The 56,590-nt window shown below is 72.4% G+C and carries 53 protein-coding genes and 1 tRNA gene (2 of these 54 cut by a window edge); 38 read left to right on the plus strand and 16 right to left on the minus strand.

Going from position 1 to position 56,590, the window contains the following annotated elements; genetic code table 11:
• The 13 genes from D3272_RS11375 to tgt all read left to right on the plus strand — a co-directional run.
• Nucleotides 1-78, plus strand: the 3' end of a protein-coding gene (locus tag D3272_RS11375) for an ABC transporter permease (RefSeq protein WP_129219284.1). Its footprint begins 789 nt before the window's first position; only the last 78 of its 867 coding nucleotides appear in the window; the start codon falls outside the window, past its left edge; the stop codon is at nt 76-78.
• Nucleotides 79-91: 13 nt separating this feature from the next.
• Nucleotides 92-1,093, plus strand: coding sequence for an ABC transporter substrate-binding protein (locus tag D3272_RS11380; protein ID WP_129219285.1), 1,002 nt, complete (start codon nt 92-94; stop codon nt 1,091-1,093).
• Between the two features lie 53 nt (nt 1,094-1,146).
• Nucleotides 1,147-2,205, plus strand: coding sequence for a hypothetical protein (locus D3272_RS11385; RefSeq protein ID WP_129219286.1), 1,059 nt, complete (start codon nt 1,147-1,149; stop codon nt 2,203-2,205).
• Between the two features lie 213 nt (nt 2,206-2,418).
• Nucleotides 2,419-3,003: a hypothetical protein gene (locus tag D3272_RS11390; protein ID WP_129219287.1), complete on the plus strand. Its 585-nt coding sequence runs from the start codon at nt 2,419-2,421 to the stop codon at nt 3,001-3,003.
• The gene (locus D3272_RS11395) at nt 2,973-4,730 is read left to right on the plus strand and encodes a DUF4132 domain-containing protein (protein ID WP_129219288.1); all 1,758 of its coding nucleotides are present in this window, start codon (nt 2,973-2,975) and stop codon (nt 4,728-4,730) included. Before D3272_RS11390 ends, D3272_RS11395 begins: the two co-directional genes overlap by 31 nt.
• 260 nt (nt 4,731-4,990) lie before the next feature.
• Entirely contained in the window at nt 4,991-5,350 is a 360-nt protein-coding gene (locus D3272_RS11400; protein WP_129219289.1) for a hypothetical protein, read from the plus strand.
• A 163-nt stretch (nt 5,351-5,513) separates the two neighbouring features.
• Nucleotides 5,514-6,893, plus strand: coding sequence for a cysteine--tRNA ligase (cysS, locus tag D3272_RS11405; protein ID WP_129219290.1), 1,380 nt, complete (start codon nt 5,514-5,516; stop codon nt 6,891-6,893).
• Nucleotides 6,893-7,411, plus strand: coding sequence for a GNAT family N-acetyltransferase (locus D3272_RS11410; RefSeq protein WP_129219291.1), 519 nt, complete (start codon nt 6,893-6,895; stop codon nt 7,409-7,411). The genes cysS and D3272_RS11410 overlap by 1 nt, the downstream gene beginning before the upstream one ends.
• Nucleotides 7,412-7,562: 151 nt before the next feature.
• Nucleotides 7,563-8,120 (plus strand): peptidylprolyl isomerase, encoded by a 558-nt coding sequence (locus tag D3272_RS11415; protein ID WP_129219292.1) that lies wholly within the window; start codon nt 7,563-7,565, stop codon nt 8,118-8,120.
• A 7-nt stretch (nt 8,121-8,127) separates the two neighbouring features.
• A complete protein-coding gene (locus D3272_RS11420) occupies nt 8,128-8,808 on the plus strand; it encodes a hypothetical protein (protein WP_129219293.1) in 681 nt (226 codons plus the stop codon).
• On the plus strand, nt 8,805-9,257 hold the full coding sequence (locus D3272_RS11425; RefSeq protein ID WP_129219294.1) for a peptidylprolyl isomerase: 453 nt from the start codon (nt 8,805-8,807) through the stop codon (nt 9,255-9,257). Before D3272_RS11420 ends, D3272_RS11425 begins: the two co-directional genes overlap by 4 nt.
• A gap of 61 nt (nt 9,258-9,318) precedes the next feature.
• The gene (queA, locus tag D3272_RS11430) at nt 9,319-10,416 is read left to right on the plus strand and encodes a tRNA preQ1(34) S-adenosylmethionine ribosyltransferase-isomerase QueA (RefSeq protein WP_129219295.1); all 1,098 of its coding nucleotides are present in this window, start codon (nt 9,319-9,321) and stop codon (nt 10,414-10,416) included.
• Entirely contained in the window at nt 10,413-11,537 is a 1,125-nt protein-coding gene (tgt, locus tag D3272_RS11435) for a tRNA guanosine(34) transglycosylase Tgt (protein ID WP_129219296.1), read from the plus strand. The genes queA and tgt overlap by 4 nt, the downstream gene beginning before the upstream one ends.
• Before the next feature lie 13 nt (nt 11,538-11,550).
• Here tgt and trpE read toward each other — a convergent pair whose 3' ends face one another.
• On the minus strand, nt 11,551-13,068 hold the full coding sequence (trpE, locus tag D3272_RS11440) for an anthranilate synthase component I (protein ID WP_245496503.1): 1,518 nt from the start codon (nt 13,066-13,068) through the stop codon (nt 11,551-11,553).
• A gap of 2 nt (nt 13,069-13,070) precedes the next feature.
• Nucleotides 13,071-14,975, minus strand: a complete 1,905-nt coding sequence (locus tag D3272_RS11445) for a peptidylprolyl isomerase (RefSeq protein ID WP_165361314.1) — start codon at nt 14,973-14,975, stop codon at nt 13,071-13,073.
• Between the two features lie 247 nt (nt 14,976-15,222).
• On the opposite strand from D3272_RS11445, the gene D3272_RS11450 reads away from it, so the two are divergent.
• Nucleotides 15,223-16,203 carry an aldo/keto reductase gene (locus D3272_RS11450; RefSeq protein WP_129219298.1) on the plus strand — a complete coding sequence of 327 codons (981 nt, stop codon included), beginning with the start codon at nt 15,223-15,225 and terminating at the stop codon, nt 16,201-16,203.
• 55 nt (nt 16,204-16,258) lie between these two features.
• Here the strand turns inward: D3272_RS11450 and D3272_RS11455 are convergent, their stop codons facing one another.
• Nucleotides 16,259-17,890 (minus strand): adenylate/guanylate cyclase domain-containing protein, encoded by a 1,632-nt coding sequence (locus tag D3272_RS11455; protein ID WP_129219299.1) that lies wholly within the window; start codon nt 17,888-17,890, stop codon nt 16,259-16,261.
• A 111-nt stretch (nt 17,891-18,001) separates the two neighbouring features.
• Here D3272_RS11455 and tpiA point away from each other — a divergent pair, with 111 nt between their 5' ends.
• From tpiA to D3272_RS11485, 6 genes are all read left to right on the plus strand, one after another.
• Nucleotides 18,002-18,757, plus strand: coding sequence for a triose-phosphate isomerase (tpiA, locus tag D3272_RS11460; RefSeq protein ID WP_129219355.1), 756 nt, complete (start codon nt 18,002-18,004; stop codon nt 18,755-18,757).
• Between the two features lie 109 nt (nt 18,758-18,866).
• On the plus strand, nt 18,867-19,277 hold the full coding sequence (gene secG / locus D3272_RS11465; protein WP_129219356.1) for a preprotein translocase subunit SecG: 411 nt from the start codon (nt 18,867-18,869) through the stop codon (nt 19,275-19,277).
• A gap of 217 nt (nt 19,278-19,494) precedes the next feature.
• Nucleotides 19,495-21,123 carry a CTP synthase gene (gene pyrG, locus D3272_RS11470; protein ID WP_129219300.1) on the plus strand — a complete coding sequence of 543 codons (1,629 nt, stop codon included), beginning with the start codon at nt 19,495-19,497 and terminating at the stop codon, nt 21,121-21,123.
• A gap of 19 nt (nt 21,124-21,142) precedes the next feature.
• On the plus strand, nt 21,143-22,009 hold the full coding sequence (locus tag D3272_RS11475) for a VOC family protein (RefSeq protein ID WP_165361315.1): 867 nt from the start codon (nt 21,143-21,145) through the stop codon (nt 22,007-22,009).
• 15 nt (nt 22,010-22,024) lie between these two features.
• A complete protein-coding gene (kdsA, locus tag D3272_RS11480) occupies nt 22,025-22,876 on the plus strand; it encodes a 3-deoxy-8-phosphooctulonate synthase (RefSeq protein WP_129219302.1) in 852 nt (283 codons plus the stop codon).
• Nucleotides 22,877-22,922: 46 nt separating this feature from the next.
• Nucleotides 22,923-23,918 (plus strand): lysophospholipid acyltransferase family protein, encoded by a 996-nt coding sequence (locus D3272_RS11485; protein ID WP_165361316.1) that lies wholly within the window; start codon nt 22,923-22,925, stop codon nt 23,916-23,918.
• A gap of 6 nt (nt 23,919-23,924) precedes the next feature.
• On the opposite strand, the gene queF is transcribed toward D3272_RS11485, so the two are convergent.
• The 4 genes from queF to D3272_RS11505 all read right to left on the minus strand — a co-directional run bounded on the left by queF (nt 23,925) and on the right by D3272_RS11505 (nt 27,009).
• A complete protein-coding gene (gene queF, locus D3272_RS11490) occupies nt 23,925-24,392 on the minus strand; it encodes a preQ(1) synthase (RefSeq protein WP_428977985.1) in 468 nt (155 codons plus the stop codon).
• A gap of 39 nt (nt 24,393-24,431) precedes the next feature.
• Complete coding sequence (locus D3272_RS11495; RefSeq protein ID WP_165361317.1) at nt 24,432-25,346, minus strand: glucosamine kinase nucleotide-binding domain-containing protein; 915 nt, start codon at nt 25,344-25,346, stop codon at nt 24,432-24,434.
• A gap of 342 nt (nt 25,347-25,688) precedes the next feature.
• On the minus strand, nt 25,689-26,663 hold the full coding sequence (locus D3272_RS11500) for an aldo/keto reductase (RefSeq protein WP_129219306.1): 975 nt from the start codon (nt 26,661-26,663) through the stop codon (nt 25,689-25,691).
• A 103-nt stretch (nt 26,664-26,766) separates the two neighbouring features.
• The gene (locus tag D3272_RS11505; protein WP_129219307.1) at nt 26,767-27,009 is read right to left on the minus strand and encodes a hypothetical protein; all 243 of its coding nucleotides are present in this window, start codon (nt 27,007-27,009) and stop codon (nt 26,767-26,769) included.
• A 221-nt stretch (nt 27,010-27,230) separates the two neighbouring features.
• On the opposite strand from D3272_RS11505, the gene D3272_RS11510 reads away from it, so the two are divergent.
• On the plus strand, nt 27,231-27,434 hold the full coding sequence (locus D3272_RS11510; RefSeq protein WP_129219308.1) for a hypothetical protein: 204 nt from the start codon (nt 27,231-27,233) through the stop codon (nt 27,432-27,434).
• A gap of 39 nt (nt 27,435-27,473) precedes the next feature.
• Nucleotides 27,474-27,659, plus strand: a complete 186-nt coding sequence (locus tag D3272_RS11515) for a hypothetical protein (RefSeq protein ID WP_129219309.1) — start codon at nt 27,474-27,476, stop codon at nt 27,657-27,659.
• 216 nt (nt 27,660-27,875) lie between these two features.
• Here D3272_RS11515 and D3272_RS11520 read toward each other — a convergent pair.
• A tRNA-Ser gene (locus D3272_RS11520) sits at nt 27,876-27,965 on the minus strand.
• A 187-nt stretch (nt 27,966-28,152) separates the two neighbouring features.
• Here D3272_RS11520 and D3272_RS11525 point away from each other — a divergent pair.
• From D3272_RS11525 to D3272_RS11565, 9 genes are all read left to right on the plus strand, one after another.
• Nucleotides 28,153-29,739, plus strand: coding sequence for a gamma-glutamyltransferase (locus D3272_RS11525; RefSeq protein WP_129219310.1), 1,587 nt, complete (start codon nt 28,153-28,155; stop codon nt 29,737-29,739).
• 419 nt (nt 29,740-30,158) lie between these two features.
• On the plus strand, nt 30,159-31,250 hold the full coding sequence (locus tag D3272_RS11530; RefSeq protein ID WP_129219311.1) for a septal ring lytic transglycosylase RlpA family protein: 1,092 nt from the start codon (nt 30,159-30,161) through the stop codon (nt 31,248-31,250).
• A gap of 148 nt (nt 31,251-31,398) precedes the next feature.
• Nucleotides 31,399-32,625 carry a D-alanyl-D-alanine carboxypeptidase family protein gene (locus D3272_RS11535; RefSeq protein WP_245496505.1) on the plus strand — a complete coding sequence of 409 codons (1,227 nt, stop codon included), beginning with the start codon at nt 31,399-31,401 and terminating at the stop codon, nt 32,623-32,625.
• Nucleotides 32,622-33,293 (plus strand): dTMP kinase, encoded by a 672-nt coding sequence (gene tmk / locus D3272_RS11540; protein WP_129219313.1) that lies wholly within the window; start codon nt 32,622-32,624, stop codon nt 33,291-33,293. The genes D3272_RS11535 and tmk overlap by 4 nt, the downstream gene beginning before the upstream one ends.
• The gene (locus D3272_RS11545; RefSeq protein WP_129219314.1) at nt 33,290-34,348 is read left to right on the plus strand and encodes a DNA polymerase III subunit delta'; all 1,059 of its coding nucleotides are present in this window, start codon (nt 33,290-33,292) and stop codon (nt 34,346-34,348) included. The genes tmk and D3272_RS11545 overlap by 4 nt, the downstream gene beginning before the upstream one ends.
• A gap of 20 nt (nt 34,349-34,368) precedes the next feature.
• Nucleotides 34,369-35,934: a methionine--tRNA ligase gene (gene metG / locus D3272_RS11550; RefSeq protein WP_129219315.1), complete on the plus strand. Its 1,566-nt coding sequence runs from the start codon at nt 34,369-34,371 to the stop codon at nt 35,932-35,934.
• Nucleotides 35,934-36,728: a TatD family hydrolase gene (locus D3272_RS11555; RefSeq protein WP_129219316.1), complete on the plus strand. Its 795-nt coding sequence runs from the start codon at nt 35,934-35,936 to the stop codon at nt 36,726-36,728. The genes metG and D3272_RS11555 overlap by 1 nt, the downstream gene beginning before the upstream one ends.
• Nucleotides 36,725-37,525, plus strand: a complete 801-nt coding sequence (locus D3272_RS11560) for an MBL fold metallo-hydrolase (RefSeq protein ID WP_129219317.1) — start codon at nt 36,725-36,727, stop codon at nt 37,523-37,525. Before D3272_RS11555 ends, D3272_RS11560 begins: the two co-directional genes overlap by 4 nt.
• Nucleotides 37,522-38,112, plus strand: a complete 591-nt coding sequence (locus D3272_RS11565) for a GNAT family N-acetyltransferase (protein ID WP_129219318.1) — start codon at nt 37,522-37,524, stop codon at nt 38,110-38,112. The genes D3272_RS11560 and D3272_RS11565 overlap by 4 nt, the downstream gene beginning before the upstream one ends.
• A 557-nt stretch (nt 38,113-38,669) precedes the next feature.
• Here the strand turns inward: D3272_RS11565 and preA are convergent.
• A complete protein-coding gene (gene preA / locus D3272_RS11570) occupies nt 38,670-39,986 on the minus strand; it encodes an NAD-dependent dihydropyrimidine dehydrogenase subunit PreA (RefSeq protein ID WP_129219319.1) in 1,317 nt (438 codons plus the stop codon).
• Nucleotides 39,986-41,362 carry an NAD(P)-dependent oxidoreductase gene (locus D3272_RS11575; protein WP_428977986.1) on the minus strand — a complete coding sequence of 459 codons (1,377 nt, stop codon included), beginning with the start codon at nt 41,360-41,362 and terminating at the stop codon, nt 39,986-39,988. Before D3272_RS11575 ends, preA begins: the two co-directional genes overlap by 1 nt.
• A gap of 133 nt (nt 41,363-41,495) precedes the next feature.
• Between D3272_RS11575 and D3272_RS11580 the strand changes: the two genes are divergently transcribed.
• The gene (locus D3272_RS11580; protein ID WP_129219321.1) at nt 41,496-42,413 is read left to right on the plus strand and encodes a sugar kinase; all 918 of its coding nucleotides are present in this window, start codon (nt 41,496-41,498) and stop codon (nt 42,411-42,413) included.
• An 81-nt stretch (nt 42,414-42,494) separates the two neighbouring features.
• Nucleotides 42,495-43,199, plus strand: coding sequence for a peptide-methionine (S)-S-oxide reductase MsrA (gene msrA / locus D3272_RS11585; RefSeq protein WP_129219322.1), 705 nt, complete (start codon nt 42,495-42,497; stop codon nt 43,197-43,199).
• Between the two features lie 245 nt (nt 43,200-43,444).
• Here the strand turns inward: msrA and D3272_RS11590 are convergent, their stop codons facing one another.
• A complete protein-coding gene (locus tag D3272_RS11590; RefSeq protein ID WP_129219323.1) occupies nt 43,445-44,044 on the minus strand; it encodes a DUF5666 domain-containing protein in 600 nt (199 codons plus the stop codon).
• Between the two features lie 92 nt (nt 44,045-44,136).
• Here D3272_RS11590 and mtnA point away from each other — a divergent pair, with 92 nt between their 5' ends.
• Entirely contained in the window at nt 44,137-45,246 is a 1,110-nt protein-coding gene (gene mtnA, locus D3272_RS11595; protein WP_129219324.1) for an S-methyl-5-thioribose-1-phosphate isomerase, read from the plus strand.
• Nucleotides 45,247-45,256: 10 nt separating this feature from the next.
• Here mtnA and D3272_RS11600 read toward each other — a convergent pair whose 3' ends face one another.
• A complete protein-coding gene (locus D3272_RS11600) occupies nt 45,257-46,750 on the minus strand; it encodes a CoA-acylating methylmalonate-semialdehyde dehydrogenase (RefSeq protein ID WP_129219325.1) in 1,494 nt (497 codons plus the stop codon).
• A gap of 112 nt (nt 46,751-46,862) precedes the next feature.
• Here D3272_RS11600 and D3272_RS11605 point away from each other — a divergent pair, with 112 nt between their 5' ends.
• Nucleotides 46,863-47,753, plus strand: coding sequence for a LysR family transcriptional regulator (locus D3272_RS11605; protein WP_129219326.1), 891 nt, complete (start codon nt 46,863-46,865; stop codon nt 47,751-47,753).
• A 5-nt stretch (nt 47,754-47,758) separates the two neighbouring features.
• Here the strand turns inward: D3272_RS11605 and D3272_RS11610 are convergent, their stop codons facing one another.
• The 4 genes from D3272_RS11610 to D3272_RS11625 all read right to left on the minus strand — a co-directional run bounded on the left by D3272_RS11610 (nt 47,759) and on the right by D3272_RS11625 (nt 53,356).
• Nucleotides 47,759-48,574 (minus strand): DUF2076 domain-containing protein, encoded by an 816-nt coding sequence (locus D3272_RS11610; RefSeq protein WP_129219327.1) that lies wholly within the window; start codon nt 48,572-48,574, stop codon nt 47,759-47,761.
• A gap of 110 nt (nt 48,575-48,684) precedes the next feature.
• Nucleotides 48,685-50,001, minus strand: coding sequence for an ABC transporter ATP-binding protein (locus D3272_RS11615; RefSeq protein WP_129219328.1), 1,317 nt, complete (start codon nt 49,999-50,001; stop codon nt 48,685-48,687).
• Between the two features lie 98 nt (nt 50,002-50,099).
• Nucleotides 50,100-51,833 (minus strand): ABC transporter permease, encoded by a 1,734-nt coding sequence (locus D3272_RS11620; RefSeq protein ID WP_129219329.1) that lies wholly within the window; start codon nt 51,831-51,833, stop codon nt 50,100-50,102.
• A 299-nt stretch (nt 51,834-52,132) separates the two neighbouring features.
• Nucleotides 52,133-53,356, minus strand: a complete 1,224-nt coding sequence (locus tag D3272_RS11625; RefSeq protein ID WP_129219330.1) for an MFS transporter — start codon at nt 53,354-53,356, stop codon at nt 52,133-52,135.
• A gap of 528 nt (nt 53,357-53,884) precedes the next feature.
• On the opposite strand from D3272_RS11625, the gene D3272_RS11630 reads away from it, so the two are divergent.
• The 3 genes in view from D3272_RS11630 to D3272_RS11640 are tightly spaced (each overlapping or abutting the next) and all read left to right on the plus strand, a layout consistent with a single transcriptional unit that may run on beyond the window.
• Entirely contained in the window at nt 53,885-54,790 is a 906-nt protein-coding gene (locus D3272_RS11630) for an ImuA family protein (RefSeq protein ID WP_129219331.1), read from the plus strand.
• Nucleotides 54,684-56,318 (plus strand): Y-family DNA polymerase, encoded by a 1,635-nt coding sequence (locus D3272_RS11635; RefSeq protein ID WP_129219332.1) that lies wholly within the window; start codon nt 54,684-54,686, stop codon nt 56,316-56,318. The genes D3272_RS11630 and D3272_RS11635 overlap by 107 nt, the downstream gene beginning before the upstream one ends.
• Nucleotides 56,315-56,590, plus strand: the beginning of a protein-coding gene (locus tag D3272_RS11640) for an error-prone DNA polymerase (protein WP_129219333.1). It continues 3,153 nt past the right edge of the window; the window shows 276 of its 3,429 coding nt (coding positions 1-276); the start codon lies at nt 56,315-56,317; its stop codon lies beyond the right edge, outside the window. The genes D3272_RS11635 and D3272_RS11640 overlap by 4 nt, the downstream gene beginning before the upstream one ends.

Raw genomic sequence — 56,590 nt, forward strand, 5'->3', positions numbered from 1 at the left:
CTCCTCTACGGGCTCGTGGCCCTGGCGGAGCGGCGCATGACGTTCTGGCACCCGTCCTTCCGCGGGCGCCGGTCTTGAAGGGGAACCAGCCATGAAACGCGTGATCTGCGGTCTGGCGGCGCTCGGCGCCGCGACTCTCGGGCTTTCCGGCGCGGCACGGGCCGCCGACGCCGTGACGCTGCAGCTGAAGTGGGTCGCCGATGCCCAGTTCGCCGGATATTACGTCGCCAAGGACCGGGGCTTCTACAAGGACGCCGGCCTCGACGTCACCATCAAGCCCGGCGGGCCGGACGTGAACCCCGAGCAGGTGCTGGCCGGGGGCGGCGCCGATGTGGTGGTGGACTGGATGCCGTCGGCCCTGGCGACGCGCGAGAAGGGTTCGCCGGTCGTCAACATCGCCCAGCCCTTCAAGCGCTCGGGGCTGGAACTGACCTGCCGGGCCGATTCGGGCGTGAAGTCGCCGAAGGACTTCCCCGGCCACACGCTCGGCGTCTGGTTCGCCGGCAACGAATACCCGTTCCTGGCCTGGATGTCGAAGCTCGCCATCAAGACCGACGGCCCGCCCGGCGTGACGGTGCTGAAGCAGGGCTTCAACGTCGACCCGCTCCTGCAGAAACAGGCGGCCTGCATCTCGACCATGACGTACAACGAATATTGGCAGCTGATCGAGGCCGGCATGAAGCCCGCCCAGCTCGTCGTGTTCAACTACACCGACCAGGGCGTGGCGACGCTGGAGGATGGGCTCTACGCGCTCGAACCCAAGCTCAAGGACGCCGCCTTCACCGACCGCATGGCCCGCTTCGTCAAGGCGTCGATGAAGGGCTGGGACTATGCTCAGGCCCATCCCGACGAGGCCGTGAAGATCGTGCTCGACAACGACACCTCCGGTGCCCAGACCGAGGAGCACCAGAAGCACATGATGGACGACGTCAACAGGTTGACGCAGGGCGCGACCGGGGCGCTCGACCCCGCCGCCTATGCCGGTACCGTGAAGGTGCTGCTGTCGTCCGGGTCCGACCCCGTCATCACCAAGGAGCCGCAGGGCGCCTGGACCCACGCCGTGACCGACAAGGCCGGCATCACGGCACCTTGATCGATGGATGTGCGACCGCCCTCACCGTGCCATGATGTGCAACGAATCATTGCATGGACGAATGCGGCATGGGGAAGGGTGGCGCGAGCGCGTTGTTCCGGGGCGCACCGCTGCCGACCCGGAGCCATCCCGGGCCTCGCACCCGCGGCGGGGCAGCGGACGGCTGGACCGCCCTCCACGACTTCGTGGCGGCAGCGCGTCAGACGACTGACCCCCGCCGCCGCCTCGCCCGGGACCGGCTCCTCGCCTGCGTTCCGGCCGAGCCGCCGGACTATCTCAACGGCGAAGGCGCGGCGCTCCTCTATGCGGACCTGATCATCGACCGTTACGGGCGCGGGCCGGGCGCCTTCGACGCGGCTGTCGCGGGACTTGCGGATTGGCTCCTGGCCGTGCAGGGGGGCTGCGCCCTGGCGGTCGCGGTCAATCAGGTGAGGATCGAGGCTTCGGGCGACCGGCCCGCCAACGAGATTCGGATCTGGTCGGAGCCCTTCTTCCTCGCGGCCCGCTGCGCGCTGGTCCAGGCCCCAAACGCCCGCTACGCCGAGGCCGTCGCGGCCTTCGCCGGAATCGCCGATGCCGAAGGCTGGCCGGCGGCCGCGGTTGCGGCCTTCGTCCTTGCCGACGATCGGGCCGAAGCTCACCATCTCCAGCCGCTGGCCGTGCTCCGCGCCGCCGAAGCGGCGGGCGCATCCGCCGCCGACGCGCCCGCGGTCATCGCGCTGGTGGCTGAATCGCCCCCCGATCTCGTCGCCGACCGCCGCGTCCAACGCCGGGGCAGCTTCTCCTTCGCTCGGGCCGCCATGGGGCCGGCCCGGCTGGCCGCGACGCTCGCCGCCGTCGCGGCGCGCAACGGGCAGGCGGCACTCCCCGCCCTGTCCTGGCTGCTGCACCATGCGGCCGACGCCGATCGCTTGACGATCGGCAAGGCCGTCCTAGCTACGGGGCACGACGCCGCCCTCGTCCCGCTCCTGCCGTTCCTGCATCGGAGCTGGGCGAGGGCCGCCCTGGCGCGCGCCGAAGCCTGCGATCCGGCCTGGACGGTCGGGCGCTATCTCACCGCCGTTTCGGAGGGACGCGGCGGGCCCGTCCTGCGGGCCCGCCTGCAGGGCTGAGTCGCGCGGCACGGCGCGGCGGCGGTGCGGGCTTGGGCCAGAGCCACGGTACCCGCGAACCTCGCCGCGCTCGAAGCGTTGATCGCCCCCGCCCCGATCGCCCTCGCGCCGCGCGATACATGGCCGGCCTACCTCCGCGACCCGCCCTGGCGCGATCCGGCGCGGTTGGCCCCCGTCCGACATATCGTTTCCGTCTCACCTCTCGCGACGTCCTTGAGCTTCGATGCGGAAGCCGAGAAGGGGGCCCATGGACTGAGCTGGCCCGAAGCCCGCGCCCTGGTCCTGCCCTTCCTGTCGAGCCTCGCCGGCGTGATCGCCATGACCGAGGCCGCACTCGCCCCGACGTCCGAGCGTCCGCGCGTCGGCCCGGCCCCCGAAACGCTCGTGCCGTTGGAGGCAGGCGACGCCGCCGTGTTGTCCTGGTTCGTGACCCGGCTGGATCAGCTGGACGCCACGAAGGCCCGTCCGTGGAGCGCGACCCCCTATGAGGCCATCTTCGAGGGGCTCGGCCGTCAGCCGGCCGAACTCGCGCTCAGGCTCTGGCGGCGGGGCGGGCCTCTGCTGGCCCTGGTGCGGTGGCGGGAAGGGCCCGCGCGCGCGATGGTGCGGCGCTTCGGCCGACAGGTCCTGCCGGAGCTCGTCGGCCTCGTCGCCGAAAATCCGCTCGTGGGCTTCGAGCGATTCGCCGATCTCGGTGCGGGCGAATTCGCGCCGGTTACCGCCCAGGTCCTGGCGCGCCACCGCGTCGCAAGGGAGGCCGCGCTCGCGTGGTTGAGGCGGCACCGGGCGGTGGCCTGATCCACCTCGTGCCGCGCGCCATCGGTCCGGCGGGACGCGAGCGCGAGGAGGCCGGCGCCGCGATCCGGCGCATCAATGCCGAGCCCGACGGTCGACGCGCCCTGGCCGAGGCCCTGTCACGCTACGCCGAGGCGGGCTTCGTCCTCGACGAGGCGGTGGCCGAGGTGCTGGCCGGCGACGAACTCGCCCTCGCGCCGGACCGCATTCGCCCGCTCCCGCCCTGGTTCGACCCGGAGAGACTCGCGCGGCCGGAATTACGGGGCGGCGGGGCGCTGCCCGACGAGGCCGTGCTCGCCATCGGCGAGGTCCTGTCCTTCAGTACCCCCGACCATGTTCACGCCGGTGTCATCAAGGTTCGCGAGGCCTGCACGGACGCGAGCCTGGGGCGCTTCGCCGCCGACCTCCTGGCAGCCTGGCTGGCGGCCGGCATGCCGGGCCAGCAGGGCTGGGCGATCTGGGCCGTGGGCTGGCTCGGCGACGACGGCTCGGTCGCGCCGCTCGCCGCCGCCCTTCAGCGCTTCGCCGCCTGCCGTGCCCTGCCGCAGGTCGCCATGGCGATCCAGGCCCTGACGGATCTCGGCAGCGACGCGGCCGTCATGCGCCTGGGTCTCCTGGCCAGTAAGCTCGGCGCCAAGAGCATGCGGGCGAAGGCCCGCCGGCACCTCGAAGCCATGGCGCAGTCCCGCGGGTTGACGCGCGAGGACCTCAACGATCGGACGGCGCCCGATCTCGACCTCGATGCCGAGGGCGGGCTGGATCTCGACTTCGGCCCGCGCAGATTCAGGGTCGTCTTCGACGAGGCTCTGGTGCCCCGGGTCCGGGACGAGGCTGGCCGCATGGCCGCCGTCCTCCCGAAGCCGCGCCGGTCGGACGACGCCGCGCGGGCCGCCACCGCCACGGCGCGCTGGCGCCTCCTGAAGCGTGAAACCATACTCGCGGCCGGCGCCATCCTGTCCCGCCTCGACGCCATGGTGGGGACGGGCCGTCGCGTCTCACCCGAAGCCTTTCTGGCCTGCTTCGCCCGCCATCCCTTCGTGGGGCAGGCCGCCCGGCGCCTAGTCTGGGGCTTCTACGACGGGATGGAGGCGGATCGCTCGCCCAAGCTGACCTTTCGGCTCGCGGGCGCGACGGCGGTCGACACGGAGGATGTGGAACTCGCCGATGTCCTTCCCGCTTCGGCAGGGTACTTCGGCCTCGTGCACCCCCTGCAGGTGTCGCCGCTCGTTTTGGCAGCGTGGCGGGCAGCCTTCGCCCGGCACGGGATCGCCCAGCCCTGCCGCCAGCTCGAGCGGCCGGTCCATCGCCTGACCGGGGCCGAGGATATCAAGACGGAAGTCTTTTGCTTCCAGGGGATCGCCGTGGAGCCGGGATGGCTGCGCGGCATGGCGGCGCGCGGCTGGTCCTTCTCCCATCCGGTCGACGACGGCCTGATGTGGACCATCGAGCGCGACGTCGTGCTGCGGGACGGGCGGGTCGGCGTCGCTTCGCTGGGCTTCCGACCCGGCCTCGGGGTCGGTCGTTCCGAGCCGGGCGAAGCGCCGCGCGCGCTGGACCTGCTCAGCCTGCGCTATGCCACCGAGGGGGCCGAGGAGGGTCCTGTCGCATTCCATCACCTCGACCGCGTGACGGCGAGCGAGATCCTGCGCAGCCTCGACGATCTCGCTGGGCACGGCCGCCATCCCGTCCCGTCCGATGGCCTCGATGGACCGACGCCGGCCCTGCAGTAGCGGAGGGGGCGGTTCGAGATTCGCCTCCACCGTCGTGTCGATCCTCTTCCAATTGTCGGATGTAGAAATACTTTCGTCCGATTCGTCAGAGCGGTTGCCACGACCGATCCCGTTCGGCCATCATGACACTCGATCCGGCCATCGTGTCACCCCGATCGACCCGTACCGAACCGCGGGTCCTTCGCAGGGTGGCGCGCATTCAAACAGAGCCGCGACGACCCGGTCCGGAGGAAACCGTCCGAGAGGAGGGCCGAATGCTGATGGCTGATATCCTGCATTCCTGCACCGACGAGGGCATCGCAGCCGCGGCGGTGGCGTCGATCGGCGGCCCGTTCGCGGCCGCCATCCGGCTCGAGGCCGAGCATCGCGGCCTGTCCGTGGGGGCTCTCACGGCGTCGCTCGTGGCGGCCTTCGCCCGAAACGCATCCGAACGCGATTGGCGCGAGCTTTCCGTCAACATCGCCGGCGCCGATCTCCCGGTCCTGTTCGGCCTCCAGGCGATGGCGGAACGCTCGCTGCGGCAGCGCGACCAAGCGACACGCGCGCGACCCGTCCGCGACGGCAGGACGGCCGCCACCGGCGCACTCGCCGGCCCGGCCCTTCTGTTCGGCCCGGGCTGAGGGCGGGGCGGCCTCGGCACCGCCGCCAACTCAACTCAAAGTCGTCGATGGTCGCGCGTGTTTCGGCTGGCGCCGGCCGGCGCCGGCATGACATGGTCGGCCGGCCGTCATAGGACGGCATGCGGCGGGGCCCGAGGGCCGCCGCGGGCATCGAGGGACCGGGATGGCACTGCGCCTCTACAACACGCTGACGCGCCGCAAGGACGATTTCACGCCGCTCGACCCCGAGCGGGTGCGGCTCTACGTCTGCGGTCCCACCGTCTACGACCGCGCCCACATCGGCAATGCCCGCCCCGTCATCGTCTTCGACGTGCTGTTCCGGCTGCTGCGCCACCTCTATGGGCCGGACCACGTCGTCTATGCCCGCAACATCACCGACATCGACGACAAGATCATCGCCCGGGCGGCCGAGCGCGGCATCGGCATCGGCGAACTCACCGAGGGCACGGCGCGGGGCTTCGCCGAGGACGTCGCGGCGCTGGGCACGCTCCGGCCCAGCATCGAGCCGCGCGCCACGGATCACATCCCCGAGATGATCGCCGTCACGCAGCGGCTGGTCGCGTCGGGCCACGCCTATGCCGCCGAGGGTCACGTGCTCTTCGCCGTGGGCTCCATGGCGGATTACGGCCGTCTGTCGCACCGCACGCTCGACGAGATGCTGGCCGGCGCGCGCGTCGAGGTGGCGCCCTACAAGCGCGGCGAGGGCGACTTCGTGCTGTGGAAGCCGTCCGCCCCGGACGAGCCGGGGTGGGACAGCCCCTGGGGCCGGGGACGGCCGGGTTGGCACCTCGAATGCTCGGCCATGAGCTGGAAGCACCTCGGCGAGCAGTTCGACATCCACGGCGGTGGGCTCGACCTGATCTTCCCCCACCACGAGAACGAGGTCGCGCAGAGTTGCTGCGCCTTCGATACGCCCTTCATGGCCCAGGTCTGGATGCACAACGGCTTCCTGCAGGTGGAAGGCCAGAAGATGTCGAAGTCGCTGGGCAACTTCGTCACGATCCGGGACCTGCTGGACACGGACGGTTTCGGCGGGCGTGCCTGGCCCGGCGAGGTGCTGCGCCTCGCCATGCTGCGCACCCACTACCGCCAGCCGATCGACTGGACCGTGAAGGCGCTGGAGGAAGCGGAGCGGACGCTCGACCGGTGGTACGGCCTGTCGGAGGGCGTCGCGCCAGCCGCCGAGCCCGCCGCCGCCTTCCTCGGCGATCTGACCGACGACCTCAACACGCCGGGCGCCATCGCGGCCCTGCACGGCCTCTTCTCCGACCCCGACGCGCGCGGCGCGGCCGTGGCTTCGGCGCGCCTGCTGGGCCTCATGCAGGACACGCCCGCCGCCTGGGCGGGCCGGCGGCAGGCGGCATCGGGGCTCGACCGGGCCGAGGTCGACGCGATGATCGCGGATCGGCTCGCGGCGCGGCAGGCGAAGCTTTGGGCCGAGTCGGACCGGATCCGCGACGCTCTGGCGACCATGGGCGTCGTCATCAAGGACAACAAGGACGGCACCACCAGCTGGGAGGTGGGCCGGAAGGGACCCGCGTGATGGCCAAGGACGACGACGAGACCGGCAAGCCCGCGCTGCGACCGATGCTGCCCGACGATGCGCCGGCCCTGGCCGCCATCTTCGGCGCCAGCATCGAGGAACTCGCCGCCGAGGACTACGACGAGGACCAGCGTGCCGCCTGGATGGCGACGGCCGAGGACGAGGGCGCCTTCGGGCGCAGGCTGAGGGCCATGCTGACGCTGGTGGCGACGGTGGCGGGCACTCCGGCCGGCTTCGCCTCGCTGAAGGACAACAGCCGCATCGACATGCTGTTCGTCGACCCGGCCCTGGCCGGGCGCGGCATCGGCACGCTTCTGGTCGATGCCTGCGAGAAGCTCGCCAGGGCTCGCGGCGCCGCGGCCCTGACGGTGGACGCCAGCGACACCGCCCGCCCCCTCTTCGAGCGCCGCGGCTATCGCGCCCAGAGCCGCCAGTCGATCCCGCTGAACGGCGAGTGGCTGGCCAACACGCGCCTCGAGCTGACCTTCGAGAGCGCCCGGCCGGATGCGGCCGACTGACGGGAGGCTGGCGACGACGAAGGACGCGGTCGAGAGCCGCCGGAGCTGTCTCGACGCGCGACCCGCCACGGCACGGCGCCTGACCGACCCCGCCTTGCCACCGTCACAGGCACCGCCTATCCCGGCGGCACCGATCACCCGAGAGACCCCCATGCACCTGCGTCGTCGTGAACTCCTCCTGGCCGCCTCGGCCGCCCTCGTCGCCGGTGCGGCCCTCGGCGCCGCGCCGGCCCGGGCGGCCGATGCCGATACCGTGGTGATGACCACCAAGGACGGCAAGATCACCATCCAGCTCGACCCGAAGCTCGCGCCGGGCCACGTCAAGCAGATCGAGACGCTGGTCGGCCAGCACTTCTACGACGGGATCGTGTTCCATCGCGTCATCGGCGGCTTCATGGCGCAGACCGGCGACCCGACCGGCACCGGCATGGGCGGCTCGAAGCTCCCCGATCTCAAGGCCGAGTTCACCGACACGCCCTTCAAGCGCGGCACGGTCGGCATGGCGCGTTCGTCGAGCCCGGATTCGGCCAATTCCCAGTTCTTCATCTGCCTCGGCGATGCGCCCTTCCTCAACGGGCAGTACACGGTGGTGGGGCAGGTGACGTCCGGCATGGACGTCGTCGACAAGATCAAGAAGGGCGCTGCCGACGACAACGGCAAGGTGACCAACCCCGACAAGATCGTCACGATGCGGATGGCGTCGAAGTAACGGCACCTTGCCGCGTCGGTCGCGCGGGGCGGCAGGCCTGGCGCTCGCCGCCCTGGTGGCGGCGAGCCCGGCCGCACAGGCGCAGGCCCGCCGCATCGCGCCGGGGATGCGGCCGCCGCTCCCGGCGCAGCGGGCGGCGCCCTTCCGTTTCGGGCCGCGCCTTCAACTGCGGCGCTGGCGCTTCGGGCTGCGACCCTTCATCCGGCGCCGCTATCCGCCCGATGTGCCGCCGCTGCTGCTCCCGCCGTCGCCGCCCGACGAGTTCCTCCAGCCCGAGGGGCCCGGCACCTCGCCGCTGATCGAGGGCACGCCCGACAATCTCCCGGCCTTCGCCCATGGCTTCCACCTGTCCGTGAAGGTCGGGGCGGGCCAGACCTTCGCGGTCCCGGCGACGCTCGGCCGCTTCGTCGAGGTGGGGCCGGCGCTCGGCCGGTGTTTCTCGCCGCCATCCGGCCTCGCCTGGGGCTCCGTCACGCTGCGGGTGAGCTTCCGGCGCGACGGCTCGGTGTTCGGCGTGCCCCGCGTGCCCTACAGCGATGCGGCTTCGGCGGACCAGAAGACCGCGCTTGCGCATTCGCTGCTCGACGGGCTTAAACGCTGCACACCCTTGCCGCTGTCGCCGTCACTCGGTGCCGCGGTGGCAGGCGAGATCTTCGCCGTCCGTTTCATCCACGAGGACAAGAGATGACCGATAACAACACGCTGACGCTCGATACCACCAAGGGCCCCGTCGTCATCAAGATGCGCCCGGACCTCGCCCCCAACCATGTCGAGCACATCAAGAAGCTGGTGAGCGAGAAGTTCTACGACGGCGTCGTCTTCCACCGCGTCATCGACGGCTTCATGGCGCAGACCGGCTGCCCGCACGGCACCGGCACGGGCGGCTCGAAGTACCCGAACCTCAAGCAGGAGTTCAACGCCGAGCACCACAAGCGCGGCACCTGCTCCATGGCCCGCGCCCAGAGCCCGGACTCGGCGAATTCCCAGTTCTTCATCTGCTTCGACGATGCCGGTTTCCTCGACCGCCAGTATACGGTGTGGGGCGAGGTGGTGTCGGGCATGGAGAACGTCGACAAGATCAAGCGCGGCGAGCCCGTGCGCGATCCCGATTCCATCACCACCGCCACGATCGGCTGATCCTGCGGACGCGCCGGCCCGGTCCGCCCTCCGGCGGGCCGGGCCGGCGCGTGACGACGCCATGCTGGTCGACGACTTCGATTTCGAACTTCCCGAATCCGCCATCGCGTTGCGGCCTGCCGCGCCGCGCGACAGCGCGCGTCTCCTCACGGTCGATCCGGCGGACCCGGCGCGTTTCGGCGACCGCGCCGTGCGCGACCTGCCGGACCTGCTGCAACCCGGAGACGCGCTCGTCGTTAACGACACCCGCGTCGTGCCTGCGCGCCTGTTCGGCCTGCGGCGCCGCGGCGACGCGATCGCCCGCATCGAGGTGACGCTGCACCGGCGCGACGCGCCCGACCGGTGGCGGGCCTTCATCCGTCCGGCGAAGCGTTTGGCGGACGGCGAGCGATTGGCCTTCGAGGCCGACGGCGCCGAGGTGCTGGCCGCCACCGCATCCGACAAGGACGGCGGCGAGGTCAGCCTCAGCTTCGACCGGTCCGGCGAGGCGCTCGACGCCGCCGTGGCCCGTGTCGGCCAGATGCCGCTGCCCCCCTACATCGAGCACCGCCGGGCGGGCGATGCCGCGGATGCCGCCGATTACCAGACCCTCTTCGCCGACCGGCCCGGCGCCGTGGCGGCACCGACCGCCGGCCTGCATTTCACGCCGGACCTCGTGGCTCGCCTCGCCGCCGCCGGCGTGGCGCTGCACCGCGTCACGCTGCATGTCGGCGCCGGGACGTTCCTTCCCGTCAAGTCCGACACCACCGAGGGCCACCGCATGCACGGCGAGATCGGCGCCGTCTCGCCCGACACCGCCGCGGCGCTCACCGACGTCCGCCGCCGCGGCGGGCGGGTCGTCGCGGTCGGCACCACGTCGCTGCGCATCCTCGAATCGGCGGCGGGCGCGGACGGGGTCGTCCGCCCCTTCGCGGGCGAAACCTCCATCTTCATCACGCCCGGCTACCGCTTCCGGGCCGTCGACCTGCTCATGACCAACTTCCACCTGCCGCGCTCGACGCTGTTCATGCTGGTCAGCGCCTTTTCGGGGCTCGACACGATGCGGGCCGCCTATGCCCGGGCCATCGCGTCCGGCTACCGGTTCTATTCCTACGGCGACGCCTGCCTGCTCCGGCCCACGGCGGCGAGCGCGCCGCCGACCCCGGGACCCGTTCCATGACCGCCGACTTCCGCTACGAGCTCCTCGGCCAGGACGGCGCGGCCAGGACGGGCCTCATCCACACGGGCCGCGGCCCGATCCGCACCCCGGCCTTCATGCCGGTCGGGACCGCCGGCACCGTGAAGGCCATGTACATGGACCAGGTGCGGGATCTCGGCGCCGACATCGTGTTGGGCAACACCTACCACCTCATGGTGCGGCCCGGCGCCGAGCGCGTGGCCGAACTCGGCGGCCTGCACGGCTTCTCGACCTGGGCCGGCCCGATCCTCACCGATTCCGGCGGGTTCCAGGTCATGTCCCTGGCGAAGCTGCGCAAGCTCGACGAGACCGGCGTCACCTTCCAGTCTCACATCGACGGCTCCAAGCACCGGCTCACCCCCGAGCGCTCGATGGAGATCCAGGCCCTGCTCGGCTCCGACATCCAGATGCAGCTCGACGAATGCGTGCGGCTGCCGGCGCCCGACGCCGAGGTCGAGCGCGCCATGCTGCTGTCGCTGCGCTGGGCCGAGCGCTCGCTGCAGGCCTTCGACGCCCGGCCGGGCCGCGCCTGCTTCGGCATCGTGCAGGGCGGCACCGTGCCGGCGCTGCGCGTCGAGAGCGCGAAGCGGCTCGCCGCCATGCCGTTCGGCGGCCTCGCCATCGGGGGGCTCGCCGTCGGCGAGCCGCAGGCCGACATGCTGGCCACGATCGAGGCCGTCGAGCCGCACCTGCCGGCCGGCAAGCCCCGCTACCTCATGGGCGTCGGCACGCCCGACGACCTCGTCGAGGCGGTGCGGCGCGGCGTCGACATGTTCGACTGCGTTATGCCGACGCGGGCGGGCCGCCATGGCCTGGCCTATACGCGCTTCGGCAAGGTGAACCTGCGCAATGCCCGCCATGCCGCCGACCCGCGACCGCTCGACGCGGCATCGGACTGCCCGGCGGCGCGGGACTATTCGCGCGCCTACCTGCACCACCTCGTCAAGTCCGACGAGATCCTCGGCATGATGCTGCTGACCTGGGTCAACCTCAGCTATTACCAGGCGCTGATGGCGGGCCTGCGGGCCGCCATCGCGGCGCGGAGCCTCGACGGCTTCGTGGCCGAGACCAAGGCGGGCTGGGCGGCGGGCCTCGGCGACTGAGGCACCGACGCCCCTATTGCCCGCGCGTGCCCGCCGCGGCGAACCGGATCGCTTCCTCGGCGGCCCGCACCAGGGCTTCGGCCTTGTTGGCGCATTCCTGGTTCTCCGATTGCGGCACCGAATCGTAGACGATGCCGGCGCCGGACTGGATGTGCATCGTGCCGTCCTTGATGACGGAGGTGCGCAGCACGATGCAGGTGTCCATGGCGCCGTCGGCGCCGAAATAGCCGATGCAGCCGCCGTAGATGCCGCGCTTGTCGCGCTCGAGCTCGTCGATGATCTGCATGGCCCGCACCTTGGGGGCGCCCGACACCGTGCCGGCCGGGAAGCCCGCCGCCAGCGCGTCGATGATGTCGCGGTCGGGCCGCAGCCGCCCCTCGACGTTCGACACGATGTGCATGACGTGGCTGTAGCGCTCGATGAAGAAGCGGTCCGTCACGGCGACGGAGCCGATGGCGGCGACGCGGCCGACATCGTTGCGGCCGAGGTCGAGCAGCATGAGGTGCTCGGAGCGTTCCTTCGGGTCCGCCAGCAGTTCCGTCGCCAGCGCCTCGTCCTCGGCCGGCGTCGCGCCGCGCCGCCGCGTCCCCGCGATGGGCCGGATGGTGACGGCGCCCTCGCGCACCCGCACCAGGATTTCGGGCGACGAGCAGCAGATCTGGAAATCGCCGAAATCGAGGAAGCTGAGATAGGGGGCGGGGTTGATGCGCCGAAGCGCGCGATAGAGCGCGAAGGGCGGCAGCGTGAAGGGGCCCGAGAAGCGCTGCGACAGGACCACCTGGAAGGCGTCGCCGGCCCGGATGTAGTCCTGGGCGCGCTCCACCATGCGCAGGAACTCGGGCGCCGGGGTGTTGCTGGTCGGGCGCTCGGCGAGCAGCAGCGGGTCGGCCGGGGCGGCGGGATGCGCCAGGGGCGCCTCGAGCGCGCGGATCACGCCGTCGAGCCGCGCCTCCGCGGCCTCGGCCGCCTGCCGGGCCGAGACCCCGGCCTTCGGCCGGACCGGCGTCACCACAATCATCTCGTCGCGCACGCCGTCGAACACCACCATGACGGTGGGGCGGATCAGCAGCGCTTCGGGCACGCCGATCGAGTCGGGCTTGGCAGGCGCCAGCTTCTCCATGTGCCGCACCATGTCGTAGCCGAGGTAGCCGAACACGCCGGCCGACATGGGCGGCAGCCCCGCCGGCAGCGCCAGGGCGGATTCGGCCAGGAAGGCCCGCAAGGCGTCGAGCGGCGGGCCTGGCATGGGCCGAAAGGCGCTGCCGGCCTGGCCGGCATCGCGGTCGACCTCGGCTTCGGCCCCGGTGCAGCGCCAGACGGCGTCGGGGTCGAGGCCGATCATCGAGTAGCGGCCGCGCACCGCGCCGCCCTCGACGGATTCGAGCAGGAACAGGTTGCCGGCCCGGTTCGCCGCGAGCTTGAGGTAGGCCGAGACCGGCGTCTCGAGGTCGGCCACCAGCACCGACCAGACGGCCGTGGCTCGACCCTCCGCATGGGCCGCCGCGAGAGCCTCGAAGCCCTGGTGCGCCACCGTCAGTATCCGGCGCCGGAGGCGGCCTGCAGCGCGCCCTGGTTCACCTTGGCGCCGAGCTTGGCGCGCAGCACGCCGAGGTAGTCGTTGATGACCCCGTCCTGCAGCGAAGCCGCGTAGCGCTGCGCGGTCTGCTTGGCCTCCGGGGCGTCGGGGTCGAGCGGCGGCGTGACGCTGTCCAGCACCTTGAACAGCGTGCGCGCCTCCGGCCCCGTCGGGGCCGAGCCGGCGGACCCGACCGGGACGTCGAAGATGCGGGCCACGACGCCGGACGGCAGCCCGGTCGCGCCGGCGCGCTTGGCATCGCCGACGTGGACCACGGACAGGCCCAGCGGGGCCGCGATGGCGTCCAGCGTCTGGCTGCCGGCGTCGACGGCCTTGACGAGGTCGGCGGCCTTGGCGTCGAGGCGCCGGGCCGTCTCCTCCTCCTGCCACACGGCCTCGACCTTCGGCTTGGCTTCGGCGAGGGTGAGCTGCCGGGCGGGCTCGATGGCGGCCACTTCGAACCACACCGTGCCGCCGTCGCGCGTCGCGATCGTGTCGTTGTCGACGCCGATGTCGGACGCGAAGGCGGCTTTCAGCAGGTCGGGCCCGTCCACCAGGCCCTCGACGGGCTTTCCGTCCCGGCCGTTGCCGGCGATGTCGACGGCGTCGACCGTGCGGGCCGCGAGACCGACCGCCGTCGCGGCATCGCTCAGCGACTTGCCCGACGCGCGCGCGTCCTCGATGCGGTCGCGCAGCACCTTCGCGGCGGCCGTGGCCCGAGAGGTCGCGAGTTCGGTGCGGAGCATCGGCGCGACGGCGTCGAAGGGCTGGACGGTCGCGGGCGTCACGGCATCGACATGGGCCACGACGCTGCCGAACGCCCCCTTCACGGGGTCGCTGGTGCCGTCGGCCGGAAGGCCGAAGGCGGCATCCGCCACGGCGCGGTCGAAGATGGCGTCCTTCGCCACCGTCCCGAGATCGACCACCTTGTCGCCCAGCGCGTCCGCCTTGACGGCGTCGGCGAAGCTTTGGCCGTCACGCACGCGCTTGACGAAGGCTGCCGCGGCCTCCTCGCTCGGGAAGACCACTTGGCTGACGTGGCGCGTCTCCGCCGTGCCGAACCGCTCGGCCTTGACGGTGTCGTAGACGCCGCGGACATCGGCGTCCGACACGTCGCCGGGCTTGGCGAGGCCGGCCGGCGTCACCGCCAGCACCACGAGCTTGCGATATTGCGGCGCCTCGAACGCGCCCTTGTGGGCGTCGTAATAGCTCGAGAGCGCGGCGTCGTCCGGGGCCGGGATGGGGCCGGCCGCCGCGGCCGGCAGCGCCAGCGTGTCGACGCTGCGCGTCTCGTCCTGATAGCGGTGGACGGCGTCGACGGCCGCCACGGGAGCGTCGAGACCGCCGATCAACGCCTCGATGATCTCGCGGCGCAGGTAGACCTGCTTCTGGTCGCGGACGAAGGCCGCCTCGGTCATGCCGTTCTCGTTCAGCACGGAATTGAAACGGCCGCGGTCGAAGGTGCCGCCCGGCCCGGCGAAGGACGGGTCCGCCAGGATCTTGCGGGCGACATCCTTGTCGGAGATGGCGAGGTTCAGGGTGCCGGCCCGGTCCTCCAGCGCGGCATCCGAGACGAGGCGCGACAGGACCTGGGCGTCGAGCCCGATCCGGTGCGCTTCCTCGTTGGTGATGGCCCGCCGCGCCCGCCGCTGCAGGTCCTGGAGCTCGACCTGGTAGGCCTGTCGGTAGGCCTGGGTCGAGACCGTCACGTCGCCCACCTGGGCGACGGTGTTGGCGCTGCCGCCCCGGAACGGGTCGCCGATGCCCCAGATGACGAAGGCCACTAAAATGACGCCGAAGACGAGCGTGGTCAGCGCCTTGCCGATCCAGGTCGATTGAGCGGCGCGGATGCCTCCGAGCATGGAATGGGTCTCGTGCGGTGATGGGGGGCGGCGGGCCGCGGGATCGGGCGCAGGATTATAGGCAGCCACTCCCGAGCGCAACGCACCCCTTCCGGGCCGCCGCCCCGCCGCCGCGGCGCGACCCCGATCGGCGGAAGGCCCCGAGCGGCTCCCGCCCATGTCCCGGTTCCGCGCAGCGCGACCGGGATCTTTCGCCCGTGCCGCGGCTTGCCCCCCGATGCGGCGCCATGCCGGGGAGATCGCCACCATGGACTATGTGAACCTGGGCCGGACGGGCCTGAAAGTCTCGCGGCTCTGCCTCGGCTGCATGACCTACGGGGAGCCCGACCGCGGCAACCACCCCTGGACCCTGCCCGAATCCGAGAGCCGGCCCTTCATCAAGCGGGCGATCGACCTCGGCATCACCTTCTTCGACACGGCGGACGTTTATTCCGATGGGTCGAGCGAGGAGATCGTCGGCCGGGCCCTCAAGGAGTTCGCCCGGCGCGACGGGATCGTGCTCGCCACCAAGGTCCACGGCCGCATGCACACGGACGCGAACGGCGCCGGCCTGTCCCGCAAGCACATCATGGCGGCCATCGATGCCAGCCTGAAGCGGCTCGGCACCGACCATGTCGACCTGTACCAGATCCACCGCTACGACGCCGAAACGCCGATCGAGGAAACGCTGGAAGCGCTGCACGACGTCGTGAAGGCCGGGAAGGCCCGCTACATCGGGGCCTCGTCGATGTATGCCTGGCAATTCTGCCGGGCGCTCGCCGTCGCGGAGCGGCATGGCTGGACGCGCTTCGTGTCGATGCAGAACCACTACAACCTGCTCTACCGCGAGGAGGAGCGCGAGATGGTGGCGCTGTGCCGGGCCGAGGGCGTCGGCATGATCCCGTGGAGCCCTCTGGCCCGCGGCCGTCTGACCCGCAAGCCCGACGAGACCACGGGGCGGGCCGAGACGGATGCCTTCGGCAAGACGCTCTACACGGCCTTCGCGCAGGCCGACGGCGCCGTGATCGACGCCGTCGGGGCGGTGGCGGCGGAGCGCGGCCTGCCGCGCGCGCAGGTGGCGCTCGCCTGGCTGCTGTCGAAGCCCGGCGTGACGGCGCCGATCGTCGGGGCGTCGAAGCCCCATCACCTCGACGATGCCGTGGCGGCCCTGTCGGTGACGCTGTCGGCCGAGGAGATCGCCCGCCTCGAGGCCCCCTACGTGCCCCACGCCGTGGCGGGGTTCGGCTGAGCTCTCGTGGACGGCTCCGCTCCCGGCACGGGCGCGGAGACTGCGCAGGCCCGGCTCACGGCACCAGGAAGAAGGTCGACATGATGCCGCGACCCTTCACGTTGACCGGCGCCCGGGGCTCGACGGCGTAGCAGCCGTCGAGGGCGGCCAGGGTTTCTCCCGTGATGTGCACGCGCCCGGCTTCCCCGAGCGACTCCATGCGGCTCGCCACGTTCACGGTGTCGCCCCACACGTCGTAGATGAACTTGTCCTTGCCGATGATCCCCGCCGCCACGGGCCCGGTGTGGAGACCGATGCGGATCCGCAGGTCCTGGCCCCGGGCGCGGCTGGCCTCGGCGACGGCGGCCGGCATGCGGAGCGCCATGGCCACCGCCCGCCTGGCATGGTCCGGGCAGGCACCCGGCAGGCCGCCGGCCGCCATGTAGGCGTCGCCGATCGTCTTGATCTTCTCGAGCCCGTGCTCGGCGGTGAGACGGTCGAAGCGCGAAAAGATGCCGTTCAGCAGGTCCAGCACGGCGTCCGGGGGCAGGGTGGCGGTGGTCTGGGTGAAGTCGACGATGTCGCTGAACAGGATGGTGGCGGATGCGAACCGGTCGGCGATCACCGATTCGCCCGCCCGGAACCGGTCGAGCACGCTGCGGGGCAGGACGTTGAGCAGCAGCTTCTCGGAGCGTTCCTGCTCGGCTCGGAGCTCGCGCGTCGTGGCCTCGTCGCGGTCGCGCAGGAACTTGCGCTCGAGCGAGGCCGTCATGCGGGCCCGCAGCAGCACGGGGTTGATGGGCTTGGTCAGGTAGTCGTCGGCGCCGGCCTCGATGCAGTGGACGGCGCTTTCGATCTCGCCGAGCGCCGACACGATGATGACGGGCAGCCCGGCCGTGGCCGGCGTCGCCTTGATGCGCCGCAGCACCTCGATGCCGCTGAGCCCCGGCATCAGCAGGTCGAGCAGCACGAGGTCGTAGTCGGTGCCGGCGAGCAGTTCGAGCGCGCCCTCGCCGTTGTCGCAGCTCGTGACCTCGTGGCCGTCGCGGCGCAGGCGTCGGGACAGCAGGTCGAGCGTCGACGCGTTGTCGTCGACCACCAGCACCCGCCCGATGGCGCGCGGCCCGGTCTGGCCCTGCTCCTTCAGGACCGAACGGATCGCCTCCATGGGCTCTTGGAGCCCGGCATCCTGGTCGAGCAGCTGCCGCGCCTCCTCGACGCGGCCCTCGTGGTTGAGGCGCAGGAAATCCACCATGGCGTCGATCTGGTCAAGCAGGCGCCGCGCCGCGTCCAGGATGTCGGTGAGGGTGCCGGCCTGGCCGGCCGTCCCGGCGGCGTCCGGCCCGTCGCCGATCTCCTCGCCGAGGAGTTCGCCGTAGCCCAGGATGGCCGTGATGGGGGTGCGCAGCTCGTGGCGCAGGTGGCTCGAGGCCGTCGCGGCGTCGCCCCCGTCCACCAGCCCCTGCATGGTCGTGGGGTCGAGCAACCTGCGCACCGTGGCGTCGAGCCGCTCGGCGGCGGCGGCGAGCTTGGCCACGTCGTCGCGGGACGCCGCGTCGGTCCAGTCCTCGACCAGGAGGGCCACCAGCCCCGTGATGGCCTCGACGGGCGCCTGGAACTCCGCGCGCGCGAAGACCGCCAGCAGGCGGCGCATGGCTTCGCCGGCATCGCCGGGGGCGTCGACATCGGGGACGCCAGGTTCGAACACGCTCGCTCCTCGCCGGCCCGGCGCCCAGGCCCGTTCGGCGGGCCTTGCATTCCGCCGAGCCTTTGATACCCCGCTGGGCGCATCCCCTCAATGCTCCAGGTGAGATCCGCGATCATGGCCACCCTGCGACCGCTGCTCGCCGGCAATTGGAAGATGAACGGGACGCGAGCGTCCCTGTCGGTGGTCTCCGCCCTGCGCGACGCCGTCGCGGCCGGACGGATGCGCGGCGTCGACACGGTGGTGTGCCCGCCCGCCACGCTGGTGATGGCGGCGGCCGACCTTTGCGCCGGTTCGTCGCTGATGATCGGCGGCCAGGACTGCGATAGCCAGCCGGCCGGGGCGTCGACCGGCGACGTTTCCGCCGAGATGCTGAAGGACGCCGGCGCCGCGGCCGTCATCGTGGGCCATTCGGAGCGCCGAAACCTTCACGGCGAAAGCGACGCCGTCGTGCGCGCCAAGGCCGAGGCGGCGGCGCGGGCCGGCCTGCTCGCCATCATCTGCGTCGGGGAAAGCCGGGCCGAGCGCGACGGCGGCGAGACGCTGCGGGTGATCGGGCGCCAGATCGACGAATCGGTCCCGCCGGCCGCCACCGCCCGCACGGTCGCCCTGGCCTACGAGCCCGTCTGGGCGATCGGCACGGGCCTGACGCCGGAAGCGACCGACATCGCCGAGGTGCACGGCTTCCTGCGCCGGCGACTGCAGGCCCTGATCGGGGGCGAGGGCGGCGGGGTCCGGCTCCTCTACGGCGGCTCGGTCAAGCCCGACAACGCCGGAGAGGTTTGGGGCGTCGAGAACGTCGACGGCCTACTCGTCGGCGGGGCCAGCCTGAAGGAAGAGGACTTCCTGGCGATCGCCGCCGCCCGTTGAGCGCGGGCGCGAAGCGCGAAATTTGCATCGCGGACGCCATGGTGTATGGAACCGGCGACCTTTCGCCCGCCCGCGGCGCCGTTTCCGCGTGCCGTCCCGAGTACCCATGATGCAAACCGTCCTGATCGTGCTGCACCTGATGATCGTGATCGCGCTGGTGGCCACCGTGCTGCTGCAGCGGTCCGAGGGTGGCGCCCTGGGGGTCGGGGGCGGCGGCGGGTTCATGACGGGGCGCGGCCAGGCCAATGCCCTGACGCGGGCCACCGCCATCCTGGGCACGGCCTTCTTCGTGACCAGCCTCGCGCTGACGCTCCTCGCCCATTACAACAGGGCACCGAAGTCCATCATCGACGTGCCGGCCGCCAGCCGGACGGCGCCCGGCGCGCCGACTCCGGTCCCGGTGGCGCCCGGCTCCAACGTGCTCGACCAGATCCAGCAGATCGATCGGCAGAAGAGCGGCGCCGCGACCCCGGCGGCGCCCGCCGCCCCGGCCCAGCCGGAGGTGCCGAAGTCGCAGTGACGACCGAGGCCCGACGTCGCGAAGGGGCGGCCCGCGTGCCGCCCCTTCGCCGTTTTCGCTCCGCCGGCCGCCGAAGCCCGAACAGGATCGGGTTTCGCGTCGGGGCATGTCGGCCACAGCGCGACATGCCCCGGAGCCGGTGCTCCGTTCCATCGGTTCGCCGCGGCGGCATCCCGGATGCCGCCCGGCGGAACCGCGTTGAGACAGGTGTTTCCCCATGGCGCGCTACGTCTTCATCACCGGCGGCGTGGTGTCCTCGCTGGGCAAGGGCCTGGCTTCGGCGGCGCTCGGCGCCCTGCTCCAGGCCCGGGGCTACACGGTAAGGCTGAGGAAGCTCGACCCCTACCTCAACGTCGACCCCGGCACGATGAGCCCCTACCAGCACGGCGAAGTCTTCGTCACGGACGACGGCGCCGAGACCGACCTCGACCTCGGGCACTACGAGCGTTTCACCGGCCGGCCGGCCACCCGCGCCGACAACATCACGACGGGCCAGATCTACCAGGACATCATCGCCAAGGAGCGCCGCGGCGACTTCCTCGGCGCCACCGTGCAGGTGATCCCGCACGTGACCAACCACATCAAAGAGTTCGTGTTGTCGGGCAACGACGACACCGACTTCGTGCTCGTCGAGATCGGCGGCACGGTCGGCGACATCGAGGGCCTGCCGTTCTTCGAGGCCATCCGCCAGCTCGGCAACGACCTGCCGCGCGGCCACGCCGTCTACGTCCACCTGACGCTGCTGCCCTTCATCCCGACGGCGGGCGAGCTGAAGACCAAGCCGACGCAGCATTCCGTGAAGGAACTGCGCTCCATCGGCATCCAGCCCGACATCCTGCTCTGCCGGTCCGATCGGCCGATCCCGGTCGAGGAGCGCCGCAAGCTCGGCCTCTTCTGCAACGTGCGGGAGGACGCCGTCATCGAGGCGCGGGACGTGGGCTCCATCTACGACGTGCCGCGTGCCTACCACGAGGCGGGGCTCGACCGCGCGTTGCTCGCCGCCTTCGAGATCGCGCCGGCGCCCAAGCCCGACATGACGCGGTGGAACGCCGTGACCGAGCGGGCGCTGAACCCGGAAGGCGAGGTCCGCATCGCCGTCGTGGGCAAGTACACGGGCATGAAGGACGCCTACAAATCCCTCATCGAGGCGCTGATGCACGGCGGCCTCGCCAACCGCGTCAAGGTCAGGCTCGACTGGATCGAATCCGAGGTGTTCGAGGGCGACGAGCCCGCGACGCAGCTCGAGGAGGTGCATGCCATCCTGGTGCCGGGCGGCTTCGGCCAGCGCGGCGCCGAGGGCAAGATCGCGGCGGCCCGTTTCGCCCGCGAGCGCAAGATCCCGTATTTCGGCATCTGCTTCGGCATGCAGATGGCCGTGATCGAGGCGACACGGGCGCTGGCCGGCGTCGCCGAGGCCAATTCGACGGAGTTCGGCCCCTGCGCCGAGCCCGTCGTGGGGCTGCTGACGGAATGGATGCGCGGCAATGCCCTCGAGCAGCGCCTGCACGACGGGGACCTCGGCGGCACCATGCGCCTCGGCTCCTACCCGACGACGCTGAAGACCGGGACGCGCATCGCCGGCATCTACGGCGGCACCGAGATCGCCGAGCGCCATCGCCACCGCTACGAGGTCAACACCGGCTACCGGGAGCGCCTCGAGGAGCACGGGATGGTGTTCTCGGGCATGTCGCCCGACGGGCTGCTGCCCGAAACGGTCGAGCTCGCCGACCACCCCTGGTTCATCGGCGTGCAGTACCATCCGGAGCTGAAGTCGCGCCCGTTCGACCCGCACCCGCTCTTCGCCAGCTTCGTGGCGGCGGCCCTGACCCAGTCGCGCCTCGTCTGACGCGCCGCGCAGGATGGCCGTGCCGCGCCCCATCGACCACCTCGTCCTGGCGGTGCCGGACCTCGCCGCGGCCGTGGCGCTCTACGGACGGCTCGGCTTCACGGTCGGGGCGGTCAACCGCCACCCCTGGGGCACCGAGAACGCCGTCATCCAGCTCGACGGGTCCTTCCTGGAGCTGATCGGCCTCGGGGCGGGGTTCGCCCTGCCCGGGCCGCACGAGGCCGCGGCGCCCTTCGCCGCGCCGGTCGCGGCGGCCTGCGCCAGGGGCGGGGGGCTCGCCCTCGTGGCGCTGGGGTCGACCGACGCCGACGCCGACGCGGCGGCCTTCCGGGTGGCCGGCGCGGGGCAGGGGCGCCGGCTCGACTTCGGCCGCACCGCCGTCGCGCCGGACGGGACGCGGCGGGACGTCGCGTTCGGCCTCGCCTTCGCCGACATCGGCCTCGAGGCGGCGGGCGTCTTCACCTGCCGCCACCATCGCCCGGAGAACTTCTGGAACCCGGCCGCGCAGCGCCACGCCAACCGTGCCCTGCGGCTCGACGCCGTGGCGCTCGCGGTGCCCGATCCGGCGCCGGTGGCGGCGCGGCTCTCCGTCGCGCTGGGCATCGGCCCAGACGGGCAGGCGGAGCGACTCCGCTTCGCCACGCCCACGGGAAGCATCGACGTCATGACGCCGCCGGCCGCCGCGGCCCGCTACGGCGGCGGGGCGGCGCCGGGCCGGTTCGCGGGATTCGGCATGGTGGTGGAGGCGCTCGACGGGCTGCGGCGGCGCTTGGCGGCGGCGGATGTGCCGCACCGCGAGGTCGCCGGCACCCTCGTGGTGCCGCCGGAGGTCGCCTTCGGCACGGCGCTGGTCTTCGCGCCCGCGCCGTGCCATTCCGTCGCCTGAACGGGAGACGCGGGCATGGTGGTCAACGGCGACGTCGTGGTGGGGCAGGGGACGCGTGCCGTTCGCCTCGGCAACAGCCTGCCGCTGGTGCTGATCGCCGGCCCCTGCGCCATGGAAAGCCGGGACCACGCCCTGTTCATGGCGGAGGCCCTGGCCGGGCTGGCCGACAGGCTCGGCATCGGCCTCGTCTACAAGAGCTCCTTCGACAAGGCCAACCGCTCCTCGGCCGACAGCGCGCGCGGCATCGGCCTCGACCGCGCGCTCGACATCTTCGCCGAGGTGAAGCGCCGCACCGGCCTGCCGGTCCTGACGGACGTGCACGACGCCGCGCAATGCGCCGCCGTGGCCGAGGTGGTGGACGTGCTGCAGATCCCCGCCTTCCTGTGCCGCCAGACCGACCTGCTGCTGGCCGCCGCCGCCACGGGCCGCGCCGTCAACGTCAAGAAGGGGCAGTTCCTGGCGCCGTGGGACATGGTCAACGTCGTCGACAAGATCGTGGGCGGCGGCAACCCCAACGTCCTCGTGACCGAGCGGGGCGCCTCCTTCGGCTACAACACGCTGGTGTCCGACATGCGCGCCCTGCCGGTGCTGGCCGCGACCGGCGCCCCCGTGGTCTTCGACGCCACCCATTCGGTGCAGCAGCCGGGCGGCCAGGGAAAGACGTCCGGCGGCCAGCGGGAATTCGTGCCCGTTCTGGCCCGCGCCGCCGTGGCGGTCGGCGTGGCGGCGGTCTTCATCGAGACCCATGAGGCGCCCGAACGGGCCCCCTCGGACGGGCCCAACATGGTGCCGCTCTCCGAGATGGAGAGCCTGGTGGGCGTGCTGCAAGGCTTCGACCGGCTCGCCAAGGCCCTGCCGCGACGCTGAAGCGGCGTCATCCCAGTTTCACGCGGCCCTGCTACCGGGGACGGCCATGAGCGATCCGAACTTCAGCTACGCCGATCCCTCGATGCCGCCCGTCAAGCGCGGCCTGATCCGCCTCGTGGAGGCGGCCACGGGCCAACGCAAATTGCGGCGGCTCTACATGGCCAACCGCCGCCAGGGCATCACGGGCGAGAGCTTCTTCGCCGCCGCCGTGCGCAGCCTCGCCATCGACGTCCGCCACGACCCGGCGGCGCTCGCCGCCATCCCGGCGACCGGGCCCGTGGTGGTGGTGGCCAACCACCCCTACGGCGTGCTCGACGGCATCGTCATCTCCTGGCTGATCCAGCAGCGGCGCGGCGACTTCCTGGTGCTCACCAATGCGGTGCTGCTGCGGGCGCCGGAAATCGCCGACTACGTGCTGCCGATCGACTTCGCCGCGACCGACGAGGCGATGCGGACCAACATCGAGTCCCGCGCCGCGGCCCGCCGCCACCTCGACGCCGGCGGATGCGTGGTGGTGTTCCCGGCGGGCGGCATCTCGACGGCGCCGGACCGGCTGGGCCGGCAGCGCGCCACCGACGGGCCTTGGCAGCCCTTCACCGCGCAGCTGATCCAGCGCTCGCGCGCCACCGTGGTGCCGATCTGCTTCGAGGGGCAGAACAGCCGCCTGTTCCAGATCGCCAGCCACCTCAGCCCCGTGCTGCGGCTGTCGCTCATCTTCCACGAGGTGCGGACCCGCATCGGCACCGCCATGCTGGTGGCGGTGGGGCGACCCCTCCGATTCGAAGACCTGCCGGCTCTGGCCGACCGCCAGGCCATGGCCGACCACCTCAAGGCGCTGACCTACGGGCTGGCTTCGGCCTTCCCGCAGCTCGCCATGACCCATGTCGTGCCGGCCGGCGTGCACCGCCCGGTGGAGGCACCGCTCGGCGCCCTCAAGCGCCAGATGGGCCGCGGCAAGCGCGCCGTCGCCCGCAAAATGGCCGAGCGGCTGCGCCGCAGGCCTCCGGGGCAGCACCGGCTCGACGACACCCGCCCGGGCTGATTCCGCTCAGCCGCGGCCCCGATAGGGCGGCACGCCCTGGTCCGGCAGCCAAAGCCCCTCGGGCGGCGTGCCGGTCTGCCAGAAGACATCGATGGGGATGCCGCCGCGCGGGTACCAATAGCCACCGATGCGGAGCCACCGGGGCTCGAGCAGCGCCACGATATCCTTGCCGATCCGCACCGTGCAGTCCTCGTGGAAGGCGCCGTGATTGCGGAACGACGTGAGGTACAGCTTCAGCGCCTTCGACTCCACGAGCCAGCCGTCGGCCACGTAGTCGATGACGAGGTGGGCGAAGTCGGGCTGGCCGGTGACGGGGCACAGCGAGGTGAATTCCGGCGCCGTGAACCGGGTGAGGTAGAGCGTCCCGGGATGCGGGTTCGGCACGCGCTCCAGCCGCGCCTCCTCGGGGGATTGCGGCTGGGCGACGGTCTGGCCGAGCAGGGTCGGCGGGAGGAAGGTGGACAAGGCTCGCACTCGCGGGGGGTGCCGCCGGGGCGGCGTCTGCCATCCGAATTAAGGGGCCGGGCGCCCCGGCACAAGCGACCCGGCCCCGGCCACACGGCCCGCCGCGAGCAGGAGGGCGCCGTCGCGCGCGTCGCCCAGCGCCGGCGACAGGGCGGCGGCGACCCCTTCGGGCAGGTAGGGCCGGATCGCGGCGGCACCGCCCCCCACCATGGCGATGCGCCGCGCCCCGTGACGCTCCAGCGCCGCGACGAGGTCCGCCAGGGCCGCGGCGGCCTCGCCCAGGATGGCGAGCGCCACCGGGTCTCCCGCCGCCGCAGCCGCGAAACAGCCCGGCGCCTCGGCGCCATAATCGGCCGAGCGGGCCGTGAGGCCCCAGCGGATCACCGCCGCCGGATCGTCGTCGAACCGGGCCATGAGGCCGCGCGTGAAGGGGGTGTGCGGGGCGAGCCCGTCGTGGGCCCGCAGCGCGCGCCGCCAGGCCTCGTGCCCGATGCGGGCGCCGGAGCCGTCGTCGCCGAGCACGAAGCCGCGCCCGCCGACATTGATCTCCCGGCCGCCGACCAGCGCCACCCCGGCGCTGCCGGTCCCGGCGATGACGAGGCCGCCATCTCCGCCGGCGTGGGCGCCCAGGCAGGCGATGACGCCGTCGTTCGCGACCCGCACGGAGGCGTGGCCGGGGAGCGCGGCGGCGACCTCGGCGGCGACGGCCGGCGACGACACGCCGGCGAGGCCGAGGCCGAGCCTGACGCGGGCCGCCGACCCGGCCCCGAACCCGGCCGCCGACAGGGCCTCGGCCGCGCAGCCCTTGATGCGCGCGAGGGCGCCGGGGAAGTCGAGATAAACGTTGGCGCTGCCACCGACGGCTTCGGCCAGCACCGCGCCGGTGCTGTCGCAGAGCCGCGCCCGGCAGGTGGAGCCACCGCCGTCGATGCCCAGGAAGAGGGCAGGGGCTTCCGCGTCCATCGTCACCATCCCGCTCCCGTCCCGCTCGAGGCCCCGCTGTAACAGCCCGGCGCGGGCCGCGCCACGGATCGCCGCGGTGCGACGGCCGACGTCCTGCGCGTCGAACGCCGTTCGATACAGCGGACAGAATCCGGGGCATCCGGTATATCGAACGGTGTTCCGTGAAACGAACGCCGTGTTGCAGGCGTGCGGAGGCCGACGCGGCGCATCGGTCGCGGCGTCTCGGGTCGACACAGTGCAGGGCAGGGCCGCGCGGGACTGGCGCCGCTGGGAGCGTGCCGTCGCAGCGTCGGGGCGGTGGATCGGAGTCCGGCCGGGGCGACGGCGCGTCCGTCGCCGCGCTCAGGCGGTGACGGAGGCCTGCGGCGGCGTGGCCGAGGCGGCGTCGAGCGCCGCCATGTCGTCGGCGGTGAGCCGCAGCGTGGCGGCCCCGACGATGTCCCGGAACTGGTCGAGCGACGTCGCGCTGGCGATCGGCGCCGCGATGGAGGGCTGCGCCATGAGCCAAGCCAGCGCCACGGCTGCCAGGCTGGTGGCGTGCTCGGCCGACACCGTGTCGAGCGCCGCCAGGATGGCGAGGCCCCGTGGGTTCAGGTGCTTGGCCATGCCGCTGCCGCGCGGGCTCTTGCCGAAATCCGCCTCGGACCGGTACTTGCCGGTGAGGAAACCGGCCGCCAGCGAGAAGTACGGGATCACGCCCAGCTGCTCGGCCCGGCAGAACTGCTGCAGGTCCCGCTCGAACCCGGCCCGGTCCGAGAGGTTGTATTCGGGCTGCAGCGTTTCGTACCGGGGCAGGCGATGGGCCGCGCTGATGTCGAGCGAGGCGCGCAGCCGGGCGGCCGTGAAGTTCGACGCGCCGATGATGCGCACCTTGCCGGCCTTGACCAGGCCCGCATAGGCCTCGAGCGTTTCGGCGATGGGCGTGTCGGGGTCGTCGGCGTGGGACTGGTAGAGGTCGACGTAGTCGGTCCGCAGCCGCTTCAGCGATGCGTCGATCGAGGCGTTGATATGGGCGGCGTCGAGGCGGCCCGCCCGGTCGGGCTGGCCCATGCCGACCTTGGTGGCGATCACGAGCTTGTCGCGCCCGCCCCGGGCGGCGAGCCACTCGCCGATCACGGTCTCGGATTCGCCGCCGACATGCCCCGGAGCCCAGCGGGAATACACGTCCGCCGTGTCGATGAAGTCGAAGCCCGCACCGACGAAGGCGTCGAGCAGGGCGAAGGACGTGTCCCGGTCGGCCGTCCAGCCGAAGACGTTGCCGCCGAAGCACCAGGGCGCCACAGCGATGTCGGACCGGCCCAGAATACGTTTGCGCATGCCCGTATCTCCCGTCGGTGCGTCGACACCGGCCCAAGCCGGACGACCGTTCTCGGGGCGGCGCCCGGCAGCGCGGGGGCCGTCCGAAGCGCTGCGGCCGGGTTCAGCCCCCGACGGCGTCCTTCACGCATTTCTTGGTGAAGGAGGTCTTGGCGGCGCCCGCCAGGTTCTTCCCGGCGGCGGCGCTGTCGCAGGTGGCGGCGGCATCCCGCTGGCATTTGCCGAGGAAACTCGTCTTGGCGGCCCCGGCGAGCTTCTTGTCGGCGGCGTTGGAGGCGCAGGTGCCGTCGGCCTGGGCCGCCGACAGACCCGCCAGCAGGGTGGCGGCGATCAGGATGGTGCGCATCGTCGAGGTCCCCTTTTCCGGCCGATCGGGAGGTCGCGACAGGGGCGCGGATGCCGATTCGCGAGCCTGTCCAGGGATCGAGCGAGCGTGAAGGTCGCACCGGGCCGGAACCTCGTCAATGGCGCTCGGCCGCGCCGCGCCGCCATGCACCCCGGCTCGGTGGCGCGGCGTTGGCCCATCGTCGTGTCGATGAGCGGCGCGGGGGACCGGAGGAGGGTGCGATGGCGCAGGTCAGGCAGTTCGAAGCGCGGTCCGGCGGGTTGAGCTTCGACCAGGACCGCGACGAGGCGGTCCTCACCTTCCAGGGAACGGTTGGGGGCGACGCCGAGACCGTGACGATGTCGCGCGCGGCCTTCGACCAGTTCCTAGCGGCCTTGAAGGCGCGCGTGGCCGAGGATCCGTCGCCGTCGCACGGCGGCGTCTGACCGCCCCGACGTCATCTCACCTCTCAGGAGCTTTCCATCATGGCAGACGACAAGCGCGGCACCGAGCGGGAGTCCCAGCGGCCGATCTCGACCGGGCCGAACGCCCGACCCCGCGACGAGACCATCGACCAGGCCGGGGGCGGCGAGCCGGACGACAGCAGCCGGGCCGTGGAGATCATCCCCGAGGAAGAGAAGGCCATCGCCGACCGGATCCTGAACCGCTGAGCATCCATGCATGGATGTCCTGTCCCGGAACAGGGAAAGGCATTCTCGGGATCTGCAGGGCCGTTCAGGCACGGGTCCATCGCCTTGAGGACGCGCCGGCGGCCCGGACGGACGCGCGTCGATGGCCATGACGCGATCCCGACGAGGAATCCGGCGGCGCCCGCTACCGCGAGCCCCATCCTTCGCCGCATGGCGAGTTGGAGCGGCGGGGATATGTGGCGGAAGGGGTGGGATTCGAACCCACGGTAGGCTTTCACCTACGGCGGTTTTCAAGACCGCTGCCTTAAACCACTCGGCCACCCTTCCCTCGCGCGCTGGCCGCGCGCGGGCGCGTCACCGCACCCTGCACTAGTACGCGGGGCGGGGACGCTTGGCCACCTGTTTCGCGGCCGGGGCCGGCCGACGCCTGCGGGAGCGGCGGCCTTTCCTTCGCGCGAAGCGGGCTTTATGGCGGGCAGGGGGCCGGTCCGCGCCCCGCCCGAAGGAGCCCGCCATGCCGTTCGCGCCCCTGCCCCACGTCACCCAGCATTGGGAGGTGACCAAGCCCGTCGCGCGCGGGCGGCGAGGCATGGTGGCGGCGCAGGCGCGCGACGCGGCCGAGGCCGGGGTCTCGGTGCTCGAGGCCGGAGGCAATGCCGTGGACGCGGCCGTCGCCACCGCCCTGGCTTTGGCCGTCGTCGAGCCTTGGAACTCGGGCCTCGGCGGCATCGGGTTCGCTCTGGTGCATCCCGCCGGCGCGAGGCGGGCGACGGCGGTGGATTTCGGGCCCGTCGCACCGGCCGGGCTCGACGCGGCGCGCTTCCCCCTCACGGGCCGGATGAAGCAGGACCTGTTCGCCTGGCTCGAGGTGGAGGGCGACCGCAACATCCACGGGCCGCTCTCCTTCGTGACCCCCTCGGCGGTCGCCGGCTACGCCGCCATGCACGAGCGCTGGGGCCGCATGCCGCTGGCCGACGTCATGGCGCCGGCCCTGGCCCTCGCCCGCCGCGGCCTCGCCGCCGATTGGTTCACGACGCTGAAGGTCGCCAATGCCGCCGCGACCCTGCGGCTCTACCCCGAAAGTGCCCGCCTCTACCTGCCGGGCGGCCTGCCTCCCATCGCGCCCTACCAGGGGACGCCGGGCTTCCTGCCGCTCGGTGCCCTGCCGGACACGCTGGAGCGCCTGGCCCGGGCCGGGCTGCGGGACTTCTACGAGGGCGAGGTCGCGGCATCCCTGGCCGCCGACCTGGCGGAGATGGGCGCGGCCGTCTCGGTCGCCGACCTCGCCGCCTGCCGGGCGCAGCTGCGGCCCGCCGACGACGTCGCGTGGCGGGGCCGGGTCCTGCAGACGCCCGGGGGCCTGACGGCCGCGCCGACGCTGGCGCGGGTCCTCGCCGCCCTGGACGGCGTCGCCGACACGGCGCCCGGGCCGGACTGGTTCGCCGCCCTGGCCCGGGCCATGCGGGCCGCCTATGCGGAGCGATTGTCCGGCCTCGGCGACGCCGAGCCGAGCGGGGCCGACAGCTGCACCACCCACCTCACCGTCTGCGATGCCGACGGCACGATGGTGGCGGTGACCACGACGCTCCTCTCCTCCATGGGAAGCCGCGTGGTGCTGCCCCGGAGCGGTGTCCTGATGAACAACGGCGTGATGTGGTTCGACCCCGCGCCCGGACGGCCCAACTCCGTGGCGCCCGGCCGGCGGCCGCTCACCAACATGTGCCCGGTCATCCTGCGCGACGGCGACGCGCCCGTGCTGGCGCTCGGCGCCTCGGGCGGCCGGCGCATCCTGGCCGCCGTGGCGCAGTCGCTTCTGTTCGTCGCGGGTTTCGGCATGGATCCGGCGGCGGCGGCCCACCACCCGCGCATCGACGTTTCCGGCCCCGACGCCGTCACGGCCGACCGGCGCCTGGGCCCGGCCGTGATCGACGCGCTCCGCGCCGACGGGCCCGTCGAGGTCGTCGACCACGCCGTGCTGCCCATGAACTTCGCCTGCCCGAACCTCATCCTCCAGCGCGACGGCGAGCGGGTCGGCGTCACCGACGTCATGTCGCCCTGGTCGGCGGCCATCGCCGAGGGATCCGCCGTCGCCGAGGCCTGAGCCCCGCCGCCGGGCGACCTGCCCGCCGCCTGGGTTGGACGACCCTGGGCCGAGGTGTATCGTCGTCGAGGGTGCCTGGCCCGACCGCCCCCGCGCCGCGCTGCCGCGGACCCGCGGCAGCGATTCGACAGGGCCGGGCGGCGGCCCGAACGGAACGCCGACTTGAGCTTTGCCGTAATTAGACCTCATTTGACGGGCGAAACGAGCCCGGGCGGGGCGCTCGGGCCGGGCAAGTCGGGGGCGTTCCCCCGGGAGCGCGACCGTTTCGCTTAAGCCTTCCGAAACCAGGCGGGGCCGAAAATGCCGTGCATCGACAGTCTGACCGGCTCGCCCCGGCGCGCGCATGCCCCGGGCGGGGCTGGGCCGCGGGAGCGACGGGATGGGCGCATCCTCGTCCGTCTCGGGTCACGCGTCAGAACATGAAGCCTTCGGTCGCCGCGTTTCCCGACTGCTGTCGCACCCTCGCCGCCTCGCACGACGCCACGGCCTTCGCGCCTGGCGGCGCGCTGCGCTGGGGCCTGGTGGCGGCCTGTGCCGTGGCTCTGGCGGGCTGTGCCGGCCAGCAGGTGTCGGCGCCGGGGCGGGTGGTCGCCGGGCGTTACTTCGACCCGATCCTCGGCGTCTGGGCCAGCCCGCGCCTCGTCGAGGACGGACAGCCCATCCCGCGCGGCGGCGGCGGCTACCTGGTGGGGCGCCCCTACACGATCGGCGGCCGCACCTTCGTGCCCAACGCCAACCCGCAGGGCTATTCCGTGGTGGGCACGGCCTCCTGGTACGGCGACGCCTTCCACGGCCGCCGCACCGCCAACGGCGAAGTCTTCGACAAGGGCTCCATCTCGGCCGCCCATCCGACGCTGCCGCTGCCGAGCTACGTGCGGGTCACGAACCTCAAGAACGGCCGGTCCATGATCGTGCGGGTCAACGACCGCGGCCCCTACCACGGCGGCCGCGTCATGGACGTGTCGCAGCGCGTCGCCGAGGCCCTGGCCTTCAAGAACGAGGGGACCGGGCAGATCCGCATCGACTACGTCGGCCGCGCCAGCCTGGGCGGCTCCGACGACGGCAAGCTCCTGGCGACCCTCACGACGGATGGACGCCCGGCGCGGCTCGACGGCGTCGGCGATGCCGTGCAGGTGGCCGACGGCGGCCTGCCGCCGCCGCCCGAGGGACCGTCGCCGCTGCCGAACGTTCCCGCCCGGATCGCTTCGCTGCCGATCTTCCGGCGCGGCCGTGCGGTCGAGACGACCCTGGCAACGCCCGTCGCCACGCCCTGGCCGGCACCGACCGGACCGCTCGCCCCGCCGCCACGCGGCCTCGCGGCGAGGCCGATCCAGGCGCCGCCGTCGCGCCGGTCCGTGCCGGCGGGCCGGGACCCGTTCTACAGGCCGCTGTTCCCGGCGGCGGAGCCCCGCCAGCGCATCACCTTCGGGGGTCCGGCCGGGCGGCCCGACGCGCCGCGGCGGCGCGATCGCGCCGACCCCGCCGCCCTCAAAGCCGACCCGGATCGGTGACGCGCCGGCCCGGACGGCGGGCGAGGCGGCGGCCTCGGGGCGGCGAAGCCCATTCCAACACGCCCGAAACCGCCGTAAGGTGATGCCGGTGCCGTCGCGGCGCCGTCCCGCGCCAGCGCGGCGCCGCACCCTACCGCACGAGGCCCCCTTGCCGACCAAGACGGCGCGCGCCCTGCTGTCCCTCGCCCTGCTGTTGGGCGGCTCCCTTCCGGGCGGGGCGGCCGAATCCTTCCAGACCATCGCGCCCTTCGCGCTGCTGATCGACGCCGACACCGGCAGCGTGCTGTTCGACAAGAACGCCGACAAGGAGATGGCGCCGGCCTCCACGACGAAGATCCTCACCGCCGAGATCGCCTTCCGGGAGATCAAGGAGGGCCGCCTCAAGCTCGACGACACGTTCGTGATCTCGGAGAACGCCTGGCGGGCAGGGGGTGCCAAGTCGGGCGGCTCCACCATGTTCGCGGCGTTGAACAGCCGCATCCCGATCGTCGACCTCATCCAGGGCCTCGTGGTCCAGTCCGGCAACGACGCCGCCATCGCGCTCGCCGAGGGCATCTCGGGCTCGGAGGACAATTTCGCCGCGCTGATGAACCGGCGCGCCCGCGAGCTCGGCATGACGCATTCGGTGTTCCAGAACCCCTGGGGTCGGGGCGACCCGAACCAGCGCGTGACGGCGCGCGACATGGCCCTGTTGGCGCAGCACGTCATCCGCACCTATCCGGACCTGTACCGCTACTTCGGCGAGCGGGAGTTCACCTGGAACAAGGTGCGCCAGCTCAACCGCAACCCGCTGCTCGCGATGAACATCGGTGCCGACGGCCTCAAGACGGGCGACATCGCCGAGAGCGGCTACGGCCTCGTGGGTTCGGCGGTGCAGAACGGAGAGCGGCTCATCGTCGTGGTGAACGGGCTGAAGACCGCGCGGGACCGGGCGAACGAGAGCTTCAAGCTGCTGACCTGGGGTTTCCGGGCCTTCGAGCCGCGCGACCTCTACGGCGCCGGCGAGGTGGTGGGCACGGCGCAGGTGTATGGCGGGGACAGCCGGGAGGTGCCGCTGGTCGCCGGCGAGGCCGTGAAGCTGCTGGTGCCGCGCGGTTCCGGCGACGGGCTGACCGGCAAGATCACCTATGCGGGCCCGTTGCAGGCGCCGGTCGCGGCCGGCACGGCGGTGGGGGAGCTGCGGGTGTTCCGCGGCGCCACCGAGATCCTGTCCGTGCCGTTGAAGACCGCGGCCGCCGTGCCGGTCGGAGCCCTGCCGCGACGGGCGCTCGACGCCGGGCTCGAGCTCGGAACGGCGCTGATCCGCCAGAACTTCGGACGTCCACCGGCGCCGCCAGCCAATCAGGCGCCGCAGGGCGGTCAGGCCGCCCCGTGACGCCGGGCACCGGCGGCTTCATCACGCTCGAAGGCGGGGAAGGGAGCGGCAAGTCCACCCAGGCCCGGCGCCTCGTCGAGCGCATCCGCGCCGCCGGCCACGAGGCCCTCGGCACGCGCGAGCCGGGGGGCTCGCCGCGGGCGGAGCGCATCCGCGACGCGCTGCTGTCGGGCGTGGTCGCGCCGCTCGGGCCGGTGGCCGAGGCCATGATGTTCGCCGCCGCCCGCATCGACCATCTCGACGCCACGATCCGCCCCGCCCTGGCGCGGGGCAGCTTCGTGGTCTGCGACCGCTTCGTCGACTCGACGCGCGTCTACCAGGGCGCCGTCGACGGCGTGGACGCGGGCCTGCTCGCCGGCCTGGAGCGCCTCGTCGTAGGGGAAACCATGCCGGACCTGACCGTGCTGCTCGACCTCGACGTCGCGACGGGCCTCGCCAGGGCGAGGGCGCGGCGCGGCGCGGCGGCGCCGGACCGCTTCGAGCGGGAAGCCGAAACCTACCACGAGGGCCTGCGCCGGGCCTTCCTGGACAATGCCGGGCGGGAGCCGGGGCGCTGCCTCGTCGTCGACGCCGGCCGAAGCCTCGACGACGTCGCCGAAACCCTGTGGCTGATCGTCGGCCGGCGCTTCCCGGCGCTGGGCCGGGGTGCGGCGGGCGGCGCGCCGTGAGAGTGTCCGACGGGCCGCCGGAAAGCGACCGGGTCGACCCCGCGCCCCACCCGCGCCAGACCGCCGTGCTGTTCGGCCAGGCCCGGGCCGAGGCGGAGTTGCTCGACAGCTACCGGGCGGGTCGGCTGCATCACGCTTGGCTGCTGGGAGGGCGGCAGGGCACCGGCAAGGCGACGCTGGCCTGGCGCTTCGCCCGCTTCCTGCTGGCCCACCCCGACCCCGGCGCGCCGGCGGTTCGGGACGCGCGCGACCTGTCGGTGCCGCCCGACCATCCGGCCGCGCTCAGCATCGCGTCGGGCGCTCCGGGCGACGTCGCGGTGCTGCGCCGGGCCTTCAACGACAAGAGCGGCAAGTTCTACACGGAGATCCGCGTCGACGAGGTGCGCCGGGCTTCGGGCCTATTCCAGCAGGCCAGCCGCGCCGGGGGCTATCGCATCTGCATCCTGGATTCGGCCGAGGACCTCAACCGCAACAGCGCCAACGCCCTCTTGAAGCTCGTCGAGGAGCCGCCGGGGCGCTCGCTGTTCCTTGTCGTGGCGCATCACCCCGCCCAGGTGTTGCCGACCCTGCGCTCGCGCTGCCGCCTGCTGCTGCTCGACCCCCTGTCGAATGCCGATGCCGTGGCGGCCCTGGTGGCGCTCGGGCCGCCCTGGTCGGCGGCCGAGCCGGCGGCGCTGGCGGAGGCCGCCGAACGCGCCGGCCAGTCGGTGAGCGGCGCCCTGCACTACCTCGGCGGCGAACGGCTCACGCTCGACCGCGACGCCGCGCGCCTGCTCGCCCGGCTGCCGGAGGTGAACTGGGGCGACCTGCACCGCCTCGCCGACCGGATCGGCACCGACGAGGACGATTTCGCGGTGCTGACCGGTGCCATCCTCGACTGGCTCCACGGGCGGCTGGGGCAGGGGGGCGGTGACCCGCGCCGCCTTGCACCCCTGGCCGAGGTATGGGAGAAAGTGCGCCGCTCCGCGCGCGACACGCTGGCCCTCAACCTCGACAAGAAGACCTTCCTGTTCTCGACCTTCGCGGACCTGTCCCAGGCGACGCGCGCGCTCTGAACTCCAGCGTAAGACCGTTCATGGCCCCGCGCCCGACCTACTGCATCTCCTCCGCCATCCCCTATGCCAACGGCGCCCCCCACATCGGGCACGCCTACGAGCGGATCGCGCAGGACGCCATCGTGCGCTTCAAGCGCCTCGACGGCTTCGACGTGCTGAGCCTGTCGGGCATGGACGAGCACGGGCAGAAGATGCAGCAGACGGCCGCGCGTGAGGGCCTGACCCCGCAGGGCCTGGCCGATCGCACCGCGGGACAGTTCCTCGCCATGAACCGCCTGCTCGGCACCGAGGCCGACGACATCGTCCGCACGACCGAGCCGCGCCACCGCGTCGCCGTCCAGGAGATCTGGCGCCGCATGGAAAGCCGCGGCGACATCTACCTGTCGCGCTATTCCGGCTGGTATTCGGTGCGGGACGAGGCCTACCACGACGAGGCCGACCTCGTGGACGGCCCGGACGGCACGCGCCTCGCCCCCACGGGCACGCCGGTCGAGTGGGTGGAGGAGGAGAGCTGGTTCTTCCGCCTGTCCGCCTATGGCGACCGGCTGCTCGCCCATTACGCCGCCCACCCCGACTTCGTGACGCCGGAGAAGTACCGCAACGAGGTGGCGAGCTTCGTGGCGCGCGGCCTGAACGACCTGTCGATCAGCCGCACGACCTTCGATTGGGGCATCCCGGTGCCGGGCGACCCCAAGCACGTCATGTACGTCTGGGTCGACGCCCTCACCAACTACCTGACGGGGACGGGCTTTCCGGACGCGGCAGACCCCCGCGCCCGCTTCTGGCCGGCCGACGTGCACCTCATCGGCAAGGACATCAGCCGCTTCCACGCCGTGTTCTGGCCGGCTTTCCTCATGTCGGCCGGCCTGCCCCTGCCCCGGCAGGTCGTGGTGCACGGCTTCCTGTTCAACAGGGGCGAGAAGATGTCGAAGTCGGTCGGCAACGTCATCTCGCCGGCGGCGCTGGCCGAACATTACGGCGTCGATGCCCTGCGCTACTTCTTCCTGCGCGAGGTGCCCTTCGGCCAGGACGGCAACTACTCGCACGAGGCCATCGTCGGGCGGATCAACGCCGACCTCGCCAACGACCTCGGCAACCTCGCCCAGCGCTCGCTGTCGATGATCGCCAAGAACTGCGGGGGCGCCGTGCCGACCCCCGGCGACCTCCTCGACGCGGACCGCGCCATCCTGGCCGAGGCCGATGCGCTGCTCGACCAGGCGCGGGCCGCCATGACGGACTTCGCCCTGCACGACTACCTGGCCCAGGCCTGGCGCGTGGTGGGAGCCGCCAACCGCTACTTCACGGCCGAGGAGCCCTGGATCAAGCGCAAGACCGACACGGCCCGCATGGAGACCATCCTGTGGGTCACGGCCGAGGTGCTGCGCGCGGTGGCGCTGGTGGTGCAGCCCGTGATGCCGGGCGCCATGGGCCGGCTGCTCGACCTCCTCGGCGTCGCCGCGGCGGCGCGGGACTTCGCGCATTTCGGCCCCGCCCACCGCCTCCCCGCCGGCACCGCCCTGCCGGCCCCGGCCGTCATCTTCCCGCGCTACATCGAAGCCGAGGCCGAGGCGGGAGCCGTGGCCTGATGCTGACGGACAGCCACTGCCACCTCGACTTCCCGGACTTCGCCGCCGAGCTCGACGCCGTGGTGGCGCGGGCGCGGGAGGCCGGCGTGTCGCGCCTCATCACCATCTCGACCCGGGTGGAGCGCCACGCCGAGATCGCCGCCATCGCGGAGCGGTTCCCGGAGGTGTTCTTCACCGTCGGCACCCATCCGCTCCAGGCGGCCGAGGAGCCCGACGTGCCGCTCGCCCGCCTCGTGGCGCTGTCCCGCCACCCCAAATGCGTCGGCATCGGCGAGGCGGGGCTCGACTACCATTACGACGCGGCGCCGCGCGACATCGCCGACCGGGTGTTCCGCACCCACATTGCGGCCGCGCGCGAGACCGGCCTGCCCCTGGTGATCCATTCGCGCGACGCCGATGCCGACATGGCGGCGATCCTGCGCGACGAGATGGGGCGCGGGCGCTTTTCCGCCGTGCTGCATTGCTTCACCTCCTCGGCGGAGCTCGCCGCCGCCGGGCTCGAGCTCGGGCTGTCCGTCTCCTTCTCGGGCGTGGTGACGTTCAAGAACTCCGAAGCGCTGCGCGCCGTGGCCCGCGACGTGCCGCTGGACCGCATGCTGGTCGAGACCGACGCGCCGTTCCTCGCCCCCGTTCCCCATCGCGGCAAGCGCAACGAGCCAGCCTTCGTGGCCGAGACCGCCCGCGTGCTGGCCGGCGTGAAGGGCGTGGACCCGGCGCATTTCGCCGAGGCCACCAGCCGCAACGTCGACCGGCTCTTCGCCAAGCTGCCGCCCCGCGCGCCGAGCCTGCCATGAGCGGCACCATCACCATCCTGGGCTGCGGATCCTCGGGCGGCGTGCCGCGCGTGGGGCAGGGGTGGGGCGCCTGCGACCCGTCCGAGCCGAAGAACGCGCGCCAGCGCTGCTCGATCCTGGTCGAGCGGCGCGGCCCCGGCGGCACGACGCGGGTGCTGGTCGACATGTCGCCGGACCTGCGCCAGCAACTGCTCACCACCGGCATCGACGCGCTCGACGCCATCGTGCTGACCCACCCGCACGCCGACCACGTCCACGGCATCGACGACGTGCGCCCGCTGGTCCTCGGCTCCCGGCGGCGCATCGAGGTCTTCATGGACGAGACCACGTCGCGGGACGTGACGCAGAAGTTCGCCTACGTGTTCCGCACGCCCCCGGGCAGCCTCTATCCCCCGCTGCTCGACGAGCGGCGGCTCGTGGCGGGCGAGCCGCAGAGCTTCGACGGGGCAGGGGGCGAGGTCGCCATCACGCCCTTCCGGCTCGAACACGGCGAGATCGACGCGCTCGGCCTGCGCATCGGCGATGTCGCCTATACGCCGGACCTGAACCGCATCCCGCCCGAAAGCGAGCGCTTCCTCGAAGGCCTGGACCTGTGGATCGTGGACGCGCTGCGCTACAAGCCGCATCCGAGCCATTTCTCGCTGTCCGAAGCGCTGGAAGCGGTGGCGCTGTTCGCGCCGAAGCGGGCCGTGCTGACCAACCTCCACAACGACCTCGATTATGCCACGCTGCGCGCCACGCTGCCGCCCGCCATCGTGCCGGCCTACGACGGCATGGCCCTGCCCTTCGCGCCATGACGCAGAGCGCCGTCCCGCCCGGCCACATCGCCGAGACCGTGACGTCGCTCGAGATGTTCGCCTGTCCGGAGGCGGCAGCGCGGGAGCCCGCGCTGCCGCCGGGCTGCCGGATCGAGCGGGTGACCCGCCCCACGGTGGCGTTCTACCGTTTCCTCTACGGTACCGTCGGCGAGCCCTGGCTGTGGGGAGGGCGCCGGCGCTGGACCGACGCGGCCCTGGCGGAATGGGTGCAGGACGAGCGCACCGAAGTCTGGTTGCTCAGCGTCGACGGCCAACCTGGTGGGTTCGCGGAGCTCGACCGCCGCGTCGCCGCGGAGGTGGAGCTGAGCTACTTCGGCCTCCTGCCCGACTTCATCGGGCGGCGCCTGGGCCCGCTGCTGCTCCGCACCGCCTTGCATCGGGCTTGGATGGGGACGACGCGGCGCGTCTGGGTCCACACCTGCGACCTCGATCATCCCGCCGCCGTGGACCTTTATCGGCGCGAAGGCTTCCGGCCGTTCCGCACCCACGTCGAGGTCGTGCCCGACCCGCGGGCCACCGGGCACATCCCGGCGCACGTGCAGCCGCATCGCCCGATCCTGACCTGACTGCCCGACGCCCGCCGATGCCGCCGGAGCAGGGCCGGGCGGGGGCAGAAGTCGGGCAGGGGCAGGGCGGTCGGTATCGGGGCGCCCTGCCCGCATCACCCTCACGCTTCTCGGGAAGCCGGCTCCACGCCGGGTCGGTCGCGGAGCGCATCGTTAACGCGATGTGAGCGGCGGCACGCGTAGGATCGGCACCTCCAAATCCCGGCGGAATCGTCCGGCCCGTCATGGTTAACAGGAGCTTGCCAGATCTGTCCGGGATGCCCCGCCATCCCGATAAAACGTTCCATAATATGGATTATGCGAATCCGGCTCGTTGCAGGCCGGGAGCCTGGGAGCGACGCTGGACGGTCTTGCGCGACCTCGATGGCGATGGCGATGGCGTGCCTTGGCCCTTGATCCGGGCAAAGCCAGGACCTGCGCGTGACCGAGGCGTGCCCATGATGAAAGCGCGCCCATGACCGCACGCGGCCGCCGGGACCGGGCGCGGCGGCCGCAGGATCCGGACCGCCGCTCCAGGCTAGGCGGCCTCGGCTCACGCGGCACGCGGCGCGGTGGGACTATTCCGCCGCCCGCCCGGCCGACGAAGCCGGGTTGTTGGGATGCTGCGTCCAGTTGGCGTAGGGCTGGGCGTAGGGCTGGCCGGTGCGGGGGTCGGTGCCGACGGTGCGGTGCTCCAACGTGATGCAGTTCTCGACCGGGCAGATCTCGACGCAAAGGTTGCAGCCCACGCATTCGTCGTCCTTGACGACGAACCGGCGCCGACCGTCCACCGTCGCCGTGATGGCCTGGTGGGACGTGTCCTCGCAGGCGATGTGGCAGCGGCCGCAGCTGATGCAGAGGTCCTGGTCGATGCGGGCCTTGGCCACGTAGTTCAGGTTGAGGTACTGCCAGTCGGTCACGTTGGGCACCGCCAGGCCGCGGAAGTCCTCGATCGTGCGGTAGCCCTTGGCGTCCATGAAGGTCGAGAGGCCCGTCACCATCTCGTCCACCACCTTGAACCCGTAGGTCATGGCGGCGGTGCAGACCTGGACGGTGCCGGCGCCGAGCGCGATGAACTCGGCGGCGTCGCGCCAGGTGGTGATGCCGCCGATGGCCGAGATCGGCATGCCGCGGGTCTCGGGGTCGCGCGCGATCTCGCTCGTCATCGACAGGGCGATGGGCTTCACGGCCGGGCCGCAATAGCCGCCATGCGTGCCGCGGCCGTCGACGTGGGGCGCCGGCGCCATGCGGTCGAGGTCGACCGAGACGATGGAGTTGATGGTGTTGATCAGCGACACCGCATCGGCGCCGCCGCGCTTGGCGGCGCGGGCCGGGTGGCGGATGTCGGTGATGTTGGGGGTGAGCTTCACGATGACGGGCAGGCGGGTGAAGGCCTTGCACCAGCGCGCCACCATCTCGATGTACTCGGGCACCTGCCCCACCGCCGAGCCCATGCCGCGCTCACTCATGCCGTGCGGGCAGCCGAAGTTCAGCTCCACGCCGTCGCAGCCCGTGGCCTCCACCCGTGGCAGGATCCGCTTCCAGCTGTCCTCGTCGCAGGGCACCATGATCGAGGCGACGAGCGCCCGGTCGGGGTAGAGCTTCTTGACCTCGGCGATCTCCTGGAGGTTCAGCTCGAGCGGCCGGTCGGTGATGAGCTCGATGTTGTTGAAGCCCATCAGGCGCCGGTCGGGCCCGTGGATGGCGCCGTAGCGCGGCCCCGACACGTTGACGACGGGCGGCCCCTCCTCCCCGAGCGTCTTCCACACGACGCCGCCCCAGCCCGCCTTGAAGGCGCGCAGCACGTTGGTCTTGCGGTCCGTCGGGGGCGCCGAAGCGAGCCAGAACGGGTTCGGCGAGCGGATGCCGAGGAAGTCGGTGCGAAGGTCGGCCATCAGGCGGCTCCCGCCAGGAGGGAAACGGGTTCCGTCGCCCGGAGATGGGCGTCGATGGCGATGGCGGCCCGCTTGCCGTCCTCGACGGCGCTCACGGTGAGATCGAGCCCGCCCGCCACGCAGTCGCCCCCGGCCCAGACGCCCGGCAGGGTGGTGCGGCGCTCGGCGTCGACGCGGATCCGCCCGCCCTCGAGCGCGAGGTCGCCGGTGCCGAGCGAGCCCGCGAGAAAGCTTTGGCCGATGGCGCAGAGCACGAGGTCGGCCGCGATTGCGACGCCCTCGGCGGCCGCGGAACCGTCCGCCCCGCGATGGGCGAAGCGCACGGCCGTCACGGCCCCGTCCCGGCTGTCGAAGCCGGCCGGCGTCATCCAGTGGCGGATCACGACGCCGTTGGTCTGCGCCAGTTCCTGCTCCCAGCGGCTGGCCTTCATGTCGGCGGCGCCGCGGCGATACGCGATCGTGACCTGTTCGGCGCCGAGGCGCCGCGCCTGAACGGCGGCGTCGACCGCCGTCATGCCCCCGCCGATCACGACGACGCGGCGGCCGACCGGAACGGCGGCCTTGTCGGGCGCCTGCCGCAGCGCCTCGATGAAGCTCAGCGCGTCGACGACGTTGCGCTGGTCCTCCATGCCGGCCAGCGCGTTGACGCCGCCGAGGCCGAGGCCGAGGAACACGGCGTCGTGCCGGCCGCGCAGCGTGGCGAGGTCGGTCCCGACCCCGAGCCGAACCCCTGGCACCACCGCGATGTTGCCGATGCCGAGGATGAAGTCGACCTCCGCCTGGGCGAAATCCGCCGGCGTCTTGTAGGCGGCGATGCCGTATTCGTTGAGGCCGCCGAGCTTGGGCTTGGCGTCGTAGAGCGTCACGGCGTGGCCGAGCAGCGCCAGGCGATGGGCGGCCGAGAGGCCCGCCGGCCCTGCCCCCACCACGGCCACGCTGCGCCCCGTCTCGGGGGCGCGGGGGAAGGGGTGGCGCCCGGCGGCGGCCGAGGCCGCCATGATGGCGTCGGTGGCGTGGCGCTGCAGCGAGCCGATGCGCACCGGCTTTCCCTCCGCATGCTCGCGCACGCAGGCTTCCTCGCAGAGCTGCTCGGTCGGGCAGACCCGCGCGCACATGCCCCCCATGATGTTGGCGGAGAGGATGGTCTCGGCGGCCCCGATCGCATTGTCCTTGGCGATCTGCCGGATGAAGAGCGGGATGTCGATGCCGGTCGGGCAGCTCTGCACGCAGGGCGCGTCGTAGCAGAAGTAGCAGCGTTCCGATTCGACGAAGGCCTCGTGCCGCGTCAGTGGCGGCGACAGGTCGGCGAAGTTGCCGACGTAGTCCTCGGGGGCGAGCCGCCAGCCCGTCACGCCGTCCGTCGCCATCGACGCCATCTCCGCCCTCCCCGACACCCGCCGAATACAACCTGACCAGCTGGTCAAGTCTCGTCCCGGGCGATTGGGCTTGTCAAGACGAAGAGAACGGCAGCACAAGGCGTGAAAAGCGGCACTTTAAGAGGACGGACGCATGCCCGACATCATCGCGCTCGGCGAGCCCATGGTCGAGCTCAATCGGCACAAGGGAACGGAGCACTATGCCGTGAGTTGCGGCGGCGACGTGTCCAACGCCATGGTGGCGGCGGCACGGTCCGGCGCCGCGGCCGGCATGGCGACGGCGGTGGGCGACGACGAGTTCGGCCGCATGCTGCTCGCCATGTGGGCCCGGGAGGGCGTCGACGCGGCGAGCGTGAAGGTGGACGCCGCGGCGCCGACCGGCATCTATTTCGTGGCCCACACCGAGGCCGGGCACGAGTTCTCGTACCGCCGCGCCGGCTCGGCGGCGAGCCTGTTCGGTCCCGAGGACCTGCCGCGCGACGCGATCCGCTCCGCCAAGGTGCTGCACGTTTCGGGCATCAGCCAGGCGATCTCGACGCGCGCCGCCGATGCGGTCTTCGCCGCCATGGCGGAGGCGCGGGCGGCAGGCGTGCTGCTGTCCTACGACACCAACATCCGCGTGAAGCTCTGGCCGGTGCCCCGGGCCCGGGCGGTGATCCACGAGGCCATGACGAACATCGACATCGCCCTGCCCGGCCTCGACGATGCGCGGCTGCTGGTCGGGGTCGAGGATCCCGACGCGGTCGCGGACCGCTACCTGTCCTTCGGGGCCCGCATCGTCGCGCTGAAGCTCGGCAGCCAGGGTTGCCTCATCGCCACCGCGGAGCAGCGGCTGCGGATCCCGCCCCATCGGGTCGAGGCCGTGGATGCCACGGGGGCAGGCGACACGTTCGACGGCGCCTTCCTGGCCGAGTACCTGTCGACCGGCGACGCCTTCCGGGCCGGCCTCTACGCCAACACGGCGGCGGCGCTGGCCACGCGGGGCTACGGCGCCGTCGACCCCATGCCGCGCCGCGCCGATGTGCTGGCCGCCCTCCAGGCGTCGGCGTAACGGGCCGGCGGGCCGGCGCGCACCAGGAGGAGGGCGGCGGCGTCCGCCCCCCTACCCCGAAACCCTAACCCCGAGGTCGCCATGATCGGATCAGCTTTGAAACGGCCCCTGGCCATCGCCGCCCTGGCGGCGCTCCTGTGCGGCGGAGCCGCCGTCCTGGCGCCGGCGGCGGAGCGGCCCGTCAGGCTGCCACCCCCGGCCGCCGACCTCGATCCCGGCGCGCCCGGCCTGCGCCGGGTCGTGCTGGCGGGCGGCTGCTTCTGGGGTCTCCAGGGCATGTTCGAACACGTCCGAGGCGTGACCCGCGTCGTCGCCGGATATGCCGGGGGCGAGGCCGCGACCGCCCATTACCGCACGGTCGGCTCCGGCGGGACCGGCCATGCCGAGGCCGTGGAGATCACCTACGACCCCGCCGCCATCTCCTACGGCAAGCTGCTGCAGCTCTTCTTCTCGACCGCGCACGACGCCACACAGGTCGGCGGGCAGGGCCCGGATACCGGGCCGCAATACCGCTCGGCCATCTTCGTCGCGGATGCGGCCGAGCGCCGGGCCGCCGAGGGCTACATCGCCCAACTCGGCGCCGGCGGCCAGTTACACGGCCGCATCACCACGACGCTGGAGCCGCTGCGCGGGTTCTACCCGGCCGAGGACTACCACCAGGACTACCTGATCCATCATCCGGACAGCCTCTACATCGTGATGAACGACGCCCCGAAGATCACGGCGCTGCGCCGGCTCTACCCGGGGCTCTACCGCGACGCGCCCGTGCGGGTCGCGGCCGACTGAGGGTCCGTGCCCGGGGGCCCCTCCTCCGGCAACGATGAGACGATACCCCATCGTTTCAGCGGGCGGACGGGCACGAACCGGATACGCTCCCCGGTTCCGAGCGCGCGACGGTCGGGCCGGGAGCGTGGCCGCCACGACCGGTCGAGAGCGGCGCGGGAGGGCCCGCGCCACCAGGCCCGGCATGTCGCCGTTGCCGCCCTGCCCGGGCTGGACCGGCGGTCCGCCCCAGCGGCTTTCGGGCGGCCTCACATCGGCGGGACCAGCCCGTCCTTGCCGACGGTGACGCGCTGCGCCGTGAGGGTGCCGCCCTCCGCCTTCTGGGCCTGGACGATCACGTGGGCGCCGGGGGCCAGCATGGCGCGGTCGCCGGGCGCGAAGGCGACGACCGGCGCCTCCTTCGGCACCTCGATGACCTTCTCGCCGCCCTTGTAGGCGACGGTGAGCCGATCGCCCGTGTTGCCCTTCACCTCGTTGCCGACCGTGCCGTTCGTCATCGTGCTGTTCGGCCCGAGGTCGAAGGCGCGGTGGCCCTCCCCGGCCCCGCGCATGGATTCGGGAAAGATGTGGACCTCCTTGGCGACGAGCCGGCCGTCCGCCGCGGTCTCGGCGGCGGCGCCGATGAAGCTGCCCGGCGTCACGTCGGCGAGGCGGGCCGGCACCAGCGCCGTCACGGTGGAGGACGCCGGCAGCGCGACGGTGACCTCCGTGCCGGCCGCGTCCTTCAGGTGCAGGGCCTCGGCATCCAGCGACACGACCGTGCCGCGGATCTTGGTGGCGCTCTGCGCCAACGCGGCGCCTCCCGTCAGCGACAGGGCAGCGAGCAGCGTCAGGACGCGTTTCATCATGGGTTTTTCCTCGGATCGGCGCGCCGCCGGTTTGCCCGCGCGGCCGCTGCCGTTAAGGATGGGCGCAGAGCACCGCGCGGCAAGGAGGCCCCATGCGCATCGACGGCCGCGACACCCGCACCATCTGGCTCGGCGAGGACGGCACCGCCGTCGTGGTGATCGACCAGCGGGCCCTGCCCCACCGTTTCGCGCTGCGCACCCTGCGGAGCGATGCCGAAGCCGCCGAGGCGATTGCGGACATGACGGTGCGGGGCGCGCCGCTCATCGGCGCGACCGGCGCCTACGGCCTGGCGCTGGCCATGGCGACCGATCCCGGCGACGGCAACCTCGCCGCCGCCTACGGGCGCCTGCTGGTGGCCCGGCCCACCGCCGTCAATTTGCGCTGGGCGCTCGACCGCATGCGGGCGAAGCTCGCCGCCCGGCAGCCGGCGGATCGCCGCCGCGCCGCCTATGCCGAGGCCGCCGCCATCGCCGACGAGGACGTCGCCACCTGCGCGGCCATCGGCGAGCACGGTGCCGGGCTGATCCGGGCGGCCTGGGAGCGGGCGGGTCGCTCCCGCCCCGTGAACGTGCTCACCCATTGCAACGCCGGCTGGCTCGCCACCGTGGATTGGGGCACGGCCCTGGCGCCGATCTACAAGGCGCATCGCGCGGGCGTGCCGGTCCACGTCTGGGTCGACGAGACGCGGCCGCGCAACCAGGGCGCCAGCCTCACCGCCTACGAGCTGCTCGCCGAGGGCGTGCCCCACACGGTGGTGGTGGACAATGTCGGCGGTCACCTGATGCAGCACGGCAAGGTGGACCTGTGCATCGTCGGCACCGACCGCACGACCCGCACCGGCGACGTCTGCAACAAGGTCGGCACCTACCTCAAGGCGCTGGCCGCGCAGGACAACGGCGTGCCCTTCTACGTCGCCCTGCCCTCCTCGACCGTCGATTGGCGCATCAGCGACGGGGTCCGCCAGATCCCCATCGAGGAACGGGCCGCCGACGAGGTGGCGCTGATGACCGGCGAGACGGCCGCGGGCGCGATCGAGACGGTGCGGATCGTGCCGCGCGGCAGCCCCGTCGCCAACTTCGCCTTCGACGTCACGCCGGCCCGGCTGGTGACGGGGCTGGTCACCGAGCGCGGGATCTGTCCGGCCTCCGAGGCGGGCCTCACCGCCCTGTTCCCCCGCGAGGAGGCCGACAGGGCCGCGTGAGGCCCGGTCCTCACATGGTGGGCATGGAGAACTCGGCCCCTTCCTTCACGCCGGACGGCCATCGCGCCGTGACGTTCTTGGACTTGGTGTAGAAGCGGATGGCGTCCGGGCCGTGCTGGTTGAGGTCGCCGAACACCGAGCGCTTCCAGCCCCCGAAGGAGTAGTAGGCCAGCGGCGTCGGGATCGGCACGTTGACGCCGACCATGCCGACCTGCACCTTCGACACGAAGTCCCGCGCGGCATCGCCGTCCCGCGTGAAGATCGCGACGCCATTGCCGTATTCGTGGTCGTTGCACAGCCGCAGCGCCTCGTCGTAGCTCTTGGCGCGCAGCACCGACAGCACGGGCGCGAAGATCTCCTCCTTGTAGATCCGCATGTCCTCCGTGACGTTGTCGAACAGGCACGAGCCGAGATAGAAGCCCTTCTCGTAGCCCTGCATCCGGAAGTTGCGGCCGTCGACCGCCAGCGTGGCGCCCTCGGCGAGGCCGCTCTCGATGTACATCCTGGCCTTGTCGACGGCGGCTTGCGTGATCATCGGGCCGTAGTCGGCGGAGGCATCCGTCGAGGGGCCGATCTTCAGCGCCTCGACGCGCGGCACCAGCTTCTCCATCAGCTTCTCGGCCGTGCCGTGGCCCACCGGCACCGCCACCGAGATGGCCATGCAGCGCTGCCCGGCCGAGCCGTAGCCGGCGCCGATCAGCGCATCCACGGTCTTGTCCATGTCGGCATCCGGCATGATGACCATGTGGTTCTTGGCCCCGCCGAAGGCGTGGACGCGCTTGCCCTTGGCGGCGCCGCGTCCGTAGATGTATTCGGCGATGGGCGTCGAGCCGACGAAGCCGATGGCTTTCACGTCCGGGTCGTCGAGCAGGGCGTCGACCGCCTCCTTGTCGCCGTTGACGACGTTGAGCACGCCGGCCGGCAGGCCCGCCTCGATCATCAGCTCGGCGAGCCGCATCGGCACCCCGGGATCGCGTTCGGAGGGCTTCAGGATGAAGGCGTTGCCGCAGGCGATGGCGGGCGCGAACTTCCACATCGGGATCATGGCGGGGAAGTTGAACGGCGTGATGCCGGCCGTGACGCCGAGCGGCTGGCGGATCGAATAGGCGTCGATGTCCGGGCCGGCGCCGTCGGTGAACTCGCCCTTCATGAGGTGCGGCACGCCCATGACGAACTCGACGACCTCGTAGCCGCGCTGGATGTCGCCCTTGGCGTCCGCGACGGTCTTGCCGTGCTCGTGGGCGAGGAGGGTCGCGAGTTCGTTCATGTCCCGATGGATCAGCTCGAGGAACTTCATGAAGACGCGGGCGCGGCGCTGCGGGTTGACGGCCGCCCAGCCGACCTGCGCCTCACGGGCGTTCTCGACGGCCCGGCGGACCTCCTCGGCCGAGGCCAGCGCCACCTTGCCGGCGACCTCGCCCGTCATGGGCCAGAAGATGTCGGCCGTGCGGCCCGACGATCCCGCGACATGTCGGCCGCCGATGAAATGCCCATAGTCCACCATGGTGTCGTCTCCCCCTTGTCGTTGACTGGGGCCCACTATGGCCCGATAAATTTGCACAGCAATCGCGTCATTCGCGCAACCGCTGTGCAGAAGCCGGCAGACCGGAGCCGCCGTGAACTGGGACGACGTCCGGGTGTTCCTCGCCGTCGCCCGCGCCGGCCAGTTCGTCGCCGCGGCGCGGGCCCTCAAGGTCGATCACGCCACGGCGGCGCGGCGCGTCTCCGCGCTGGAGCGGGCCTTGAACGCCCGGCTCCTGGAGCGCCGCACCACCGGCGTCGCGCTGACCGAGGCGGGCGGGCGCTTCCTCGGCGCGGCCGAGCGCATGGAGACGGCCTTCCTCCAGGCCCAAGCGGAGCTCGGCGACCGCGACGTCGAGCTTTCCGGCACGGTGCGGATCGGCGCGCCGGACGGGCTCTCGACCTACTACCTCGCCGGGCTCTTCGCCGCCCTAGCGCAGCGCCATCCTGCGATCGGGATCCAGCTCGTGCCGACGCCGCAGGCGGGCCCGGTCGGGCGGCGCGAGGTGGACATCGCCGTCGTGCTCGAAAAGCCGGAGGCGGGGCGCTTCGTCACCCGCAAGCTGACGGATTATTCGCTCGGCCTCTTCGCCTCGGCGGCTTATCTCGGGCGCCACCCCGCGCCCGAAGGGGTCTCGGGCCTGACGGGTCACAGGCTCGTCGGCTACGTCGAGGACTTCAACTATTCCCCGGCGCTCGACTACGTGGCCGAACTCTGCGGCGACGCGCCGATCGCCTTCCAATGCGCGGGCGCCATCGGCCAGCTCGAGGCGGTGCGGGCCGGCGTCGGCATCGGCGTGCTGCACGACTTCATCGCGCTCCGCCACGCCGACCTCGTCCGGGTGTTGCCGGAGCGGCGCGCGCGGCGTGCCTACTGGATCGTCGAGCACGAGGACACGCGCGGCATCGGCCGCATCCGCGCCGTGCACGACCTGCTGGTGGACGCGGTCGCCGACGACCGCGCCCTGTTCTTGCAGCGGGACTGACGGGGTCAGACGTCCTGGCTGTAGCCGCCGGGATCGCCGCCGCCCGTGTCGCCGCCGCCGTCGTTGCCGTAGTTGCCGGCCTGGTAGCCGCCGCCCTGGTTGTCGGACGGCTGCTGGTCCTGCGGGCTGTCGTAGTAGTTGTTGATGACGGTCTCGCCGCCCGGTGCGCCGAAGCCACCCTCGCCGCCGCCGAACCCAGACGCGATCCCCATGGGATTGTGACCGCCGGAGAAGAGGTTGCGGATGCCGTCCGCCATGAGCACGCCGCCGGCGACGCCGGCCGCCGCGCCGAGCGCACCCTTCATGAAGCCGCCACCGCCGCCGCCCCCGCCGCCGAACATGCCGCCGCCCTGGGGCTGCTGCTGGGCATAGCCCTGGTTGCCCCAGGGACCCTGGGGCGGCTGCTGCTGGCCGTAGCCGGGCTGCTGCCCATAGCCCTGCTGCTGCCCGTAGCCGGGCTGCTGGCCGCGGTAGGGGTCGGGCTGGGCGGCATGGCCGGTCGACGGCACCGAGGAGGCCGCGGCCCCGGCGGCACCGCCGCCGAACATGCGCCCGAGCCCGCCGAGGAAGCCGCCCTCGTTCTGCTGTCCCGGAGCCTGCGTCTGGCGCACCTGCTCCTCGAGCTGCTGGATGCGGTCGTTGGCGGCGCGCAGCGCCTGGTCCTGCACCAGGACGGTCTGGGTGAGGAGATAGGGGGCGTAGGGCTGCTGGCGGACCTGATCGGTGATGAGCTGATCGGCGTCGCGGTCGCGCCCCTGGCTTCCCACCGACTTCATGCGGTCGAAGAGACCCGTGATGAGTTGACGTTCGTCGGAGTTCACGTTGCGTCTCCCTCAGTGGCGGGCCGCTGCCCGGCGCGCCCTATATGGGGACAACGCCGCCGGAACCAAGGAGGTCCCCCGAGGCCGCGAATGGGCCTCGGGCCGGGTCCTCAGGTCGGGTTCTCGAGGCTGAAGGACTGGTTGTCCTCGTCGTAGGCGTAGACTTCGCCGTAGCGGCCCCAATTGATGGCCGAGCGCAGCGTCTTCTCGGCATAGTCCTCGCTCATGTAGTCCTCGAGTTCCTCGCGGAATCGGGCCGCATTGGCGACGTGGGAAGGCCGCTCGTCGAGCACGCGCTTGATGCGGGCGGCCAGCGGCACGTAGGCCATGAGGTGGTCGCCGAACTGCTTCTTGCGGGCGTCGACCTCGGCGTCGGCGAAGCGGCGGCCGGCACCCGTCAGCTTGATGTCGCCCTCCTCGAGCTCGGCGAAGCGCATCAGCTGCAGGGTTTCGGCGATGGGAAACAGGTCGTCGATCTCCATCTGCAGCGAGTCGGCGAGGTGGGGCAGGTCGGCCTTGCCGTTGTAGGGCTCGGCCGCGACCTCCTCCATGAGGCCGGCGAGCGAGTTGGTCGACACGCGGGGCAGCACCATGCCGATGCCGGTGCCGGGGAAGAGCCCGTCCTTGCCGGGCTGCTTCGTGGTCGAGCGCCGGGTCATCAGGGCGTAGATGTTGTCGACGAGCTGGCGGAAGATCGGGTCGAGCCGGTTGCGCGGATGGGGCAGCGTCACCCGGATCTCGGAGGCGATGCGGCCGGGGTGGGACGACAGCACCAGGATGCGGTCGCACATCAGCACCGCCTCCTCGATGTTGTGGGTGACCATGAGGATGGACTTGATGGGCAGGCGCCCCTCGCTCCACAGGTCGATGAGGTCCGAGCGCAGCGTTTCCGCCGTCAGCACGTCGAGCGCCGAGAAGGGCTCGTCCATGAGCAGGATGTTGGGGTGGGTGACGACCGCGCGGGCGAAGCCGACGCGCTGGCGCATGCCGCCCGACAGTTCCTTGGGATAGGCGGATTCGTAGCCGTCGAGGCCGATGAGGTCGATGGCGGCCAGGGCGCGCCGGCGCGCCTCGTCGGGCGCGATCTTCAGCGCCTTCAGGCCGATCTCGACGTTCTCCAGCACCGAAAGCCAGGGGAACAGCGCGAAGCTCTGGAACACCATGGCGACGCCGTCGGCCGGGCCCGTCAGGGGCTCGCCCTGGTACACGACCTCGCCGGCCGAGGGCCGGATGAGGCCCGACACGATGCGCAGCAGCGTCGACTTCCCGCAGCCGGAGCGGCCGAGCAGGCCCACGATCTCCCCGCGCGACAGCTGGGTCGACACGTCGTCGAGCACCGCCGGCGAGTCCTCGTCGCTGCCGCCCTTGTAGCGCTGGCTGACGTGGCGCACTTCCAGCAGCGGGCCGCCCTTCACCTCTTCGAGCATGGTTCAAGACCTTTCGGCGCTGTCGCGATCACGGGGGTTCTGGGCTGGGTGTCGAGGCCGGAGCGCTTCCGCCCTTCGGCTTGCGGGCGAGAGCGCCGTCAGCCGAGGCGCAGGCGCCGCTCGGCATAGCCGAAGAGCGGCCGCCACAGCAGGCGGTTGTAGAGGATGACGAAGATCGACATCATGCCGACGCCGAGCACGATCTTGGGGAAGTCGCCCGCCTCCGTCGCCTGCGCGATATAGGCGCCGATGCCCGTGGCCGAGACCCTGTCGTTCCCCCATTTCACGTATTCGGCCACGATGGCGGCGTTCCACGAGCCGCCCGAGGCCGTGAGGGCCCCGGTGACGTAATAGGGGAAGATCCCGGGGATCATTACCTTGAACCACCAGGACCAGCCGGTGATGCGGAAGTTCGACGCCGCCTCGCGCAGGTCGTTGGGGAAGGCCGACGCGCCGGCGATCACGTTGAACACGATGTACCACTGCGTCCCGAAGATGATGAGGAACGACAGCCAGATGTCGGGGTCGAGGTGGAACGTCAGGATGCCCACGACCGCGATGGGGAACACGACGTTGGCCGGGAAGGCCGCCAGGAACTGGGCCGCGGGCTGCACCCGCTCCGCCACGGCGGGCCGCAGCCCGATCCACACCGCGATCGGCACCCAGACGAGGCTGGCGAGCGTGAGCAGCACCACCACCCGCAGCATGGTGATGAGCGTGAGGCCGATCGTCTGGACCACGTCGCCCCAGCTCAGCGTCGTGGCGATGAACAGCACGGCGTGCCAGGCGCCGTAGACCGCGATGAGGCCGATCACCACGACCCAGGCGACGTCGACGGCCCGCGACACCACGGGCGAGCTGTTCCGGCGGCGCCCGAGGCGCGGCAGGTCGAGGCGCAGGCTCGTGAACCATTCGAAGGCGCCTTCGAGCGGGGCCGCGGCGCGGCGCACCCAGAAGGTGCGGGCGAGCAGGTTCAGCACCCAGGACTTCGACGTCGCCTGCGAGGCCGACAGCTCCACCTTGAACTTGTCGGCCCAGGTGACGATGGGGCGGAACATCAGCTGGTCGTAGAGCAGGATCACCACCAGCACCATGACGACGGCGGCCAGCACCGCCCTGATGTCCTTGGCATCGATGGCGGTGGCGAGATAGGAGCCGATGCCCGGCAGCTTGATGGTCGTGTCGCCCACCGTGATGGCCTCGGCCGCCACGACGAAGAACCACCCGCCCGACATCGACATCATCATGTTGTAGATGAGCGACGGCATGGCGAAGGGCGTCTCGAGCTGCCAGAACTTCTGCCAGGACGACAGCCGAAACCCTTCGCAGACCTCGGCGAGGTCGTCCGGCACGGTGCGCAGCGACTGGTAGAACGAGAAGGCCATGTTCCAGGCCTGGCTCGTGAAGATGGCGAAGATGGCGGCGAGTTCCGCCCCCAGCACCGAGCCCGGGAACAGGTTCAGGAAGAACGTCACGGTGAAGGACAGGAAGCCCAGGATCGGCACCGACTGCAGCACGTCGAGCAGCGGGATCAGCACGGTTTCGGCCCGCCGGCTCTTCGCCGCCAGCGTGGCATAGGTCAGCGTGAAGGCGAGCGAGGCCCCCAGGGCCAGGAACATGCGAAGCGTGGTGCGCAGGGCGTAATAGGGCAGGTAGGCGTAGTCGAGCGAGATGGGCGCCGAATCCGGCGACGGCAGCGGAACGACCATGTCGTGCGACCCGCGGGCCACCAGCACGAAGAGGCCGAAGATCAATGACAGCGCGATGACGTCCCATTGGTTGGGCAGCGCGCGTCGGCCGAGCGACGTGAAGGCCACGAATCTGGATGCCATGCGGGATACCTGATGGAGGGTCGCGCCGCAGGGCGCCAGGGCTGCCTATCGCATGTTGGATCGCCGTGACAATGCGATGACGTCAAAGCCACGCTCAAGGCGCCCCGGCCCGGCCGCGTCCGGCCCGGCCCCGAGCCTCGTTTTCCATGTGGGGTTCGCGTCGGGCCCTCCCCCGCCGCCCCTTCCATGCCCGCGTCGGGCCTTCGCCCGACGCTCCTTCCACGGTCGCGTCAGGCCTTCGCCCGCCGCTCTTCCACCCTCGCGTCAGGCTTTCGCCCGACGCCCCTTCCATGCTCGCGTCAGGCTTTCGCCCGACGCTCCAGGCCCAGCGAGACCGCGAAGATGCCGAGGCCGCAGACCGACAGGGCCGAGGCGACCCACCCCGTCGAGGTCCAGCCGTAGCCGGCCGCGATGGTGACGCCGCCGAGCCAGGCGCCGAGCGCATTGGCGATGTTGAAGGCGGAATGGTTCAGCGCCGCCGCGAGCGTCTGGGCATCGGCGGCGACGTCCATCAGGCGCGTCTGCAAGCCCGGCAGGATGGCGAAGCCGCAGCCGATCAGGAAGACGGTGGCGGCCGCCGTCCAGGCATTGTGGGCCGTCACGACGAAGAGCGCCGCCACGACGGCGTCCCAGGCCAGGACGAGGCCGATGGAGCCCATCAGCGACCGGTCGGCCAGCTTGGGGCCGACGAGGTTGCCCAGCACCATGCCGGCGCCGAACAGGCACAGCACCACCGGCACTATCACGGCCGGCACCCCCGAAACCTGCGTCAGGGTGGAGGCCACGTAGGTGTAGATGGCGAAGGTTCCGCCGCAGCCGCCGGCCGCGATGCCGAGCGTCAGCCACACCTGCCCGCGGCGCAGCGCGCCGAGTTCGACCAGCGGGCTCGACGCCTTGGCCCGCGTCGCCGGCATGAACAGCGCCAGCAGGACCAGCGTGACGAGGCCGATGCCGCCGACGGCCGCGAAGGTCATGCGCCAGCCGAGGCCCTGGCCGAGCCATGTGGCGGCCGGGGTCCCCACCAGCGTGGCGATGGTGAGCCCCAGCATGATGCGGCCGACCGCCTGGGCCCGCCTGCCGGGCGGTGCCAGCGAGGCCGCCACCAGCGACGCCACGCCGAAATAGGCGCCGTGCGGCATGCCGGTGAGGAAGCGCAGGGCGAGGAGCGACGGGTAGGCCGGGGCGAAGGCGCTGAGGAGGTTGCCGAGCGTGAACAGCCCCATGAGGCCGAGCAACAGCACGCGGCGCGACAGCTTCGCGGCCAGCACCGCGATGATGGGCGAGCCCACCACCACGCCGAGCGCATAGGCGCTGATGACGGTGCCGGCCGCCGGCTCCGTCACGCCGAGGCTCCGGGCCATGTCGGGGAGCAGGCCCATCGTGGCGAATTCGCCCGTGCCGATGCCGAAGCCTCCCACGGCGAGGGCGAATTCGATCAGCGCCGTCTTGCGCCGCTCGTGACGTGTCTCCTGGCCCGCCTCGGCGCGCGGAAGCGCGGCCCGGTCGATCGCGGCATCCGTCATGGGATCCTCTCCGTGGCCCTGGCGGGAGCCGCTGGGTGCCGGCCGTTGGGGACGTCCCCCGGCGCATCGGCCCTGTTGCACTGCAGCATGATCATATTGCGACACCGGCGAGTCGACACCCGCGATAGCGCATGGCTGCACTGAGACTTTGTGAACGAAGGCCCCTCATCCCGAAAACAAGTGAAATTACTCAACGATTTCAGTTTGCGTCGTCGCACGGGTTCGATACCGTCACGGATTTCGGGCTTGCGGCGGGGTGGGACGCGCCGCGCCGCCGCGGAAGGAGAGGAGGCTGTGGACAAGTCGGCCGGGCTGCAACTCCGCGCCTTCCGTGCCTCCCGGCTTCCTCCGCCGCATCAACCCCTGGTGATTCGGCCCGGCTTGACTCTCGGCGCGCGACCCGGAATCTATCTAGAACAAAACAGGAACACATGGCCTTCCCTCCCGGCCGTCGGGAGGGAGCGCCGGTGAGTCCCGTTGTCGCGTCACGGTGTGGCGTTCACGTCGTCGCGATCATGAGGCCGAGCGGTGCCGCATCCCCCACACACGACGGACGTTTCCGGCCTGCGCGACCTCGTGTCCCGCATCGAGGGCACCCGCCCGGGGGCACCCCGGCGGCGGGAAGCCGGCTTCCCGGCGCCCGTCAGCCTTGGTGACGGCGGCCTTGGTGACGGCGGCCTTGGCGACGGCGGCCTGCCGCTCGACCGGCTCCTGTCGGGCGGGCTGCGCCGCGGCACGCTGCACGAGGTGGTGGGCGAGGGCGTGGGGGATGCCGCGGCGGCGGCGGGCTTCGCCCTCGCGGTGGCGGGGCGCTGTGCCGGCCTCGACCCCCTGGTCTGGATCGTCGAGGACCATGTCGCCTCCGAGACCGGCCTGCCCTACCGGCCCGGCCTCGGCGCCCACGGCATCGACCCGGACCGGCTGATCCTGGTGCGCACCGCCGACGGCCCGGCGACGCTCTGGGCCCTCGAGGAGGCGCTGCGGCTCGGCGCCCGGGCCGTGCTGGCGGAGCTGTGGGGGGCGAAGCACTACGGGCTCGCGGCCTCGCGCCGGCTGCTGCTCGCCGCGCAACGCGGCCGCGGCACCGCCGTCCTGCTGCATGCGGGCCTGGCGGGCCGCGGGGCCGCCCTGTCGAGCGCCGCCGAGACGCGGCTCGCTGTCCGGGCCTGCCCGAGCCCGCGGCTCGCCTCGGCGGGCGGGCGCACGCCCATCCCGGGCGTCCCCGCCGTGTCGGTGAGGCTGCTCAAGCTCCGCCTCGGCACCGGCGGCGAGGCCGACCTCGACCGCCGCCATCCCATCGTCTGGAACCCCGATCGAAGGTGCTTCGATGCCCACCCGCTACCTTTCGGTCTTCCTGCCGCTGCTGCCGACCGACCGCATCCGGCGCGGCGGGCGGCGTCCGTCGTCGACTTCGGGCAGGCCCGGGCCGGATGAGCCCCTGGTCACGGTCGCCAAGGTCAGGGGCGCCCAGCGCGTGACGGCGGCCGACGCGGCCGCGGCGGCGCGGGGCCTGCGGCCCGGCCTCGCCCTGGCCGATGCCAGGGCCCTGTGCCCCGCCGTTCTGGTGGCGGAGGCCGATCCCGAGGCCGATGCGGCGCTGATGGGCGCGGTGGTGGACTGGTGCCGGCGCTTCACGCCGCTCGCCGCGCCCGACGGGGAAGACGGGGCCGTGCTCGACATCGGCGGCGCGTCCCACCTGTTCGGCGGCGAGGCCGGCCTCGTCGAGGCCCTCGTCTCCGGGTTGCGGCGCCAGGGCCTCGCAGCCCGCGCCGCCGTGGCGTCGACGCCCGAGGCCGCCTGGGCCCTGGCGCGGTTCGGCGCCGCCAGCGTGGCGGGGTTCGGGACGGAGCCGGTCGCCCCCACGCCGCTCGAACCCGGCTTCGCCCCCCTCGCCGCCGCCCTGCCGGTGGCGGCGCTGCGGCTCGACCCCGAAACCGTGGCGGGCCTCGCCCGCGCCGGGCTCGTGCGGGTCGGCGACCTCCTGGCCCGTCCCCGCGGCCCCGTCGCGGCCCGGTTCGGCGCCGAGGTGCTGGCGCGGCTCGACGGGCTGATGGGGCTCGCCAAGGCCCCGATCGGGCCGCGCTTCGAGGCCCCGCGCTGCGTGGCGGAGCGGCGCTTCGCCGGCGGCCTCGCCGAGATGGAGCAGATCGAGGCGGCGCTGCTGCCGCTCTGCCGCCACCTCTGCGCCGCGCTGGCCCGCCAGGGACAGGGCGCGCGGCGGGTGGCGGCGAGCTTCTTCCGGGTCGACGGCGCCGTGAAGCACCTCGCCCTCGGCACGAGCCGCCCGACGCGCGAGCCGGAAGCGCTGCTCGCGCTGTTCCGCGAGAAGCTGGCCGCCATCGGCGAGGACGGGCTCGACACGGGCTATGGCTTCGACCTGATCCGCCTCGCCGTGACCGAGGCGGAGCGGCTCGACGCCCGCCAGGAGGACCTCGCCGGAGACGATCCGGCCCGGAGCCGCGACGCCGCCATGGCCGACCTCGCCGACCGGCTCGGGGCACGGCTCGGCCTGCGGCGCGTGCTCCGCCTCGCCCCCCACGACACGCACGTCCCCGAATGCGCCGTCGTGGCCCTGCCGGCGGCGCGCGGCGCCCCGCGGGGGCCGGCCGCGGGGAAGGCCGCGCAGGACGCGGCAAGGGATGCGGCACGGGACGGGGCACGGGACGAGGCCCTTTGCCGCCCGATCCGCCTCTTTGAGCGGCCCGAGCGCATCGACACCATCGCGTCCGTGCCGGACGGGCCGCCGCTGCGGTTCCGCTGGCGCCGCGTGCTGCACGAGGTGGCGGCCATCGAGGGGCCGGAGCGGATCGCGCCGGAATGGTGGACGGGCGCGGCGGAGCTGACGCGCGATTATTTCCGCGCCGAGGACCGCGACGGACGCCGCTTCTGGCTCTACCGCGAAGGGCTGTTCGGCCGCGAAACCGACGAGCCGCGCTGGTACCTGCACGGGCTCTTCGGATGACGGGCTTCGCCGACCTCGCCGTCATCACCAATTTCTCGTTCCTGCGCGGCGCGTCCCACCCCGAGGAACTGGTGGGCCAGGCCTACGCGCTCGGCCATGCCGGCATCGGCATCGCGGACCGCAACTCGCTGGCCGGGGTCGTGCGGGCCTACAGCTTCGTCAAGGAGCGGGTGCCGGCCGAGGCCGGCTTCCGCCTCGCCGTGGGGGCGAGGCTCGTCTTCTCGGACGGGACGCCCGACATCCTGGCCTATCCGCGGGACCGCGCCGCCTAT

Origin of the sequence: Lichenibacterium ramalinae, assembly GCF_004137085.1 — a bacterium.
GTDB lineage: Bacteria > Pseudomonadota > Alphaproteobacteria > Rhizobiales > Beijerinckiaceae > Lichenihabitans > Lichenihabitans ramalinae.

Excerpts from the sequence above, each read along its gene's own strand:
- D3272_RS11380 (WP_129219285.1), top strand. The coding sequence starts at position 92 with ATGAAACGCGTGATCTGCGGTCTGGCGGCGCTCGGCGCCGCGACTCTC.
- D3272_RS11385 (WP_129219286.1), top strand. The coding sequence starts at position 1,147 with ATGGACGAATGCGGCATGGGGAAGGGTGGCGCGAGCGCGTTGTTCCGG.
- D3272_RS11400 (WP_129219289.1), top strand. The coding sequence starts at position 4,991 with ATGGCTGATATCCTGCATTCCTGCACCGACGAGGGCATCGCAGCCGCG.
- cysS (WP_129219290.1), top strand. The coding sequence starts at position 5,514 with ATGGCACTGCGCCTCTACAACACGCTGACGCGCCGCAAGGACGATTTC.
- D3272_RS11410 (WP_129219291.1), top strand. The coding sequence starts at position 6,893 with ATGGCCAAGGACGACGACGAGACCGGCAAGCCCGCGCTGCGACCGATG.
- D3272_RS11415 (WP_129219292.1), top strand. The coding sequence starts at position 7,563 with ATGCACCTGCGTCGTCGTGAACTCCTCCTGGCCGCCTCGGCCGCCCTC.
- D3272_RS11425 (WP_129219294.1), top strand. The coding sequence starts at position 8,805 with ATGACCGATAACAACACGCTGACGCTCGATACCACCAAGGGCCCCGTC.
- queA (WP_129219295.1), top strand. The coding sequence starts at position 9,319 with ATGCTGGTCGACGACTTCGATTTCGAACTTCCCGAATCCGCCATCGCG.
- tgt (WP_129219296.1), top strand. The coding sequence starts at position 10,413 with ATGACCGCCGACTTCCGCTACGAGCTCCTCGGCCAGGACGGCGCGGCC.
- D3272_RS11445 (WP_165361314.1), bottom strand. The coding sequence starts at position 14,975 with ATGCTCGGAGGCATCCGCGCCGCTCAATCGACCTGGATCGGCAAGGCG.
- D3272_RS11450 (WP_129219298.1), top strand. The coding sequence starts at position 15,223 with ATGGACTATGTGAACCTGGGCCGGACGGGCCTGAAAGTCTCGCGGCTC.
- secG (WP_129219356.1), top strand. The coding sequence starts at position 18,867 with ATGCAAACCGTCCTGATCGTGCTGCACCTGATGATCGTGATCGCGCTG.
- pyrG (WP_129219300.1), top strand. The coding sequence starts at position 19,495 with ATGGCGCGCTACGTCTTCATCACCGGCGGCGTGGTGTCCTCGCTGGGC.
- kdsA (WP_129219302.1), top strand. The coding sequence starts at position 22,025 with ATGGTGGTCAACGGCGACGTCGTGGTGGGGCAGGGGACGCGTGCCGTT.
- D3272_RS11485 (WP_165361316.1), top strand. The coding sequence starts at position 22,923 with ATGAGCGATCCGAACTTCAGCTACGCCGATCCCTCGATGCCGCCCGTC.
- D3272_RS11495 (WP_165361317.1), bottom strand. The coding sequence starts at position 25,346 with ATGGACGCGGAAGCCCCTGCCCTCTTCCTGGGCATCGACGGCGGTGGC.
- D3272_RS11500 (WP_129219306.1), bottom strand. The coding sequence starts at position 26,663 with ATGCGCAAACGTATTCTGGGCCGGTCCGACATCGCTGTGGCGCCCTGG.
- D3272_RS11505 (WP_129219307.1), bottom strand. The coding sequence starts at position 27,009 with ATGCGCACCATCCTGATCGCCGCCACCCTGCTGGCGGGTCTGTCGGCG.
- D3272_RS11510 (WP_129219308.1), top strand. The coding sequence starts at position 27,231 with ATGGCGCAGGTCAGGCAGTTCGAAGCGCGGTCCGGCGGGTTGAGCTTC.
- D3272_RS11515 (WP_129219309.1), top strand. The coding sequence starts at position 27,474 with ATGGCAGACGACAAGCGCGGCACCGAGCGGGAGTCCCAGCGGCCGATC.
- D3272_RS11525 (WP_129219310.1), top strand. The coding sequence starts at position 28,153 with ATGCCGTTCGCGCCCCTGCCCCACGTCACCCAGCATTGGGAGGTGACC.
- D3272_RS11530 (WP_129219311.1), top strand. The coding sequence starts at position 30,159 with ATGAAGCCTTCGGTCGCCGCGTTTCCCGACTGCTGTCGCACCCTCGCC.
- metG (WP_129219315.1), top strand. The coding sequence starts at position 34,369 with ATGGCCCCGCGCCCGACCTACTGCATCTCCTCCGCCATCCCCTATGCC.
- D3272_RS11555 (WP_129219316.1), top strand. The coding sequence starts at position 35,934 with ATGCTGACGGACAGCCACTGCCACCTCGACTTCCCGGACTTCGCCGCC.
- D3272_RS11560 (WP_129219317.1), top strand. The coding sequence starts at position 36,725 with ATGAGCGGCACCATCACCATCCTGGGCTGCGGATCCTCGGGCGGCGTG.
- D3272_RS11565 (WP_129219318.1), top strand. The coding sequence starts at position 37,522 with ATGACGCAGAGCGCCGTCCCGCCCGGCCACATCGCCGAGACCGTGACG.
- preA (WP_129219319.1), bottom strand. The coding sequence starts at position 39,986 with ATGGCCGACCTTCGCACCGACTTCCTCGGCATCCGCTCGCCGAACCCG.
- D3272_RS11575 (WP_428977986.1), bottom strand. The coding sequence starts at position 41,362 with ATGGCGTCGATGGCGACGGACGGCGTGACGGGCTGGCGGCTCGCCCCC.
- D3272_RS11580 (WP_129219321.1), top strand. The coding sequence starts at position 41,496 with ATGCCCGACATCATCGCGCTCGGCGAGCCCATGGTCGAGCTCAATCGG.
- msrA (WP_129219322.1), top strand. The coding sequence starts at position 42,495 with ATGATCGGATCAGCTTTGAAACGGCCCCTGGCCATCGCCGCCCTGGCG.
- D3272_RS11590 (WP_129219323.1), bottom strand. The coding sequence starts at position 44,044 with ATGATGAAACGCGTCCTGACGCTGCTCGCTGCCCTGTCGCTGACGGGA.
- mtnA (WP_129219324.1), top strand. The coding sequence starts at position 44,137 with ATGCGCATCGACGGCCGCGACACCCGCACCATCTGGCTCGGCGAGGAC.
- D3272_RS11600 (WP_129219325.1), bottom strand. The coding sequence starts at position 46,750 with ATGGTGGACTATGGGCATTTCATCGGCGGCCGACATGTCGCGGGATCG.
- D3272_RS11615 (WP_129219328.1), bottom strand. The coding sequence starts at position 50,001 with ATGCTCGAAGAGGTGAAGGGCGGCCCGCTGCTGGAAGTGCGCCACGTC.
- D3272_RS11620 (WP_129219329.1), bottom strand. The coding sequence starts at position 51,833 with ATGGCATCCAGATTCGTGGCCTTCACGTCGCTCGGCCGACGCGCGCTG.
- D3272_RS11625 (WP_129219330.1), bottom strand. The coding sequence starts at position 53,356 with ATGACGGATGCCGCGATCGACCGGGCCGCGCTTCCGCGCGCCGAGGCG.
- D3272_RS11635 (WP_129219332.1), top strand. The coding sequence starts at position 54,684 with ATGCCCACCCGCTACCTTTCGGTCTTCCTGCCGCTGCTGCCGACCGAC.